Raw genomic sequence first — 55,588 nt, forward strand, 5'->3', positions numbered from 1 at the left:
GCCGTCGACGCGCGCCGCCTTGAACAACTCCTCCGGCAGGGCGGCGAAATAATTGCGGAAGAGCAACGTCAGGATCGGCATGCCGAAGATCGTGTGGACGATCACGAGGCCGGTCAGGGTGCCGTAGACGCCCATTTCCCTCAGCACGATGACGATCGGGTAGATCATCACCTGGTAGGGAATGAAAGCGCCGACGATCAGGATTGTGAAGAAGAGATCGGCGCCCTTGAAGCGCCAGTTCGCCAGCGCATAGCCGTTCACCGACGCGACCGCGATCGAGATGATTACGGAAGGCACGGTGATGCGGACCGAATTCCAGAACCCCCGCGAAAGCCCATCGCAATTGAGCCCGGTGCAGGCCTCGGCCCAGGCCTTTACCCACGGCTGGAACGTGACCTCCAGCGGCGGCGCGAAGATATTGCCGACGCGGATCTCCGGCATGCCCTTGAGCGAGGTCACGATCATGACATAGAGCGGCAGCAGGTAATAGAGCGATACGACGATCAGCGTGCCGTAGACGATGATGTTGCGGCGCGAGAGCGTCCGTTTCGGCTTGGCGCCGCGCGGGCCGTCCTCGTGTTTGGCCCCAACCGTATCGACGGAGAGAGCCATGCTGTTCTTGGCGATGTTATCCACGCTTGCGGCCCCCTCCGAATTCGAGATACGCCCACGGCACAATGATGATGGCGACGGTCAGAAGCATCATGGTCGAGGCGGCGAAGCCCTGGCCGAGGTTCTGGGCGAGGAACATGTAGTCGTAGACATATTTGGCGGGCACCTCCGAGGCGATGCCGGGTCCGCCGCTCGTCTGCGCCACCACGAGGTCGTAGACCTTGACGATGCCGCTGGCGATGATGACGAGCGTCGTGATGATGACGCCGCGCATCATCGGGATGATAATGAGGACGTAGGTTTTCCACATCGGGATGCCGTCGACGCGCGCGGCCTTCCAGATATCCTCGTCGATGCCGCGTAGCCCCGCGAGCATCAGGCACATGACGAGGCCCGTGCCCTGCCAGAGCGCCGCGATGAGGATGCCGTAGATGACGATGTCGGCGTCGTAGAGCGGATCGAAGGAAAAGCTCTCCCAACCAAGGGACCGCACGATCGACTGGATGCCGTATTGCGGATTGAGCAGCCATTGCCAGACCAGGCCCGTGACGATGAAGGACAGGGCGAAGGGGTAGAGCATGATGGTGCGGAAGGTATTTTCGAAACGGATCTTCTGATCCATCAGCGCCGCGAGCACGAAGCCGATCACCAGGCTGAAGACCAGTGAGAAGAAGCCGAAAATGGCCAGATTCTGGATCGAGATGATCCAGCGCGGCGCCGCCCATAGCCGCTCGTATTGGTCGAGCCCGACGAAGGAAAGGCGCGGCAGGAGCTTCGAGTTGGTGAAGGAATAGACGACCGTCCACAGCGTGCCGCCGAGGAAGATGACCAGGGCCGTCAGGATCATCGGGATAGAGGCGATCTTCGCATTCAGGTTGCGCAGCCACTGGTTCGGTCGACCCGAACCCCGTGTTAGAACTGTCATGTTCCCTCCTCCGGAACTGCAATGGTTTTCGGTGGCGGGCAGCCCGGCGCCTTGGGCGCACGCCCGAAACCTGCCAAATCGCGCCCCGCCCTCGTGCGCCAATGCCGCGATCAAGCCCGCAATGGGGCTCGTGGCCGGCCCCGCGACAAAGGCGGGGCCGTCATGCGCCAGACCTCAATCCGCCGCCGCGATGATGTCCGCGAACCGCTTCTGGGCGTCTTCCGGTGTCATGGAGGGGTTGGCGAAGAACTCGGAGAAGAGGTCCTCCTTCTGCTTCTGGCTGTCCGGCGAAAGCAACTGGTCCGTGCCCTGGATGACATTGCCCTTGGCAAGGATGTCGAGGCCCTTCCGCATGCAGTCATTGGCCGCCGCAAGATCGACATCGCCGCGAACAGGCAACGAGCCCTTCTTCAAATTGAAAGCGACCTGGGTTTCGGGCTTCAGCAGGGTCGAGGCGAGCACCTCCTGTGCCTTCGACTTTTCTTCGTCATCGAGCACCGGGAAATAGAAAGCATCGCCGCCGGTCGAGATCACCTCATTGACGCCGAGGCCCGGCAGGCAGGTGTAGTCGACGCCGGCTTTCTTGCCCGCAACCTGGAACTCCCCCTGGGCCCAGTCGCCCATGATCTGGCCGCCCGCCTTGCCCGTGATCACGAGGTTCGTCGCCTGGTTCCAGTCCTGGACATTGCTGCCCTTCGACATGCGGCGCGCGTCGTCGGCGGCCTTGAAGACCTTGGTGATTTCCGGCCCGGCGGCCACTTCCTCGTCCTTCTTGGCGAAAACCTGCTCGAACACGTCCTTGCCGGCAATCGCCACCATCAGCACGTCGAAGGCGCCGGCCGCCTGCCAGGGCTGACCGCCAAGCGCCAGGGGGATGATCCCGGCTTTTTCGAGCGCCGGCGCGGCGGCGACGAACTCGTCCCAGTTCTTCGGTACAGCCACGCCCGCCTGTTCGAAGGCGGCATTGGAAAGCCACAACCACTGCCAGGAATGGATATTGACCGGGGCGCAGTAGATCTTGCCTTCGATCGTGCAGGAATCGAGCAGGCTCGAGGGCTTGACGATGTCTCGCCAATGCTCGCGTTCGGCGACATCGCTCAGGTCGCGCATCAGCCCGGCCTCGACCAGTTCCTCCGCCTGGCGACCGTGATTGAACTGCGTTGCCCCCATCGGGTCGCCGCCGGTGATGCGGCTGATCATGATCGGTCGCGCCGTGCCGCCGGAACCCGCGATCGCGCCGTCGACCCATTTGTTGCCGGTCGCATCGAAGGCCTTTGCCAGTTCGGCGACCGCCGCGGCTTCGCCGCCGGAGGTCCACCAATGCGTGACCTCCAGGTCGGTGGCGTTGGCTGCACCGAACGGCAGAGCGACGGTGACAGCCAGAGCGCCAGCCAGAGAATGTAATTTCATGAGTCTCCTCCCTCACTGTAACGTTACCGTAAAAAACTTAGATCAAACGATTTACAGAAGCAACAGCCACAACGGATGTTTTAAAATTAAAGTTGTGATACCCGCAATGCGTGCGCCGCAGTGGACTGAAGCAGCGCGACCATAGGTACCGCCAAGCGCTGAAAAACACGTGGCCGTGTGGAATAATCGCCTGTATTTCCTTGCAATATTCCCGATGACCATACACTCGATCACAAGGAGCCCTTCGCAAGCGCAAAATCGGAGGAAGCAGATGCGGGACTCAACTCTTCGGATACATGCTTTGCACTGCAGCAACGAAAATGCTCGACATCTGACCTGTATCGTTACAGATTTTTTAGAACGGTGCCATTCCGAGCCAATCTGGCGGCCTGCGGCAAATCAGATATAAGCGAGGTAAACTCGGGATGGAGCGAAAAAAGTAGCATCAAAGGCGCCTTGGAGAGTGGAGGATTTAGGGAACGGCATGGAAGGCAGGACGAAGAACAAGCCGGCGGGAGCGCCGCCAGCGGAGGGCGGCAGACCGACGCTGAAGACCATCGCCTTCATGACCGGGCTCGGCATCACCACCGTGTCTCGCGCACTGAAGGATGCGCCCGACATCGGCGCCGAAACCAAGGAGCGCGTTCGCCTGGTCGCAAAGCAGATCGGCTATCAGCCGAACCGGGCGGGCGTGCGGCTCAGAACCGGAAAGACCAATGTCATCAGCCTCGTGCTGACGCTCGAGGAAGAGATCATGGGCATTACCAGCCCGATGGTCATCGGCATTACGGATATCCTGGCGGGCACACCCTATCACCTGGTCGTAACCCCCTACAGTTCCGCCAAGGATCCGCTCGGGCCCATCCGCTACATTCTCGACACCGGCGCCGCCGACGGCGTCATCATATCGCGAATGGAACCGAATGACCCGCGTGTGACGCTGTTGACGGAACGTCAGTTGCCGTTCGCCACCCATGGACGCACCGAAATGGGCATCGTCCATCCCTATCACGACTTCGACAACGAGCGCTTCGCCTACGAGGCGGTGCGCAAGCTCGTAGAGCGCGGCCGCCGGCGGCTCGTCCTGCTCGAGCCGCCGCCCCACCTCTCCTTCCACCAGCACATGCGCACGGGCTTCGAGCGTGGCCTGAAGGATTTCAGCGCCGAGGCCGTGAGCTTTCACCAGGTCAATATCGACCACAGCCTGAAAACCATCCGCGATGCCTTCGAGGCGCAGATGCGCTCGGATGAAGCGCCGGACGGTATCGTCTCCGGCAGCGGCTCCGGCGCCATCGCGCTGATTGCCGGACTCGAGGCAGCGGGGAAAAAAGTCGGCGTCGATGCCGACATGGTCTCGAAGGTGCCGAGCGACTTTCTGCGCTGGCTGCGCCCGGAGGTCATCACCATGTATGAGGATATCCGCCTCGCCGGCCGCGAGCTCGCCAAGGCGGTGATCGGCCATATCGAAGGCCGCCCGCCGGAAACGCTGCAGAGCCTCAGCCAGCCGGAATTCCAGGCAACTGCGGCAACGGCGCCCGGCTAATATGAAGCCCGATGCGCAGTTTCAATGAGTTACAGCGACCTTTGCGCGTCTGAAAAGACGCGCGGCGCTGCAGTGGCCGGCCAGTATTTGTCGTCGGTGAAATCATGCGGGATGGGATTGAGCTGCTCGAGCTTGTCGGCAACGAATTCGATCTGCATCTTCAGGTATCGGATCGAACTCGGGATCGGTCTTCCGGTGGCGAGGCTGCGTACCCGGTATTGCTCGTAGCCCGTCGCCCTTATGCGCCGCTCCGCCTCGGCGCGGATGCCCGTCTGGCTGGTGACAGGCCCGGTTTCGCTGGCTTTGCCCCCTTCGATCACCCTGAACTTCATGCTGCCTTCCCGATAGCTCCCCTGTTTGAGATGCGGTGAGGTTGCCGTGAAAGGGCAACCAGCGCCACCCTTCCTTTGGTAGAGACGAACTAAACCCGATCCGACGCGTTTAGACCGCCGCCGTGCCGGCTTCATAGCACGATTCGCTTGCTGGTCGCCTTGCTCAAACGACTGCTCGCAAGAGCTTGCGGCGGCAGAGGACAGCCGTTTGCGCCTCCGAAATCAGCTGTTTCATCGAGCCCGGCGAACCGGCCCATAGCCGCCGCCCGTCGGCGTGACGATGGTAATGGCTTCGCCCCCCTCCAACACGGTCTGGGCGCAGCCAGGCATCGCATCGATCCGACCGTCTTTCCGGCGCACGAGGTTTTGCCCGCATTCGCCGGGTTCGCCCCCCAGCAGTCCAAAGGGTCGGATCTTGCGGTGGCCGGAGAGGATCGAGCAGTCCATGCGCTCGCGGAAGCGGATCGTGCGGCTGGTCCCGTTGCCCGCATTCCACTGCCCTCTCCCGCCGGACCCTTCGCGAATGTGGAAATCCTCCAACACCACCGGATAGCGCAGTTCCAGTATCTCCGGATCGGTCAGCCGTGAATTGGTCATGTGCGTGTGGACCGCATCCGCGCCGTTGAAACCCGGCCCCGCCGGCGCGCCCGAGCAGATCGTTTCGTAATACTGGTACGTGTCGTTGCCGAAGGTCAGGTTGTTCATCGTCCCCTGCGCCGAGGAAAGCGCGCCGATCGCGCCGAACAGGCAGTTGGTGACCGCCTGGCTCACCTCGACATTGCCCGCCACGACCGCCGCGGGATAACGGGGCGACAGCATGCTTGCGTCCGGCACGACGATACGAATGGGCCTGAGGCAACCGGCATTCATCGGAATGGCCCCATCGACGATCATGCGGAAGACATAGAGCACGGCCGCGCGGGTCACCGGCTCGGGCGCATTGAAGTTGTCGTCGCGCTGCGGGGACGTGCCGGTGAAATCGACCGTCGCCTCGCGTGCCGTCCTGTCGACCGTGATCCGGACCTTGATCTCGCAACCCTGGTCCATGGGATAGGTGAAGCTGCAATCGCCGAGCTTTTCCAGAGCCCGCCGCACGCTTTCCTCCGCGTTGTTCTGGACGTGGTCCATATAGGCCTTGACCACATCCAGGCCGAAATCCGCGATCGCCTTGCGCATCTCGCTCACGCCGCGGTTGTTGGCGGCGATCTGCGCCTTGAGATCGGCGACGTTCTGCACGACGTTGCGCACCGGGTACCGCGCGCCTGTCAGCAGGGCACGCAGTTCGGACTCGCGGAAGCGGCCCCGGTCGACCAGTTTGAAATTGTCGATATAGACCCCCTCCTCCTCGATCGTATGCGCGTTCGGCGACATGGAGCCCGGGGCGATGCCGCCGATGTCGGCATGGTGGCCACGCGAAGCGACCCAGAAGAGCACGTCCTTGCCGTCGCCCGAAAAGACCGGCGTGCAGACGGTGATGTCCGGCAGGTGGGTGCCGCCGTTATAGGGGGCGTTGATGGCGAAGACGTCACCGGGATGTATCTCCGGATTGTTGCGGATGACCGCCTGCACGGAACGGTCCATCGAGCCGAGATGCACCGGCATATGCGGCGCGTTGGCGACCAGCGCCCCATCCGCGGCGAACACGGCGCAGGAGAAATCCAGCCTCTCCTTGATGTTCACCGAATAGGCTGTGTTCTGCAGCGTCAGCCCCATCTGCTCGGCAATCGACATGAAGAGATTGTTGAAAATCTCGAGCATCACCGGATCGGCATCGGTACCGGCCGCCTTTCTTTCGGGCAGCGCCACCACCCGCTCGAGCACCAGATTGTCGGCCGAGGTCAATTGCGCCTGCCAGCCCGGCTCGATGACGATGGTCTGGTTGGCTTCGATGAGCAGCGCCGGTCCGTCGATCGTGTGGCCGCTCGCGAGGAACTCGCGCCGATAGATTGCGGCGTCCTGCCAGGCGCCCGCCGAATAGAAGCGCGTGCTTCCGGAGGCTTGCGGCAGTGCAGGTCCTCGCGCACCGCTGCCGAGGCTCTCCGGCCGTGCTCCGCCGCCGACGGCTTCCACGGAAACGGCCTCGACGACAAGCTCCTTGCTCCCATCGATGAAACCGAAGCGGGCGACGTGGACCGCCTCGAAAGCGGCCTTCATCCGCCGCGGGTCCGCCGCCGTCACGCTTTCCCGGTAGTCGATCCCGGCAGGCATCGAGCCGACGGGAATCTCGAGAGTCGTATCGGTTCCGGCATAGCGCACCAGCGCATTGACATTGACGCTGATCTGATCGCTCCGGATCCCCTGCCCTTCGAGCTCCGACACGGCGTCGCCGCATAGCGGTGACGCGACGCGGGCGATTTCTGCAATCGCCTTCTCCAGCGGCACTTCGATCGCGCCCTGGCGCAGCGCACGGACATCCGCAAGGCCCATTCCATAGGCCGAAAGCAGCCCGGAAAAGGGATGGACGAGCACCCGCTTCATGCCGAGCGCATCCGCCACCAGGCAGGCGTGCTGGCCGCTGGCGCCACCAAAAGCATTGAGCGCGTAGCGGGTCACGTCATAGCCACGGGCAACGGAGATCTTCTTTACTGCTTCCGCCATGTTGGCGACGGCGATTTTCAGGAAGCCGTCCGCCACCGCCTCCGGCGTTCGGCCATCGCCGATTTCGTCGGCAAGCGCCCCGAAAGCGGCCTCTACCGCGTCAAGATCCAGCGGCTGGTCCTGGTTCGGGCCGAAAATGGGCGGGAACAGGGCCGGATTGAGCTTTCCGGTCATCACGTTGGCGTCGGTCACCGTCAACGGACCACCGCGACGGTAGCATTTGGGTCCCGGATTTGCGCCCGCGGAGTCCGGGCCGACGGTGAAGCGCGAGCCGTCATAATGCAGGATCGAGCCGCCGCCGGCGGCCACCGTATGGATCTGCATCATCGGCGCGCGGATGCGCACGCCGGCGACCTCCGTTTCGAAGGCCCGCTCGTATTCACCGGCGTAGTGGGCGACATCGGTGGAGGTCCCGCCCATGTCGAAGCCGATCACGTTCGCGAAGCCTGCATTGACGCCGGTCTGCGCAAGGGCGACGACGCCGCCCGCCGGCCCGGAAAGAATGGCATCCTTGCCCTGGAACAGGCTTGCAGACGTCAATCCGCCCGAGGACATCATGAAAAGCAGGCGCGCACCCGTGCGGTCGAGATCGAGCTCGTCGGCGACCTGCGCCACATAGCGGCGCAGCACCGGCGAAAGATAGGCGTCGACGACGGTCGTATCGCCGCGACCGACGAATTTCACGAGCGGCGAGATCTCATGGCTCACCGAGACCTGGCCGAACTGCATCTCGCGCGCGATTTCGGCGACGCGGGCTTCGTGCTCGGGATAACGATAGGCATGCATGAAAACGATCGAGAGCGCCTCGTAGCCCTGCCGCTTCAATTCTTCGAGCGCGGTGCGCACGGCTGCGTCGTCGAGCGGCGTCTCCACCGTACCGTCCGTCAGCACGCGCTCGTCCAGCTCGACGATGCGATCGTAGAGGAGTTCCGGCTTCCGGATGTCGCGGGCGAAGATGTCGGCGCGGGCCTGATAGCCGATGGCGAGCGCGTCACGGAAGCCGCGCGTTGTGATCAACGCGACCGGCACGCCTTTGCGCTCCAGAAGCGCGTTGGTGGCAACGGTCGTGCCCATGCGCACCTCGTTGACGAGGCCGGCGGGAATTGCTTGTCTCCTGGAAAGGCCAAGCAGCGCTCGGATGCCGGCGACGGCCGCATCCCGGTAGACCTCGGGATTTTCCGACAGCATCTTGCGGGCATGGAGCCTGCCCTCAGGGTCGCGCCCGATGACGTCGGTGAAGGTGCCGCCGCGGTCGATCCAGAAGTCCCATTGCTTTCCCATGATGCGTCCCCTTTTGCTGCCTCGAAATGGAAGCCTGTATATTTTCACATTTCATCGATAATTTATTGACAAATCGTCGTCAAGACGCAATTAATTCGATGTCAGCAGTCGATCTGCAAAAAGGGGAACAAATATGAGGACCATGATCTCGGCCGTATTCGCGGCCACCGCGACATTCGCCACCGTTGCACAGGCGGAAACCTGGGATATGCCGACACCCTATCCCGACGGCAATTTCCATACCCAGAACATCCGCCAATTCGTCGAGGATATCAAAACCGCGACCAATGGCGAGCTTACGATCAATGTCCATTCCGGCGGTGCGCTCGTGAAACCGACCGACATCAAGCGTGCCGTGCAGAGCGGGCAGGTCCAGATCGGCGAGGTGCTCCTCTCCTCTCTCGGCAATGAGGACGTCGTCTTCGCTTTCGATTCCATTCCCGGTCTCGTCTCGGATTATGCGAGTGCCGAAAAGCTGTGGCATGCTGCGCAGGCTACCGTCAAAAGGCACCTCGAGGAGCAAGGTCTGGTGCTGCTTTACTCTGTTCCGTGGCCGCCGCAGGGCGTCTATTCCAAGGAGGCGCTCACGTCGCTTGGCGACCTGAAGGGGCTGAAGTTCAGGACCTACAATCCGGCAACGGCCCGTTTTGCGGAGTTGAACGGTGCCAACCCGGTCACGGTTCAGGCTGCCGAGGTCCCGCAAGCCTTCAAGACAGGTGTGGTCGACGCAATGATCACTTCCGGGGCGACTGGGGTCGACAGCCAGGCCTGGGACTATCTGAGCTATTACTACGACCTGCAGGCCTTCCTGCCGCAGAACATGGTGTTCGTCAGCAAGGACGTCTTCGACGGCCTCAGCGAAGAGACGCGCGAGGCTGTTGTGAAAGCGGCGGCCGAGGCCGAAACGCGCGGCTGGAAGCAATCCGCCGAACTGAATGAGGGCTACAAGAAGACCATGGCTGAACACGGCATCCATGTGGAGCCGCCGTCGGAGGCCATGGCCAAGGAGCTTTCGGCTATCGGCGACACCATGACTGCCGAATGGATCGAGAAAGCCGGCGAGGATGGCGCGGCGATCATCGACGCGTACCGGAAATGAGGCAACAGGCCGGAGCCATCTGCTCCGGCCGCTCTTTTTCCGCCTCTACGATTCAATCTGGCTGGGAGCGTTGCCATGACGAGTCCATTCGCGCTGCTTTATCGGCTTGCTGAGATGCTGGCCGCAATCTCCATGATCCTCATTCTCCTGCTCGTCGGCGGCGGCATCGTTCTGCGGACCGCGGGCTTTCAATTGGCCGGAAGCGACGACCTGGCGGCCTACTGCCTGGTCGCGATCTTCTTCCTTGCACTCGGCCCCACCTATCGACACGCAGAGCATATTCGCGTCGGGCTTGTGATCGACAGGCTGCCCTCCGCCGCCAGGAAGCCGCTTGAATGCCTCCTGACCGTTCTTGCGGCCCTTTGCACCGCCTGGGCGACCTGGTGGCTTGGGCGTCTCGTCTATGACTCGCATCGCTTCGGCGACGTCGCCCAGGGGCTGCTGCCCGTGCCCCTCTGGATACCGCAGCTTTCCATGGTGGTCGGAGCAGCCATTCTCCTCGTCGCTCTTCTGGAGGACCTCGTGCGCTGCGCGCGCGGACTGAAGCCCAGTTATTTGGAAGTTTCCGACCAGACCGCGGACGACCAACCGCTGTTCGAGCGCTGAGGTGGCCCCATGGATCCTGTTTTTGCTGGAATCGTCGTCACAGCCTTTCTCCTCATCATCCTTGCGGGCGGACTTTGGATCGGCATGGCGCTGGCGGCGGCCGGCTATGTCGCCATGGCCCTTTTCACGAGCCGGCCTCCGGGCCTTCTCTTCGGCACGACGCTCTGGGGCGCGAACAATTCCTGGGCGCTGACGGCCCTGCCGCTCTTCATCTGGATGGGCGAGATTCTCTTCCGCACCCGACTTGCCGAAGACATGTTCAAGGGCCTCGCTCCCTGGGTGCAGCGGGTGCCGGGTCGGCTGCTTCACACCAATGTCGTCGGCTGCGCGATTTTCGCCGCCATCTCCGGATCATCCGCCGCAACCGCGGCAACGATCGGAAAGATGACGATCCCGGAATTGCGACGCCGCGGCTACAGCGACTTCATGATCGTCGGTTCCCTGGCCGGCTCCGGCACGCTCGGCCTGCTCATTCCGCCTTCGATCATGATGATCGTCTACGGCGTTGCAGCCCAGGTTTCGATTGGTCGCCTGTTCATCGCGGGTGTCGTGCCGGGTCTCTTCCTGATGTCGATCTTTTCGCTGATTGTCGCCGTCTATGCGCTGTTGAAGCCGAACCGCATACCGGCGCGGGAGCCGATCATGCCGCTCATGGAAAGAATTTGGGAGTCGCGACGCCTCATTCCGATCCTGATCCTGGTGCTTGCCGTGCTCGGCTGCATCTATGGCGGCATCGCAACGCCGACGGAGGCCGCCGCCATCGGCGTGACCGGCGCGCTCGCTCTGGCGCTGGTCGGCGGGGGCCTCGACCGGCATACCTTCTGGACGAGCGTGGTCAGCGCGACGCGCACCAGTGCGATGATCGGCCTCATCCTGTCAGGCGCCGCCTTCCTGTCGACCGCCATGGGATTCACCGGCCTGCCGGAGCAGTTCGCCGACTGGATCGTCTCCATGCAATTGCCGCAGCCCGCGCTCATCGCTGCGCTGGTCTGCATTTTTCTGGTCATGGGCTGCTTCATCGACGGGATCTCGATGATCCTGCTGACGACATCCGTGCTGCTTCCGGCCGTCGAGGGTTCGGGCATCGATCTTCTCTGGTTCGGCATCTTCGTCGTCCTGCTCGTCGAGATCGCGCAGATCACGCCGCCCGTCGGTTTCAACCTCTACGTCCTGCAATCCTTGGCAAACCGCAGCATCGGCTATATTGCCCTTGCGGCGCTTCCGTTTTTTGCGGGGCTGCTGGCCCTGATCATGTTCATAACCGCGGTGCCCGACCTCGTTCTGTGGTTGCCCGGCCAGATGCTTGGACAGAATTGATGAGTGAAGAAAGAGCTGAAATCGGACCGATCGTTTCCTCCGGCCATCTGGCAAGAGGCGCCTTGCCGGCGCTCTCAGAAGTCGAATTCGGCATCATCATGCTGAGCCACGCCTTCGACCGTTGGATGGTGCGCTGCATGGCGGCGGCTGGAGTGGCCGATCTTTCGCCGCTGGACGTGCTCGTCCTGCACAACATCAACCACCGCAACAAGGGCAAGACGCTGGCGGATATCTGTCTCGTGCTCAACATCGAGGACACGCACACCGTCGCCTACGCGCTCAAGAAACTGGAGCGACTGTCACTCATCGAAAGCGGGCGGCGCGGCAAGGAAAAGCTGGCTCTCATCACAGCAAAGGGCCGCGAAGTCTGCGAGCGCTATGCGGCGATCCGCGAGGAGCTTCTCGTCAAGTCCCTGCTGGCGACCGACGTTTCGAGCGAGACCCTGTCGACGGTCGCAGCTCGCGTCCGGGCCCTATCCGGTCACTACGACCAGGCGTCGCGATCGGCGGCATCCTTGTGAACGGCCCCGGGCTTCTCAGGTCGCCGCAGCGATGAAAGAATATAGGAACGGGGCGGCTTTTGGCCGCCCCGTTCGCGTTTTTCCCGATAGAAACGATGCCGCTCAGCCGTTGAGCCCGCTGCCCCATGGCCCGTGATGGCTGTCGGCGCCGTCGACGCGGTCGAAGCCGTGGGCACCGAAGAAATCGCGCTGTGCCTGGATCACGTTCGCCGTGCCGCGGCCGCGGCGATAGCTGTCGAAATAGCCGAGCGCCGAGGCGAGCGCCGGCACCGGTAGGCCGCCGAGCACCGCCGCCGAGACGATGCGGCGCAGCGCCCTGTCGGTTTCCTTGACCAACGCCGCGAAGGCCGGCGTGACGATCAGGTTGGCGGCATCCGGCGCCTTGGTGAAGGCCGAAGTGATCTCGTCGAGAAACTGCGAGCGGATGATGCAGCCGGCGCGCCAGATCCGGGCGATCGTCGGCATCGGCAGGCTCCAGCCGAATTCCTTCGAGGCGGCCGACATCACGGCAAAGCCCTGCGCGTAGGCGCCGATCTTGGCGGCGAGCAGCGCATTCTCGAGATCCGTGATGAACGCCGCCTTGTCGGCGACCTGGAATTCGCCGACGGATGGCAGGCCGAGGATCTTCTCAGCCGTCTCGCGCTCCTCCTTCATCGAGGAAATGCTGCGCGCCGCAACGGCGGCCTCGATGCCGGTCGCGGGCACGCCCATGGTCTGCGCCTCGATCGCCGACCACTTGCCGGTGCCCTTCTGGCCCGCCTTGTCGAGGATCATGTCGACCATCGGTTTGCCGGTGAGCGGGTCCGTCGCCTTCAGCACCTTCTCGGTGATCTCGATCAGGTAGGAATTGAGCCGGCCCCTGTTCCAGGTGCCGAACACTTCGCCGATCTCCTCGGCCGTCATCCTCAGGCCGTCGCGCAGGATGCCGTAAATTTCGGCGATCATCTGCATGTCGGCATATTCGATGCCGTTGTGGATCGTCTTCACGAAGTGGCCGGCGCCGTTCTCGCCGAGCCAGGCGACGCAGGGCTCGCCGTCATATTTCGCGGCGATCGAGGTCAGCACCTCTTCGACGCGCGCGTAGGACTCCTCCGTGCCGCCGACCATGATCGAGGGTCCGTGGCGCGCGCCCTCCTCACCGCCGGAAACGCCCATGCCGATGAAGGTCAGGCCCGTATCTTTCAAGCTGTCGAAGCGACGCATCGTGTCGCGGAAATTGGCGTTGCCGGCATCGATCATGATGTCGCCGCTCGCCAGATGCGGCTTCAACGCCTCCATCTGCTGGTCGACGGCCTCGCCCGCCTTGATCATGATGATGATCGGACGCGGCGGACGGATCGCAGCGACGAACTCCTCGATCGTTTCGCACGGGACGATCCGGCTCTTGAGTTCCCCGGCATCGGCATGGAACTTTCGCGTCGTCTCGACGGTACGGTTGAAGACCGCGATCCTGTTACCCTTCTCCGCGATGTTGAGCGCGAGGTTGGCCCCCATGACGCCGAGGCCGATTAGGCCGATTTCCGCCTGTGACACGTAATTGCCTCCATTGAACGCGTGGGCCCCGCATAGAGCGCCGCGGCGCATGCGTTCTGGCCCTTCGAATTGATCTGCGCATGCCGCTCACCCGAGGACAAGGATGGAGTGGGGCACGCGACGGCGGAGGTGTTTTGGCATTCAAATCGATTTACGACAAGCTTTTCCTCACTGGGCAGAACCTCGTGGTGAAGACCTGTCCGATGCCCGAAGCGGAGCGTAGCTCAGGGCGAGTGAGCAGCCTACTTCTCGCTCGCGTGGAGCAAGCTGCGCCAGAAGCGATCATCTTGAATGTGGTTCGCCATGACCAAAAAGGGGCCGCTAAGGGAATGTCCGGATGCGGAAGCGTTGGCGAAACTTCCAAACAAGAGACCTGAACGGGGGCCGCAAACCTGCCGATCGGTGCCGCCGGGCGCGAGATTAAGCCGGGACATAGGTCAACCTGATCACATCCTCGCCAATCCGATCATGACTCATGAGGTGCAGTGGCGGCCGGGGTCCGGCGAAATATGGCTTGCCGTGACCAAGCACGACGGGGTGCAGGTAGATGCGATATTCATCGATCAGGCCAAGCTCGGTGAGGCTTTGCGCCAGGTCCGGGCCAGCAACTTCGATCTCCCCGTCGCGCTCGGCCTTGAGCGCGCGGATCGCGCCCTCGAGATCCTCCTCAACCAGCCTGGCGTTGGGGCCGACAGCCTTCAATGAGCGCGAGACGACCCATTTCGGCTGATGGCGCCAGGCCGCCGCGAAGGCGTGTTGATCTGCATCCCATTCAGGATGGTCGTCGTCCCAGTAACGCATGACTTCATACATTTTGCGCCCGTAGAGACTGCCCGCCTGCCCCTGAGCCTCCTCGATGAAGTGGCGGAAAAGCGTGGCGCTTGGCGCAAACGCCATATGATCGACGTAGCCGTCCAGGGACTGGTTCATTCCGAACACGAGCTTAGCCATACTCTCATTCTCCTCCCAAGGTCGCGACCGAAGCGCAGTATTCTCCGCGCCAGGACGCAGTCAAATTCTCTGGTGCCCGCCCGGTCCGCCCTGCCGGCTTAACGACCTATACGGTACCGGGTCGCCACGGCTCGTGCTCGTGCGCGAGCCAGACCAGCTCGGGGTCGAGCGCGCGCACCCGCAGCTGGCCTTCGGTGTGCGGCTCGTCAAGCTCGCCAAACCAAACCGCCACATCGCCGCCAGCGACGATCGGGCGCCCGTCGGTCTCGACGACGACGACCTGCATGCCGTCCGTGTGGCCCGGCGCCGGCACGAGCCGGAGCCCTGGAAGCAGATCGAGTTCGCCGTCGACCGGCACATATCGCACGCCGGGCGCATCGATCCACGCGCGAATGGGGTACTCATCCTCGTCGCTGTGGGCGTCGTCGAGTTCCCGACGTTGGACGTAGATCGGCTTGTCGGCAAAGAGGTGGTTGCCGCCGCAATGGTCCGCGTGCAGGTGTGTGTTGACGACGATGTCGATGCCGGCGAGGTCGAAGTCCTGCTGGCTCAAGGGATAGAGGCGGGGATCGAAGGCGGCCACCAACGCCGGGTGCAGCTCCGTCATGCCGGTGTCGACCAGTATGCGCGCGTCGGGATGGTCGATGACGTGCACGTAGACCGGCATCACCGCGCCCTCAACGTGCAGGTCGGCAACGAGGATCGGCGTGATGGTGATTGAAGCGTGAGGGTTCATCAATTCATCTCCGTTCAACATTTACCCCGCAGCCGGCAAAGCCGCACGTTGCCGATGAAGTGGCGGAAAAGCGAGGGACTTGGCGCAAACGCCGGGATGGTCGACGTAGTCGTCCAGGTTCATCCGCAGTTCTGATTGCTTAACGCAACCGGTTACAGGCTAGATCAACTGATCTTATATTGCAATCAGTTTTTGTGACGCGCGCTCAGCCTAGGCTCGGTGAGAGGAGCAACAGACCCGCGAAACGGCTTAAATGGGAGAATGGCGGTCGGGCCGGTTCCCTGCCCCGCGGAGAAGGAGCTCAAATCCCGCCGCAGACGGTGGCACGGACATCCGTCGCAAGCCACGACCGCTTGATTGTCCGGACATTGCTGACGCGACCATTCCCGAGGCGGATTCAGGAAACCTCCTGTCGGGCCGATAGCCGCGATCACCAAACCGCGTGCCGGGTGCCAAACGTCAGGATTTCACCTATAGCGTAGCGCGTCTTTTCAGACGGGTCCGATTCCCGGGCCGACGTCTTCCGGCTTTCCGTTCCCATCGTCGAGAACCCGCCAGGACGCGCCGTCGAGATCTTCGTATTGGCCGCTCTTCAGCGCCCAGAGGAAGGCGGCGAGGCCGAGCCCGCCCAGGAAAAGCGCGATGGGAATGAGATAGACGAGCGTGTTCATCGGGCGTCCCCGGCCGGCAGTAGCGCCGCATGGATCGGCGCTCGTCGTTGAGGTTCGCTGAAAAGCCCGCCTCTCAGCCGCAATGCGTTGGCGACGACGATCACCGAGGAGGTGGACATCGCGATTGCGGCGACGAGCGGCGTCGCATAGCCGAGGATCGCGATCGGAACCGCAACGAGGTTGTAGCCGATCGCCAGAGCGAAATTCTGGCGGATCAGCCGGCCGGCCCGGCGCGAGGTCTCGATCGCGAAGGGAACGGCCGTCAAACCCTGGTGCATGAAGACGAAGTCGGCGGCCTGGCGGCCGACATCGGCCGCGCTTGCGGGCGCCATCGACACATGGGCGGCGCGCAGCGCCGGCGCGTCGTTGATGCCGTCGCCGACCATCAGGACCCGATGTCCTCCCTCGGCCGCAGAGGCGCAGGCCTCGACCTTGCCGCGCGGCGACAGTTCCGCGATCCAACGCCTGATGCCGAGCCTGCGGCCGGTCTCGGCGACGACCGGCTCGCGGTCGCCGGAGAGGATGCCGGTTTCCAGCCCGATCGCGTGGAGTTCCGCGACGCTGTCCCCAGCGCCCGCACGCAATCGATCCTCGAAGCGGAAAGAGGCGAGTTCCCGCCCCTCAAGCGAAAGCACCGCTTCCGATTGGCGGCTCGCTTCGCCGGCGCAGCCGCAGGCAAAGGCGCGGCTGCCGAGCCGGTAGACGCCCTCCTTCGTGTCCGCCTCGATGCCCGCGCCGGCTATCTCGCGGATTTCCCCCACAAGCGGCACCGCCGCACCGGCGGCATCATGCAGTGCCCTCGCGATCGGATGGCGCGAATGCGCTGCGAGTGCCGCGGCAATCGCCATCGCCGCCGGGGCGATCTCGTCGGCATTCACAAGCCGCGGTTCGCCGATCGTCAGCGTACCGGTCTTGTCGAAGAGCACCGTATCGATCTCGGCCAGGCGTTCCATGGCCGAGCCGTCCTTGACCATGACGCCGCCCTGGAAGAGACGCCCGGCCGCGACCACCTGCACCACCGGCACCGCGAGGCCGAGCGCACAGGGGCAGGTGATGATGAGAACCGCGACGGCGACCAGCAGTGCATGGCGCACATCGCCCTCGACGAACATCCAGCCGATGAAGGTGAGGAGCGCCAGGAGATGCACCGCCGGCGAATAATAGCGAGCGGCGCGATCGGCGATCCGGCGATAGCGCGCCCTGCCCCCTTCTGCGGCCTCCATCAGCCCCATGATCTCGGCGAGGAAGGAATCGCGGGCTGCCGCCGTCGCCTCGAGAGTGAGCGGCCCGGTAAGGTTGAGCGTGCCCGCCTGGATCAGGTCGCCGACGCCGACCGCTACCGGCGCGCTCTCGCCATTGACGACGGACCGGTCGAGGTCGCTGGCGCCGGAGAGCACGCGCCCGTCGACGGGAATGCGCTCGCCCGCCGCAATCATCAGGCGTTCGCCGGGCCGGATTTCCTCGACGGGCCGGTACTCCCGGCTGCCGTCGGCGTTGACCACCATCGCACCGCGCGGCGACAGGCGCGCCAGCCCGCTGATCGCCGAGCGTGCCCGCCCCCGCATCATGTGGTCGAGCGTGCGGCCGATCAGCAGGAAGAAGAGCAGCGTGACCGAGGCATCGAACCAGGCATGTTCGCCATGGCCGATCGTCTCATGGAGCGACATGCCATAGGACAGCGTCACCGCAAGCGCGATCGGCACGTCCATGTTGGTGCGGCCATGTCGGAGCGCGTTCCAGGCGGACTGATAGAAGAAGCGTCCGGCGTAGACGAGCGCCGGCGCCGCGATCATGGCCGAGATCCAGTGGAAGAGATCGCGCGTGGCCGCATCCGCCCCCGACCAGACCGAAACCGACAGCAGCATGATGTTGGTGGCGGCGAAGCCGGCAACGGCGACGGCCCGGATCAGCTGCTTCAGAACGGCGTCGCCCTCCTCCTCACCGACGGCGAAGAGATGCGCCTCGTAGCCGCGATCACGGATAGCGCGGGCGAGTTCGCGCGGGTCCGTGCGCTTGCCGGCAACCTCCTCCTTCCAGACGATCGAAACGCGCCTCGAGGACAGATTGACCCGGGCGCGCTCCACCTCCGGCTTTGTGCGCAGCGCGCCTTCGATCGCGGTGATGCAGGCGCCGCAATGGACACCCGGCACGCTCAGCTCCGTCTGGCGTAACCCGCCTCCGAGGGACCGGCTCGCAAGCCAGAGCTCCTCGGAGGCGGGCAGCCCCAGCCCCCGCTCGGGTTCCACAACGGTTTCGACACCCGGGGCGCAGCAACTCATGGGGCGTCTCCCGGTGCGATGAAGCGAATGGCCTGCCGGTAGACGACCTCTTCTCCGGCCATCGCCGTCAAATCGGCGATCCATTGTCCGGCCTTGAGAGCGGACGCGGCGACGAACACGCCCTCGCCCGCCCGTTCGAACTCGACGCCAACGTCCTCATGCTCCTCGACCGGACGCTTCAGGATGGCGACGACCCTGTCCGCCTTCCGCTCCGGCTCGCCCTTGCGGGTAAGCGTGTAGCGAAGGGAGTCGTTTCCGGGCACCAATTGCCCCTTGATCCCGCTGTCGGCAAAGGCGCGCGTCTCGGCCACCTTGCCGTTGAACTGCTGGCTGGCAACGTAGGTGTTCTCCACCACCAGACCGCTCCAGCTGCGGCTCGCGTTCCAGGCCATCACCAGATTGATCGAAATGATCGTGCCGAAGAACAGGGCCATGACCGCGAGCATATGCCAGCCGGTGAACACGCGGGGACGGTCGGTGCGTATCTTGCTCATCGTTCGGCTCCCGGCTGGTTGAAGTTCGCCTGGTAGATGTCGCGCTCGTGGCTCGAGGGATCCTCGACGACGAGCGAGAAACCGTCCTCCGCCTCGGCAAGGCTGTCTTTCGGCAGAGTGACGAAAACCTTGAGCGGTGTGACCTTGTCCGGATCGACGGCAATGGTGAAGCTGCGGCCGTCCCCGGTCGCCTGATCGGCAATGCGCATGCGCGCCGACGGCATGCCGTCGATCGAAAGCGTGATGTTGCGCTGCTCGGGAATCATGTTGAGCAGCTTGACCATGTAGCCGTTGCGCACCGAACCGTCGGACTCGACGACGAATTGCGGGTTTCGGTCGTGCAGTACGTTGAGTTCGAGCCGATCGCGCGCCATCAGTGCGTAGAGCATGGCGATGCCGACCAGGGTCCAGACGCCGAAATAGAGGAGGACGCGGGGTCGGAGGACGATCCGCCAGTTGAAATGCCTGACCTTGTCGGTGAATGCGCCGTTTACGTTGCGCAGGCGCGTCGGATCGATCGCCGCCCTGCCATTGTCGGTGGCAAGCGCCATATTGGCAGCGTAGTCGCTGAGCGTCGCATAGGAAATCAGCCCCCGTTCGCGGCCAAGCTTGTCCATGACGCCGTCGCAGGCATCGATGCAGAGCGCGCAGGTAATGCATTCGAGCTGCTGGCCGTCGCGAATGTCGATGCCCATCGGGCAGACCGCCACGCAGGCGTTGCAGTCGACGCAATCGCCGACCACCTCACCGGCCGCCGCCGCCTTCTTTGCATGACGCGAGCGCGGTTCGCCACGCCAGTCGTTATAGGTGACGACGAGCGAGTTCTCGTCCAGCATCGCCGCCTGTATACGCGGCCAGGGGCACATATAGGTGCAGACCTGCTCGCGCATCATGCCACCGAAGACATAGGTGGTGAAGGTCAGGACGCCGACGGTGATATAAGCGACCGGCGGCGCCTCCAGTGCGACGAAGCTCTTGAGCAGCGACGGCGCGTCGGCGAAATAGAAGATCCATGCGCCGCCGGTCGCAACGCCGATGACCAGCCAGATCGCATGCTTGGCGATGCGCTTGCGGATCTTGTCGAGCGTCCAGGGTCCGGCATCGAGGCGCATGCGCGCGTTTCGGTCGCCTTCGATGAAGCGCTCGACGACCAGGAACAGATCGACCCAGACGGTCTGCGGACAGGTATAGCCGCACCAGGCGCGGCCGACGGCGGAAGTCACGAGGAAGAGGCCGAAGCCGGCCATCACCAGAAGACCGGCGACGAAGAAGAACTCCTGCGGCCAGATTTCGATGAAGAAGAAATAGAACCGGCGGGAAGCCAGATCGACCAGGACCGCCTGGTCCGGCGCATGCGCGCCCCGGTCCCAGCGGATCCAGGGTGTCAGATAATAGATGCCGAGCGTCACCAGCATCACCAGCCACTTGAACCGGCGGAATTGGCCCTCGGCCCGCTTCGGAAAGATCTTGCGGCGTTTTTCGTAAAGCGGCTTGCGCACGCGCGCCGCATTGACCGGCTCGGCCTCGAAAAGCTCGACGGACTGCGATTGATTGACCGATTGAGGCTGCATCTACGGGAATTCCCAAAGTATTCAGATCTATCGGTCCGACTTGTGCCCGATCGACCGCCCCCAAGCCTTGATCTGCGTCAAGTTTGCGCCCGAATGCCGCATGGTGCGTCGAAACGCCCTCATGGACCGAGACCGATTGCCGCCGAACGGAGGGCGACCTGTACGACTCTTTGCGCGCTCGAAGCCCCACCCTCTTGCAATTGTAAAAAAAATATCGTTATCTAATGCCTGATGAAAATTTTTGGTCATACGCAGCCGACCTCGGAGCCGAAGAGACCTGCATGGCAAAAGTCCCGGACAATCTCTCCGTTGCCCAGCGCATTGCGCGAACCGCACTGTCGCCGTCGCATCGCCAAATCGCCGACTATGTCCTCGAACAGCCGCTGAAGGTCGCGGCAATGCCGATCGACGAGTTGGCGGCGAAGGTCGGGATATCGGTGGCGACCGCCAACCGCTTCGCCCGGGCGTTGGGTTTTGAAGGATATGCGCAGTTCCGCGCCGCGCTGGTGCTCGGCTTCGAGTCAGCGCTGGCGCCGGTGGAAAGGCTGCGGAGCAAGCTGGAGCAATCTGCCGACGCGATGGACGTCTTCGCGGCGACGCTCGCCGAGATGATCCGCAACATCGAAAGGACGCGCGACGGCCTGGATGCGGCGGAATGCGCGCGTGCCGTCAAGGCCATCCTTGACGCAAAGCGCGTGTTCGTCGTCGGTTTCGGCAGCAGCAGCTGGCTTGGCGGCCTTCTGGCACGCAATCTCGATCTTTATTGCGAGAATGTGCAACTGCTGGCCAGCGTGGAAGGATCTTCCCACGCCGCGAGAGCAATCCACCGGCTGAGACCCGGCGATCTGGCGATTGCGATCGCCTTTCCGCGCTATCTTTCCGACACGGTTCTGTTGGCGCGCCGCGCACGCGAAGCGGGGGCGGAGCTGCTGGCACTGACCGATGGCGCCAGTTCTCCGCTCGCCGCGCTTGCGGATATCAGGCTCTATGCAAGCACTGACAGCCAATATTATGCCAATTCCGAAGCAAGCGTTCTGGCGCTGATCGAAGCGCTGAGCAGCGCCGTGGCCCATGCCTCCGAGCGTTCGGTGAGGGCCGCTGCGCAGGTCGCCGAAGCCGTGCTGCCCTGGCTGCATGGAGGCCACTCCGGCCGAGTGCGTCCGGTAGGCGACGGACCGGCCCCAAAGAGGCACGCTCCAGCAGCCTCATCCCCTAAAAAGGAGAAAGAATGAGCCCAATCCGACCCGTGGTCGCCATTCATGGCGGCGCCGGCACGCTAAGCCGGGCAGCCATCGATGCCGAGCAAAAGGCCCGCTATCATGCTGCCCTTCGCCAGATACTTGCCGAGGCACAGGAGGCACTTGCCGCTGGCGCTACTGCAGTTGACGCCGTTACCCTCGCCGTGCAGCGGCTGGAGGACAGTCCGCTCTTCAACGCCGGGTTCGGCTCCGTCTTTACCGCTGCGGCCACCCACGAACTCGACGCAGCGATAATGGATGGTGCAACGTGGCGTGCGGGCGCGGTTGCCGGCGTCAGCCGCATCCGCAATCCCGTCCTTGCGGCACGTGCGGTGATGGAACAGGGCGAGCATGTGCTGATGGCCGGCGCCGGCGCGGAAAGCTTCGCGCACGATCTGGGAATGGAGACAGTTGAGCCGCACTATTTCTCCACGGACTTCCGCCGGAGTCAGCTCCACCGCGCCCAGGGTACTTCAGCGATCGTTCTCGACCATGATGGCGGTGCGCCGCTCTCCGAGGACAAGAAATTCGGCACGGTCGGCGCGGTCGCACTGGACATGCATGGCAATCTCGCCGCTGCCACGTCCACAGGCGGCATGACCAACAAGCGGCCGGGCCGCGTCGGCGACACCGCGCTGATCGGCGCGGGGACATACGCGGACAACCGGACCGCCGCGGTTTCCTGTACGGGGACCGGCGAAATGTTCGTTCGCGCTGCCGCCGCTCACGACCTTTGCGCCCGCATGGCCTATGGCGGCGCCAGGCTGGACGATGCCGCACGGCAGGTGGTGATGGAAGCGTTGCCGGCCATTGGCGGGCGCGGTGGCCTGATCGCCATCGACGCGAAAGGCAACGTCACGCTGCCCTTCAATACGGAAGGCATGTATCGCGGCTACGCCCGTGCCGGCGAGCCGCCCTGCACCGCGATCTTCGAGGATCCATCAGATCCACCCACCCCGTGATCAATCGAGTCTGTTCATGTCCTCTTCAACAGTCGAAATCGCTCCGGATTCTGCCCACCCACCTGGCCTGGCGGACAACCGCGTTCTATCTGTCGATGACCTGTCGGTGCGCTTTTCCACCTCGGAGCGAACGGTGGAGGCGGTACGAAACGTCTCCTTCCACGTCGATCACGGTGAGACGCTGGCAATCGTCGGTGAATCCGGTTCGGGGAAGTCCGTCACCTCACTCGCCATGATGCGCCTCGTGGAACATGGCGGCGGCCGCATCACCGCCGGCAGCCGCATGCTGTTTCGTCGTCGCTCCGGCACGTTCTTGGATCTGGTCACTGCTAGCCCTGCGACGATGCGCGCCGTTCGCGGCGCCGATATCGCGATGATCTTTCAGGAGCCGATGACCTCGCTTAACCCGGTCTTCACGGTCGGTGACCAGATCGGCGAATCGATCCGTGTGCACCAGGGCAAGAGCGCAAGTGCGGCACGCGCCGAGGCGTTGCGCATGCTGGACCTGGTGCGCATTCCCGAGGCGCGCAATGTGCTCGACCGGCATCCGCATCAGCTCTCCGGCGGCATGCGCCAGCGCGTGATGATCGCCATGGCACTGGCCTGCAAGCCATCGCTGCTGATTGCCGATGAGCCTACCACGGCACTGGACGTTACGATCCAGGCGCAAATCCTGCAGCTTATCCGCGAGCTGCAGGCGGAAATGAACATGGGCGTCGTGTTCATCACCCACGACATGGGCGTTGTCGCCGAGATTGCCGACCGGGTCTTGGTCATGTGCCGCGGCATCAAGGTGGAGGAAGGATCATCGGAGACGGTGTTTTCGGCACCGCGCGAACCTTATACCCGCGCTCTCCTGTCCGCCGTGCCCCGCCTCGGCGCGATGAAGGGCACGGATTTGCCGCGCAAATTCGAGCTTCTGCGTGTCGAGGCTGCCAGTCCGCCGACCGAAACGCCGCCACAGAATACGCTGCAGCCGGATATTGCGCCGATCCTGCGCGTGAAGGATCTGGTGACGCGCTTCGACGTGCGCGGCGGTCTTTTCAATCGTGTGACCCGCCGGGTCCATGCGGTCGAAAAGGTCAGCTTTGACCTGCGCCCCGGAGAAACGCTGGCTTTGGTGGGCGAGTCGGGCTGCGGCAAATCCACCACAGGCCGTTCCCTATTGCGTCTGGTGGATAGTGAGGACGGCGCCATCGAGTTCGATGGCCGAAACATCCTCGACCTGGCCCGCGGCGAATTGCAGGCACTTCGGCGCAACATCCAGTTCATTTTCCAGGACCCGTTTGCTTCGCTCGATCCGCGGCTCACCGTCGGCTTTTCCGTCATGGAACCGCTGCTGGTGCATGGCGTGGCCCGTGGCGCGGCGGCGCGGGAGCGCGTCGCATGGTTGCTGGAGAAAGTCGGTCTGTCACCGGCCCATGCCCAACGCTACCCGCACGAATTTTCGGGTGGGCAGCGCCAGCGTATCGCCATTGCCCGCGCGCTGGCTCTCAATCCCAAGGTGGTGATCGCCGATGAGGCAGTCTCCGCATTGGATGTGTCGATACAGGCGCAGATCGTCAATCTGATGCTCGACCTGCAACGCGAGCTCGGTGTCGCCTATCTGTTCATTTCCCATGACATGGCGGTGGTCGAGCGTATCAGCCACCGCGTCGCCGTGATGTATCTCGGTCAGATCGTTGAAATCGGCCCGCGGCGGGCGATCTTCGAAGACCCGCAACATCCCTACACGCGCAAGCTGATGTCTGCCGTACCCGTCGCGGATCCGGCGCGGCGACATGTGCGCCGGCAGCTGATGTCCGATGAGATCCCAAGCCCCGTTCGCGCCCTTGGTGACGAGCCGAAGTTGGAGCCGCTTTGCGAGGTTTCTCCCGGCCATTTCGTCGCCCGTCATCCGATCGGTGTCTTCGAATGACCAATCCCAGGCTTTCCCCGTGCCGTCAACTTAAACTGGAGTCGTCTTATGAGAAATGGCAGTCCTAGCATGCGACATTTGTCTGTCGCCGCCGGCCTCGCGGCCTTGTCGATGATGAGCGCCACTGTGCCGGCGTTGGCCGCGAGCAACGTGGTGCTGGCCATCGGTGGCCAGCCTGAGACGCTTGATCCCTACAACACCAACACCACGCTCACGACGGCGGTCACCAAATCCTTCTATCAAGGCCTCTTCGAGTTCGACAAGAATCTCAAGGTGCGGCCAGTTCTCGCCGAAAGCTATACCGTTTCGGCTGATGGTCTCGTCTACACGTTCAAGCTGCGCGAGGGCGTCAGGTTTCATGACGGCACCGATTTCGACGCCGAGGCCGTCAAGGTGAACCTGGAACGCGTGCTGAACCCTGAGAACAAGCTGGCGCGCTTCAATCAATTCAATCGCATCGACAAGGTTGAAGTCGTCTCGCCCTTCAGCGTACGCGTCACTCTGAAGGAACCTTTCAGTCCCTTCGTCAACTCACTGGCCCATGCCTCGGCGGCGATCATCTCGCCGGCCGCGCTCGCCAAATACGGCAGCAGGGACATCGCCTTTCATCCGGTTGGCACTGGCCCCTTCGTGTTCGAGGAATGGCGGCAGACCGATTTCGTCAAGGGCAAGAAGTTCGACGGCTATTGGCGCGCGGGCTATCCCAAGGTGGACGGTATAACCTGGAAACCCGTGCTGGAGAACAACACGCGTGCGGCCATGCTCCAGACCGGCGAAGCCGATTTCGGCTATCCGCTGCCCTACGAGCAGGCAAGCGCTCTGGAGGCCAGCGACAAGCTGAACGTGGAAACCGGCCCGTCGATCATCACGCGTTATGTCAGCTTCAACATGCTGCAGAAGCCCTTCGACGATATCCGCGTGCGCCAGGCGATCAATTACGCCATCAACAAGGAAGCTCTCGCGAAGGTGGCTTTCGGCGGCTTTGCTGCACCGGCCGAGGGCGTTGTGCCGCAGGGCGTGCTCTTCGCCCACAAAATGGATCCCTGGCCCTACGACCCGGCGAAGGCCCGTGCACTTCTGACGGAATCCGGCTATCCGAACGGCTTCGAGTCCGTGCTCTGGAGCGCCTACACCACGACGACTGCGCAGAAGACGATCCAGTTCCTCCAGCAGCAATTGGCGCAGGTCGGCATCAAGGTCCAGATCCAGGCTCTGGAACCGGGCCAGCGCACCGAGTGGATCCAGTCCGCCCCGGACCCGAAGACAGCCAAGGTGCGCATGTACTATGCCGGCTGGTCGTCTTCGACCGGCGAGGCCGACTGGGCGCTGCGCCCGCTGCTATCCACCGAGGCCTGGCCGCCGAAGCTCAACAACACCGCCTATTATAGCAACGAGGCGGTGGACGGCTTCATCGCGAGCGCACTGAAGTCGGTCAAGGACGAGGAGAAAGCCGATCTTTACCGGAGGGCCCAGGAGCAGATCATGAAGGATGCTCCCTGGGCGCCGCTGGTGACCGAGAAGAACCTCTATGCCACCGCAAAGCGCCTCTCCGGAGTCTACGTCATGCCTGACGGCAACATCGATGCCGGAGAGATCGCCGTTTCCGAGTAAATGATCAGCCGGCGCGCGCCGACGGGCTCGACGCGCGCCGGTCCTGATCCGCCTTCGTCCCTACAGCGCCGGCGTCTTATCAGACGCGCAAAGGTCGTTGTAGCACTTTGAATTGCTGCATGTCTTTGTCCTTTGATCGAGGTCGATTTAAGGAGACATGCAAGCAGATCGGGTATTCGCGAAATGCTGCAGTATTTCCTGAAACGGCTGATGGGATTGGTTCCCACCTTGTTGATCGTCTCGGTGCTGGTGTTCCTCTTCGTGCACATGCTGCCCGGCGACCCGGCGCGCCTTGCTGCCGGACAGGACGCCGACGAGCAAACCGTGGCGCTGGTGCGCAGCGAACTCGGCCTCGACCGGCCATTGCCGCAGCAGTTCGTCACATTCTTCGGCCACATGCTCGAGGGCGACTTCGGCACATCGATACGCACACGCCGTCCCGTATCCACCGAGATTGCGGAACGGTTCATGCCCACGCTTCTGCTCACCTTGGCCAGCATGGTCTGGGCGGTCGCTTTCGGAATGGGCATCGGAATTATTTCCGCCGTCTACCGTAACCGCTGGCCGGACCGGCTCGGCATGACGCTCGCCGTGTCGGGCATCTCCTTTCCAGCATTCGCGCTGGGCATGCTTCTGATGCAGATCTTCTCAGTCCAGCTCGGTTGGCTGCCTACCGTCGGCGCGGACACCTGGAGACACTATGTCCTGCCGTCGCTGACGCTCGGCGCGGCCGTCGCAGCGGTCATGGCCCGCTTCACACGCGCCTCCTTCGTCGAGGTGATCCAGGAGGATTTCGTCCGCACCGCCCGGGCAAAGGGCCTCAACGAGCGCGTCGTGATCGCCAAGCATTGCCTGCGCAATGCATTGATCCCGGTCGTCACCATGATGGGCCTGCAGTTCGGGTTCCTGCTCGGCGGCTCGATCGTCGTCGAGGCAGTATTCAACTGGCCGGGTCTCGGGCGTCTGCTGGTCGATGCCGTCACGCAACGCGACTATCCGGTGATCCAGACACTTGTCCTTCTGTTTTCCCTGGAGTTCATCCTGATCAATCTCGTCGTCGACCTGCTCTACGGTTTCATCAATCCAACCATTCGCTACAAGTGAGCCACCAATGACTCAGCTCGTTTCGTCCGATTCCCGCGCTGTCGCGGCAGCAGAGGCCGTGCGCACGCCATGGAGCGAATTCTGGCGTAAATTCCGCAGGCAGCCGGTGGCGCTCGCAGCGCTCGCCTTTGTGGCGCTGCTTGTGCTTCTCGCCCTGCTGGCGCCGGTGATCGCGCCCTACGATGCGGAGAATTATTTCGATTACGACCAGATCAATGCCGGCCCCTCATGGTCGCACTGGCTCGGGGTCGATCCGCTCGGGCGTGACGTCTTCAGCCGCATTCTTCTCGGTGCGCGTATTTCGCTGGCGACCGGGCTGCTGTCGGTGGCACTCGGCGGGTTGATAGGAACGGTGCTGGGATTGCTCGCCGGCTACTACGAAGGATGGTGGGACCGCATCGTCATGAGAATTTCCGACGTGCTGTTCGCGTTTCCCGGCATTCTTCTGGCGCTCGGCGTCGTTGCCATCCTCGGCAGTTCCATGGTCAATGTGGTGGTCGCTGTCTCGGTCTTCTCCGTGCCGGCCTTTGCGCGCCTGGTACGCGGCAATACGCTCGTGCTGAAGCGAATGACCTATATCGAGGCGGTCAAGAGCATCGGCGCCTCGGATTGGATCATTCTCGCACGCCACATTCTTCCGGGCGCGATTTCGTCCATCGTCGTTTATTTCACGATGCGGCTCGGCACCTCGATCATCACCGCCGCCAGTCTGTCATTCCTCGGCATGGGCGCGCAGCCGCCGACACCCGAGTGGGGCGCCATGCTCAATGATGCGCGCGCCGACATCGTGAATGCTCCCCATGTGGCGCTGTTCCCGAGCCTTGCCATCTTCCTGACGGTGCTGGCATTCAACCTGCTCGGCGACGGTCTGCGCGATGCGCTCGACCCCAAGATCGATCGCCGATGAAGGTGCTGCGGTGAGTGCTCTTCCCGTTGCGCCACATATCGGAACGCTGGTCGCCGGCCCCCGGAATGCAATCACCGATGTGCCCGGCGTCACCGTAGGTCATGCGACCCTTGCTCAGGGTCCGATCCAGACCGGTGTGACCGTCGTGCATCCGCACCAGGGGGATCCCTATCGCGACCGCGTTCCAGCCGCCAGTGCGGTGCTGAACGGGTTCGGCAAGAGCATCGGCCTCGTGCAGGTGCATGAACTGGGCGTGCTGGAAACACCGATCGCCCTCACCAACACTTTTTCGGTGGCCACCATTGCGCAGGCGCAGATCCGTCAATGCGTGGCCGCCAATCCGCAATGCGGTCGACGCTTGCCGACGGTCAATCCACTCGTCTTCGAATGCAATGACGGTTACTTGAACGACATACAGGCGATGGCTGTCGCAGAGCAACACTATCTTGACGCCTGCGTCGCCTGCGGTCTTGCCGTTGCCGAAGGTGCGGTGGGCGCTGGCCGCGGAATGTCGAGCTTCGGCGTCAAGGGCGGCATCGGCACGGCATCTCGCCGCGTGATGGTCGCAAGCCGCGCCGAGTTCACCGTCGGCGCGCTCGTCTTGTCGAACTTCGGCAAGCCGGCACAGCTTATCCTCGCGGGCCGCAGCATCGGCCAGGAACTGGCGGGACGGCTCGCCGCCGCATCCGCCGGCGAATCGGAGAAAGGCTCCATCATTCTTCTCATCGCGACCGACGCTCCGCTCGACGCACGACAGTTGCGCCGGCTCGCGCTGCGCGCGGGGGCAGGCCTTGCCCGGACCGGCTCGGTTTTTGGCCACGGCAGCGGCGACATCGCGCTCGCTTTTTCCACGGCCTACACGCTGCCGCAGGATCCTGGCCGTCCCATGCCGGACGTCGCAATGCTGCATGACGCATGGCTCGATCCCTTGTTCCAGGCCGTCGCCGACAGTGTCGAACAGGCCATCATCCATTCGCTGTTGCGCGCCGAAACGGTGATCGGCCGAAATGGTCACCGGCGCGCGAGTCTTCTCGAGCTGATGCCCGGCCTCATCCCCCTGTTTTCAGAGAAATCCTCATGAAGATTCTCATTTCCGTCGACATTGAAGGCGTTGCCGGCGTCTATCATCCCGAGCAGACTCGTCCTGGCCATGCCGAATACGAGCGTGCGCGCCTTCTGATGACGCAGGAGGCCAATGCCGCCGTGGCCGGCGCTTTCGAGGCAGGCGCGACGGACGTTCTGGTCAATGACTCCCATGCCGGTTTTCGCAACATGCCGGCCGATCACCTCGATCCGCGCGCCTCGGTCGTTCAGGGCAAGCCGCGTTATCTGGGCATGATGGCGGGCGTTGAAGACGGGGTGGATGCCGTCTGCCTGATCGGCTACCATTCGCGCGCCCATGGCCGCGGCATTCTCGCACACACCATCAACAGCTTTGCCTTTGCTCGCATCGAATTCAACGGCATCGAACTCGGAGAGGCCGGCATTTACGGAGCGCTCGCCGGCGAATGCGATGTCCCTGTCGTCATGGCGTCCGGTGACAATGTTTTCATCGCCGAAAATCGCGAGCTCTTTCCGCAAGCCGTCTTCGTGGAAACCAAGCGCGCCAGTGGCTGCAACAGCGGCACAAGCCTTTCTCCCGCGCGTGCGTGCCAAGCAATCCGGGAAGGCGTGGTGCAAGCCCTCCGCCACCCGAAGTTGGCGCCGCCGTTCAGGCTTCCCGGTCCCATTGACGCGCGCATCCGTACCCAAACGCCGGCGCTGGCCGATTTGTCTTGCCAGTGGCCCAGTCTCGACCGGCTTTCCGGCGATGAGGTCGGTTTCACCGCGCCGACGGTGCAGGCGGCCGTGCGCATCGTCAACTGCCTGTCGGCGATGTCGACCATGCTGCGGTGACGGCGGATGCCGACAATCCCGTGAGCGCCGACAGGAGCCTGCCTGGTCCCGAGGCGTATACTTTTCCAGAATCACCTTTCACCGGCAAAGAAGAAAGTCTGCCCCATGACAGCTGCATCTGAGACCCGCATGGTTTATGTCAGCGGAGCGTTCCTTCCCATCGAGGAAGCCTCCATTCCCGTTATGGACCGGGGCTTTCTCTTCGGCGATGGCATCTATGAGGTTACAGCAGTGATCGCGGGTCGCCTCGTCGACAATGAGGCACATCTCCAGCGGCTCGACCGTTCCTTACGCGAGATCGATATTCCCAATCCACATTCATTGGGGACCTGGACGGCAATCCAGAAGGAGTTGGTTGCGCTGAACGGCCTTACCGAAGGATTGATCTATATTGAGGTGACGCGTGGTGTCTCCGAGCGCGATTTCCTCAGCCCAGCCGATTTGAAGCCGACCGTGGTCATTTTCACGCAGGCAAAACCGGTACGCACCAACGCCACCCTGGCCAAGGGCGCTCAAGTGATCACTTTGCCGGATCTGCGCTGGGCACGGCGGGATATCAAGTCGACTTCACTGCTGGCGCAGGTGCTGGCGAAACGCTCCGCCGCTGCCGCGGGCGTCAGTGAGGCGTGGATGGTGGAAGACGGCATGATCACAGAGGGGGCCTCGTCAACCGCCTTCGTCATTACGCCAGCCGGCGAAATCATCACGCGGCCGCTCTCCCATGCGGTGCTGCCAGGGGTCACCCGTCGCGCGATACTCCGTCTGCTGGAAGAGAGGGAGCTGACATTCGTCGAGCGGCCCTTCAGCGTGGAAGAAGCGCTGCAGGCGCGCGAGGCGTTCTTCACGAGCGCGTCCACCATCGTCATGCCGGTGGTCACCATTGATGGCCACCCAATCGGCGACGGTACCCCCGGGCCCCTGGCTATGCAGTTGCGCGATCTCTATATCGAGGCCGCCCTCGATTAGACCGTATGTTCACGGGATGAGCGTGGCCCGCCCCCGCGGTAAGCTGAATTCGGGGGTTGCTCTGGATTGGCCGGAGCCGAGCCCCAAGCTTAGCGAGGGCGAACCATGAAAGAAGGTAGCGTAATTTTCATTGGCTTGGATACATCCAAGTCGAAGATTTCAGTTGCGGTTGCCGATGGAGCGCGCAACGGCGAGGTGCGGTTTTTCGGCGACATCTCTTCCGAGCCGGCGTCTGTGGCATCGCTGGTCAACAAGCTTTCCAAGCGCGGAGCCAAGCTTCACTTTTGCTATGAGGCGGGGCCGACCGGTTACGGCCTTTACCGTCAGATTGTCGAATTGGGGCATGACTGCGTGGTGGTTGCGCCGTCGCTCGTGCCCAAGCGAGCGGGCGACCGGGTGAAGACCAACCGCCGGGATGCCGTCAGCCTGGCGCGCCTGCACCGCGCGGGCGAACTGACCGCGGTCTGGGTTCCGGATGAAGCTCATGAGGCGATCCGCGACCTGGTGCGAGCCCGCGAGGCTGCCAGCGATGCGCTGAAACAGGCGCGCCAGCAACTTCAGTCTTTCTTGTTGCGTCATGGCCGGATCTATACCGGCCGCAAACCATGGACGCGTGCCCATACAAGATGGCTGACGTACCAGGCCTTCGATCATCCTGCCCACCACATCCTGTTGGCGGAATATTGCCAGGCCATCGAGGATGCCGGCGTGCGCCTGGACAGGCTGACGAAGTTGGTGGTGGAGACCGCTTCATCCTGGTCGATGGCGCCGGTTGTGGCCGCCTACCAGGCGATGCGCGGCGTCGCGTTCATGACGGCGGTCACCTTTGTCGTCGAAATCGGCGATGTCAGGCGCTTTGATAATCCTCGCCAGCTGATGGCGTATCTCGGTCTCGTGCCGTCGGAAAGCTCAACCGGCGAACGGGTCAAGCGTGGCGGGATCACGAAGGCGGGCAACACAAGAGCTCGAAGGGTACTCATTGAGGGCGCTTGGACATATCGCTTTCCGGCCCGCGTGAGCCCGAAGATCCAGGCGCGGCTGGACGACTTGCCAAGATCGGTTCGCGAGATTGCTTGGAAAGCCCAGGTAAGGCTTTGCGCACGCTATCGAAAACTACTCGCGGCAGGCAAGCCGAAGGTCGTCGCGGTTACCGCCATTGCGCGAGAAATGGCAGCGTTCCTGTGGGCGATTGGGCAGGAGATCGCTCCCACAGCAAAAGCCTAAAGGCGAATGCCCAGCTCGAACAACAACGCTTAATCCGAAAATTGAAATCATCTCCTGTTGGACAAAGATGGAGGCAGGGCACCGGTGGGGAACCCTCGCAGGCTCTATGTGGCGGACAATTCCAAGCCCGAGATTAGACAGAGGCAGCCCCAGACGAACACACGGAAATGCGGTACCCAACCCGCGCATAAGAGTATGCCAGCCGTCGTCAAAATGCCCTGCCTCCTCCTTTGTTCAACAGCTTCACGCATGCGTGCTTTCGTCCTCAAGGCCGGAAAGGAAAGAGTCATGATTAAGGAGCTTGCAAATGAACATAAGAGAGCCTTTCCGGGCTAAATGGAAACATTCTGCCGGAGCAGGTTTTCGTCAGGGCAGAGGCGATCGCCGCAGGTCGTACCCGGAGGTACGGCCGAGGCGATCGCCTCCGATCCTGACGGAAGCTGGGCATGATGATCCCGCCGGAGAGGCTCGAGGCTCTCAAGCCAGCGGGCTGCTGCTGGAGGCCACACGAGACAAGCTGCTTGCGTTGCTCCGTAATGTTACATGAGCCGCTTGGTCATCCGCAGGAGAGGCACAGTCACGCCGCCCCGATCATCGACTAATCGCTCGACGGGAATGTAGCCGCAAGCCCGATAATAGCGGTTCGCCGGCCATCGTGCCCATCAGCTCGGCTCGTTTGAAGCCTTCATTGCGCGCGGCCTGCTCGCAAAGCGCAAGGATTTTCCTCCCCACACCGCGGCGGGCATAGGCCGGATGCGTATACATGGCACGCACCCGCGCCGGATCATATACGGGATCGAGCAATGCGGCGTCACGTCCGGTAGTTGCGTCGCTGCCGTACAGCGTTGCTCTGCGGCTCCAGCCGCCGCACCCTGCGATCGTACCATCCAGCAGGATCACGAAGTAAGTCCCGTCATCTATCAGTTGTGTGTCGAGCCCCATGATTTGGCGGCTCGACTCGATCTGCGCTTCGGTGAGAAAGGGTCTCTGGAGTTCCGATATTGCCGCGTCGATCAGCGCTGCAAGGATCCCCAGGTCAGCGCGGGTCGCGTTTCTGTGCTCCAACATAATCGTCTCCATGAACCTTCGTGCATCATACTAGCGATAGTCGCTACGCGACGGTTCTGCATCGGCGCCGGCGAGGGTCGGCGCAGCGACGTCCCCCGCACTCTGCGCGGCCTGCCCGGCAAACCGCATCTGCAACCGCACGCCGTAGCCGTCGCTCATGCCGAGTAGTGTTTGGCTGATCTCGACCGGGGCTCGGGCGTAATCGCCGGTACCGCCTGTCACGGCGTGGCAGTGATCCGCCTTGTCCACGACCTGGATCGCCTGCATTTGATGATCATTTCCGTCAACCTAGGCGGCATTCCTGCCCGGTGATGCATTCGCGCCGGCCCTTGACAGGAAGCTCTTGTTGACCGGGCTGTGCGGCTTCAGCGCCAATCGCTCGTTGGCAATGGCCTCGGCCATCGCCGTCAGGCCACCACGAACGGAAGCCTCGGCCAGCGTCCAGTCGATGATATCGCGCTGCGCGTGGCTGCCGCCGAAGGAATTGGCGATGAAGCGCGCGCCGTGGAGGAGGTTCGCTGCATTTTCGTAGTCACCACGCCAGAATGCAGCGAACCCTTCGACCAGCGGCAGAGCGGTGCGGTTGCCCCATCCACCTGCCTCGGATACGTGGGCGCCCTTCCGGTAGGCGTTAGCGATGCGGTCTACCTCGGCAGTACGGCCGGCGCCGAGATAGGCCATCACCGCATGCCAGTCGTTGAATGGATAGGTGCAGCCGTCCACATGACTGTCCCAGGCCGTCGCCAGTTCCTGCCAGCGGTGGCCGACATCATGGCCGGAGAGATGAAGTCGCCAGAGAAGTGCGGAGGCATCGACCATGTCGAGCGCGACCATGCTGCGATCTTGCCGGATCGGCCCATCATAGAGGGCGAGTACCTCGTCGGCCTGGCCGAGGTCGAGATGGCACAGCGAACGGTGCCACCAGTTGTGGACCTTGAAGAAATTGTCGTCGCCTGACCAATGCGGCTCGCGCGCGATCATCCAGCCAATGCCATCCTCGGCGCGACCCTGCATCTCCATGACATGGGCGACGGCATGGTGCGCCCAGCAATCGAGCGGCTGAACGTCGACAGCGCGGCGGCCCGCCTCCTCGGCCCGGCCATAGTCGCCGGTTTCCTCAAGACCGAAGGCATGCATGCCGAGCAGAATCGAGTAGCCAGGTATGTTCGCGGACCATTTTGGCAGCACGCGCGCGATGCGGTCGCGCAGGCTCCGCGCGCTGGCGCGGTAGAAATCCATCAGATGACCCGACTGGAGAGCGACGATATCGTGGGGGTATTCCGCGTTGTGGCGATCGAGCACCGTCGCCGCGGCGGTCCACTCCCCCTCGACCAGCAGGTCGAGGGCAACAACATGCGAGGCCTCGCGCTCGGAGAGCCGCAGGGACTTCACCGTGCCGATGATCGCCTTCGCTTCCTTGGTCGCCTCCGGCTCGGTCGCGAGGCCGAGTAGATGTGCCTTGAAGATGTGCGCCATGGCAAAGGCGGGCGCTGCCTCGATCGCGCGGTCGAGCAATCCGACGGGATCACCGCGATAGATGTTGAAAGCGTCGACGGCCTGGTCGAACAGGCCAGAGACTTCGGATGTCGCTCCGGTCAACACATTGCCTTGCGCATCGGTTATCATGATCGATCTTTCCTTTCTCGAGGTGTATACAGTAATCGCGCCTGTCGCCCATCGCAGCAATGCTGTGGCTGTTGGGGCGATCTCGACACCTAAGTAAACCGTCGCCGTGATGCGGTTAATGAGCGATACGCCGGAACGCTTGACCGATCCGCCGTCTGTGAAAAAAGGGAAGCGTTCGTTGGAGGCTCTGCTGGACCTGCTGCGGGCGATGCGTCTTACGGGAGGCATCTTCCTCGACGCGAAGTTCAGCGCTCCTTGGAGCGTATCGGCAAAAGTCGCGCCGGAGGACTGCGCCCCCTTCACGGTCGCGCCCCGGCACATCATCGCCTATCACTACGTGACAGAAGGGCGCTGCCTGCTGAAGGTTGGAGACGAACGGCCGATTGAGGTCGAGAGTGGCGAGATTGTCGTCTTGCCGCGCAACGACCGCCACGTCATTGCAAGCGCCGTGAACCTTCGTCCCGTCAGCGCCGACCATCTAATCCAGGCCGCGCCCGAAGGCGGCCCGGCGAAGATCGTCCATGGTGGCGGCGGTGAGCGAACGACCATCTTGTGCGGATTTCTCGGTAACGACCTTGCGCACAACGCGCTCATCGCGCTGCTGCCGAGCGTACTCAAGCTCGATGCTGCCGATGGCGCTTCAGGCGACTGGATCAAGGGCACCTTCCATTTCGCCGCCAGGGAGCTTGCGGCCGGGCAGGCCAATTCTCCGATGATTCTGGCAAAACTCGCGGAACTGTTGTTCATGGAGGCGGTTCGTCGCTACCTTGCCTTCCAGCCGACCTCAGCGAATGCATGGGCTGCCGGCATGCAAGACCAGGTGATCGGCCGTGCACTGGGGCTCCTGCACGGACAGATCGCGCGGCGATGGACGACCGAGGATCTCGCGCGCGAGTTGTCCGTCTCGCGCTCGGCCTTCGCGGAACGTTTCACGCGCGCCATCGGGGAACCGCCGATGCGCTACCTAGCCCGGCAGAGATTCGAGCAGGCCTCGGCGCAATTGAAGGAGACCGCTGACCCGATTGCGCGGATCGCATATGATGTCGGTTACGAGTCCGAAGAGGCATTCAGCCGGGCTTTCAGGCGGGAATACGGCATGCCCCCCGCGGCATGGCGAAGAGCAAACGCGCTTGCAGGGACGTGATGCCACAGCACTCACCTGCTTTCACGGATGGTCTGCAACGAGTCGATCTTTCATGTTCCTATGAGTGGGATCTGGCCTCATCCGCCGAAACGGCAGACTGGCATTCAGCGATCATCCACCGCACGAAGCGATTTAATCAGAAGCACCCAGTGCTCTGTCTCGGTCTCCCAGCCTTCCTTCACACAGGGGACCGTTGCCACTTCTTCGTAGCCAAACCGCTCGTAGAGCCGTCTTGCACCCGCGTTGTTGTCGGCGACGATGACACTCATCCGGCGAAGCGCCTCTTCCCGGGCGATTTGCTCGGCAAGCTCGAGTAGTCGCGAGCCAAGCCCCTGCCCTCGGTATTCGGGATAGCAGGCCAGCACATTGACATACCAGCTTTCGAGGGCCTTGTTTTCCAGTTCTTGAAGCGGCCGGAACAGGGCGGGGAAATCATCGCCGATCGGCGTGAGCTCCGAGCCGATCGGGTACCCGGTCAGACTCGCCACGGCACCATCTCCAAAGTCCACGACGATGATCTGGCCTTCGCGCGCCTTTTCACCTTGCCGGGCGCGGCCAATCTCCCAAGGGTCTTGACCGTTCTTTGCAAGTCCCTGCCAAATGTAGAGCGGCAAACCCTCGCCGGCGAAGTTGACGAGATCGGCCAGCGCCCCTGCATCTGCTTCGCTTGCGAACCGTAGCGGTGACTCAAGCCGGATCATTTGCATCCTCCGGAGAATGTGGGGCGGAGATCTGTTATAAGGCGTTTTTCGAATGACGTCAGGTAATCTTCAAGCTCCTTGATCCCACGGCCTTTCCTCTGGTCTTCGCCCGATTTCGATCATTAGAGCATGATCCGACCGGAGTGAACGAGGATCGATAAGATCATGCATCAGAAAAAAGCGTTTAGAGCGCCGATCTGATTCAGTCAGATCGAAACGCGCTCTAATGGACTGAGAGATAGCTGGGCGTGACAGATGCGGAGCAGGATCGTTGTAACATCGGAATCTATATAGCTGTGGAGAACCCCTCCGCAGCGCAACGTATGGACAGTCGGCTTCTAGCGCATCGGCCCGAAAATCGTATGCGATTTTCGGAAAGCTCGATGCGTTGATTCTAAGAGTTACAGCGACCTTTGCGCGTCTGAAAAGACGCGCGGCAGGGAAGGCGGAAATCTCGCTGAGGTGAAGGTCACCACAAGCGGGTAACGGCAGGAAGTGTGTCGAAAACCACGTCCGCTGAAATCAACGGCATCCCCAAGTCGATCGCACTCACCGCCAGCAGTCGGTCGAACGGGTCGCGATGCTCCCACGCAAGCGTCGCCCCTTTCAAACAAATCTCCGGCGCCAGGGCGGTAACTCTGCCGCCCTGCTCTTCCAGCAGGCTCGGCAGATCAGTGACGAACGATGCCATCTCCGGCCATTTGCCGATACGAACCTTCTGCCCGATCTCGAAAAAGCTGATGGGGCTGACGAAAACGCTGTCGGCCGCCGTGATGAGAGCGGTTGCCTTGGCAGATAAACGCGAATCGCCGGTCAGCGACCATGCCCATGCATGGGTGTCGAGAAGGATAGCCGTCACGCTTTGCCTTCCCAAAGCGCCAGATCATCCTCACTCATAGGCTCGAAGAAATCCGGCCCGTCTCCTGTAACCTTGCCTTCCAGCAATCCGATAGTGAACTTGTTCTGCGGGATCGCAACGATCCGGGCTACAGGGATCTTGCCCTTGGCGATGATAACTTCTTCGCCTGCCTTCGCCGCCTCGATAAGCTTGGACAGGTTCGTTTTGGCGTTGTGGATCGTAACCTGCATCGGAACCTCGATTAGCTAACTTGGCTACACTTAGTGTTCTTCTTTCTGAAAATCCAGCCTTACGGTTGGCGCTCAGCATTTGCCACCGTTAAATTGAGGGCGCCTTGTTTATGTAAGGACGCACACAGCCCGCCTCGTCCAATCGAGAAGTCAAAGGAGCAAACCCATGCCCCCGATGCCCGCCAGAATTCTCCACATCTCGATCGCGCGCGACTGGCGGGAGGTTTATGCCTTCATGGCAGACCATGAGAAAATGCCACTTTGGGCGTCCGGCCTCTCTTCCGGGCTGACCCGCGACGGCGAGGATTGGATCGCGCCTGGGCCGCTCGGCAATGCCCGCGTGCGCTTCGCCACCCGGAATGATTACGGGGTCGTCGATCACCTCGTCGCCCTCGAAGACGGCCGGCAGGTGCACAACGCGCTGCGTGTCGTCCCGAACGGCGACGGCGCCGAGGTGATGTTCACGCTGCTCAGGCAACCGGGGATGAGCGAAGCGCAATTCGCAGATGACGCGGCCTGGGTGGAAAAAGACCTCGCCAGGCTTAAATCCATCCTCGAATCCGGCAAGGACTGATTGGAAGGACGGGAACGACATGAGCCGCAAGGAAAACGACCGCCGCATCGACTATATCGAGTTCAACGTCGCGGATATCGCCGCGAGCAAGGCCTTCTACGGCAGCGCCTTCGGCTGGACCTTCACGGATTACGGGCCGGACTATTGCGAGTTTGCCGATGGCCGCCTGACCGGCGGCTTCACCACGCTCGGACCGGTCCGAAGCGGCGGACCGCTCGTCATCATCTATGCCGACAGGATCGAGGACACGCAGGCCCGTGTCGAGGCGGTCGGCGGCAGGATCGTCAAGCCGATCTACACCTTCCCCGGTGGCCGGCGGTTCCACTTTGCCGATCCGGACGGATACGAATTGGCGGTCTGGTCGGAGCAATAGAGCATTCTTGCGGTCAACTGGTTCCACCTGACTGCAAATGCTCTCCAGCGCCGCGCGTCGTTTCAGGCTGTAGCCCTTTGAATTGCTGCATGTCTTAGTCCCTAAATCGAGGTGGAGTTAAGGAGACATGCAGTAGTTCCGCCTATTCGCCGAAGCGAATGAACAACGCCCCGACGAGACCGAAGACGACGATGCATTGCAGGATGTACATCGGCCATTCCTGTGACATCTGGTGCCCTCCCGTCGAGTACCACCGCTGCCGCGCCCTGAAGGGCCATGGGCAAGTCTAACATTTCCCGGCCGATTTCGGCACGGAAAAGCCGCGCGCCCGGTCAAGGACGCGCGGCAGGAGCGGGCAAGAAAAGTGTGAGCGGTTTTCCGCGCCGCCCCGTTCGCACAAATCGACGGCGTGCTTCGACCGGCTCGCGTTCTACTCGCCGCCACCCAGCGAGTGGACGAAGACCGCGAGCTGCTTGACGGTGGTGTCGCCGATGCGCGGCAGCCAGGCGGGCATGACACCGTGTCTCGGTGCCTTCATCTGGTCGATGATCGCCTGCTCGCCGCTTCCCTTCAGCCAGATCGCGTCCGCGAGGTTGGGTGCCCCGAATTCGCGGCTGCCGGTGGCGTCCGCCCCATGGCACGAGGCGCAATTATCCGCGAAGAGCTGCTTTCCGGGCTCCACCAGAGCTGCGTCCGACGGCGTGGCGGTGAGGCTCACCACATAGGCGGCGGTCTGGCGCAGTTCATCCTGCGTCAGCATGTCGGAGAAGGACGGCATCTCCGACATGCGCGTCTCGTCGTCGCCGGCATGGCGGACACCGTGGGCGATCGTCTGATAGAGCGCCTCAGGGCCGCCGCCCCAGAGCCAGTCGTCGTCGTTCAGGTTCGGGAAGCCCTCGGCACCGGCTGCGCCTGACCCATGGCACTGAGCACAGTTCACCTTGAAGGCCGAAGCGCCGGCCGCAACCGCGAATTGCCGCAGCTGCGGATCGGCGATGATCTCCTCGACCGTGCTTGACGCGATGCGCTCGACGTTGCCGGCCTGGGCCGCCTTGGCATCGGCGAGTTCGGTGCTGACCTCCGCGCGGCTGGAGTAACCGAGCACCCCCTTGGTCGCTTCGGTCAACAACGGCCAGGAGGGATAGGCGATCGCGTAGCCGATGCCCCAGAGAATGGTCGCATAAAAGGTGTAGACCCACCAGCGCGGCATCGGATTGTTGAGTTCGCGGATGCCGTCCCACTCGTGACCGGTGGTTTCGACGCCGCTGATCTCGTCGATGTGTTTGTCCGCCATGGATCAGTCCTCCTTCAGCGGGATGGAAGCGGCCTGTTGGGCGGCCTTCTTGGCGCCCGGCCGGAAAACGAAAAGGACGACGCCGAGGAAGAAGACCGTCATGGCGAGCAGTCCCCAGCTGTCTGCGAAATGGCGCATGGCCGTGTAGGTTTCCATGGGAGCCTCCTTCTCAGCGATAGCCAGTGGTGTCGTCATAGGTGGAGAAGTCGACGAGCGTGCCGAGCATCTGCAGATAGGCGACGAGCGCGTCCATCTCCGTCAGCTTTTGCGGATCGCCGTCGAAATCGCCGAGCTTGGCCTTGGGGTAGCGCGCCTCGATCCCGGAGGTATCGGCATTGGGGTCGGCCTGTGCCTGGAGATCGCTAAGCGCCTCGTCGACCATCTCGTCCGTATAGGGAACGCCGACCGCCTTGTTGGCCTTCAGACTCATGGCGACATTCTTCGCTTCGAGCGGCGTCTCCTTGAGGAAGGCGTAGCTCGGCATCACCGACTCCGGCACGACGGAGCGCGGCTCGATCATGTGCTGGACGTGCCATTCGTTCGAGTAGCGATCGCCGACTCGGGCGAGGTCGGGCCCCGTCCGCTTCGAACCCCACTGGAACGGATGGTCGTACATGGACTCGGCCGCAAGCGAATAGTGCCCGTAGCGCTCCACCTCGTCGCGGAACGGCCGGATCATCTGGCTGTGGCAGACATAGCAGCCCTCGCGGACGTAGATGTTGCGCCCGGCGAGCTCCAGCGGCGAATAGGGCCGCATGCCTTCCACCTTCTCGATCGTGTTCTCGAGATAGAAGAGCGGTGCGATTTCCACGATGCCGCCGACGGAGACAACGAGCAGCGAACCGACGAGCAGCAGCGTGGCATTGCGTTCGAGGATGGCGTGTTTATCGAGAATGGACATGGTCTGCCCTCCTATTCCGCAAGCTGCGCAACCGGCGCCGCGCCGAGGATCGGTTCTTCCTCACGCACGCGTCCGAGGATTGTCATCGTGATGTTGAAGGCCATGATCAGAGCGCCGGCGAGGAAGAGGGCGCCGCCGACGGCACGCATCACATAGTAGGGGAACATCGCCGCCACCGTTTCCGCGAAGGAATAGACGAGGAAGCCCTGGTCGTCGTACTCGCGCCACATCAGGCCCTGCTGGATGCCGGCGACCCACATGACGGCGGCGTAGACGACGATGCCGAGGGTGGCGAGCCAGAAGTGCCAGTTGATCATGCGCACGCTGTAGAGCCGTTCGCGGTTCCAGAGCTTCGGCACGAGATAGTAGATGGCGCCGAAAGTGATCAGGCCGTTCCAGCCGAGCGCACCCGAATGCACGTGGCCTATGGTCCAGTCGGTATAATGGCTGAGCGAGTTGACCGTCTTGATCGACATCATCGGCCCTTCGAAGGTCGCCATGCCGTAAAAGGCCACGGCCATGACCATCATGCGCACGATCGGATCGGTGCGGACCTTGTCCCAGGCGCCCGAGAGCGTCATCAGGCCGTTGATCATGCCGCCCCAGGAGGGCATCCAGAGCATGACGGAGAAGACCATGCCGAGCGTCTGCGCCCAATCCGGCAGGGCCGTGTAATGCAGGTGATGGGGTCCTGCCCAGATATACATGAAGATCAGCGCCCAAAAGTGGATGATCGACAGCCGGTAGGAATAGACGGGACGGTTCACCTGCTTGGGAATGAAGTAGTACATCATCGCCAGGAAGCCGGCGGTCAGGAAGAAGCCGACGGCATTGTGCCCGTACCACCATTGCGTCAGCGCATCCTGCACGCCCGAAAAGGCCGAATAGCTCTTGGAGCCGAGGAATGAGACCGGCACCGCCAGATTGTTGACGATATGCAGCATGGCGATGGTGACGATGAAGGACAGGTAGAACCAGTTCGCCACATAGATATGCGGTTCCTTGCGCTTCAGGATCGTGCCGAGGAAGACGGCGAGATAGGCAACCCAGACGACCGTCAGCCAGAGGTCCACGTACCACTCCGGCTCCGCATATTCCCGGCTCTGGGTAATGCCGAGCAGGTAACCGGTGGCGGCCATGACGATGAAAAGCTGGTAGCCCCAGAAGACGAACCAGGCGAGATCGCCGCCGAAGAGGCGCGCGCGGCTCGTGCGCTGCACCACATAGAAGGACGTGGCGATCAGCGCATTGCCGCCGAAGGCGAAGATGACGGCGGAGGTGTGGAGCGGCCGCATGCGCCCGAAATTGAACCAAGGTTCGATGTTGAGATCGGGAAAGGCGAGCTGCAGCGCCACGAGCACGCCGACGAGGAAGCCGACCACCCCCCAGGCCATCGTGGCGATCACGCCGTATTTTACGACCTCGTCGAAATATTCCGATTGTGGCGCCGGCGCCCGGCCTGCTAACGCCGGCCGGAACTCCATGCGGCGCATGAGCACGATCGCGCCGCCAATGAGCACGAAGAACAGAACCCACATATGCGCCCCGAATGGGCGGTCCTGGGCGAAGCCAGCCCCGATCAGCGCCAGGAAGGCGCCCACCGCGAGCAAGAGCATCTCGAATGTGTATTTCATGGTTGGGTCCCCAACTTTTCTCAGCTTGCCGGCGCTCGCGCGCAATTCCGGCGCGATCCAGCCAGTCTGAGAATTGTCAGAGTCACCCCTTTGCCGCCTTGATTCAGATCAAGGTTGGGCCCGGCGCCATGTCGCATCCTCGTCGGCAAAGGAGGACCGTCCTTGAGGAGATACTGGAAAGGACCGGAGCGCATGATAGCAGGAATCAATTGGCCGCCGCCGTTGGAAGGCGCGCGCGCCGCGGCCAACGAGGCATATGCCGAGCCGCTCGCCTGGCTCGCAAGCGCCCACAAGGAGCAGCTGGCGCTCTGCGACAGCATGGAGGCGATCGCCGACAGCCTCCCGGGTGAAATCGATCGCGAGATTTGCGCCTATGCGGCCAGGATGCTGGCGCCGATGCTGCGCCACTTTCACGCCGGCGAGGAGCGCATCGTCTTTGATTGGGTCGAGCAGCGCTTCGGCGACGATCCGTCGGCGCGCGCATCGCTAGAGCGGCTGAAATTCGAGCACTGCGAGGACGAGTGCTTTGCCGAAGAGTTGACGGAGATGCTGGATCGGCTCGGCACGGCAGACCACACCGTCAACCCAGAGACGGCCGGCTACATGCTGCGCGGCTTCTTCACCGGCTTGCGCCGCCACGTCAGCTTCGAACAGGAATGCCTGCGTGGCATTGTCGCCCGGCAGGCGCATGAACCGAACTGATGGCACTGGCCGGATGGGGCGTTGACGCTTCGGCCTACAGGTTCCCGGTTCAAGCCGCGATCGCCCGCCGCCGGTCGGCCTGTTCCTGAATGACGAGAATGGCGCCGATCACCCTGCCTTTGCTCGACAGGCAGGGCGTCATCCGACAGCGGACCGGAACGGTGCTTCCGCCCACGCACTTGGCGAAGGAATAGTCGACGATTTCCCCGGCGAAGCAGCGGTCGAGACGGGATTTGACGCGCTCTTCGAACCGTTGGAGGCCGATGAATTCGACGACGTGGCGGCCGATGAGATCGATCGGCTTGCTTCCGAGATGGCTGGCATTGGCGCGGTTTGCGTAAAGATAGCGGTAGTCGGGCGTGATGACGGCGATCCGGTCGGGGAAGGAATCGAGGATCGCCTCGTTGAGCAAACCTTCGTCGGCACGCCCTCTTTTCGGCAGCTTCGGGACGCGTTCGAGCTCGAGCCCCGCGACGTCGTCCGCACCGGTCGCTGCGAAATAACGGTCGATCAGGGAGCGAAGCAATTGCGAATGGCGCAGCACGCAAGTGAGATCGTCCGCCTCGGCGCGCAGCATGTCCAGGAGAAACTGGAATTGAAGGCGTGCATCCTCGACGCTGGCCGCTTTCCGGTCATAGACCGCCCTCAGGATAGGATCGAGTTCACGGTCCAGAATGCCAATCAGATGTTCGTCTGCCACCTTTACGGCATATTGCATCTGCGAATACTTGAACCAGAACAGTTCAACCAGTTCCTTCAATTTTAAACCCCGTCTCCAGCCGACACGCCGAGCCAACCGGCGTTTCGCAGCCGATCGCCCAGTTTTGCGGATTGCCCCTCATTCAACACGCGTCCGCGCATGTTTCCCAAAACACAACAATAGGTTTATACCCAGTGCGCGCGGGCGTTCAACAGAAAGAAAGTGAACTCGGCGAACCTGCAACGTTTCCGGAAGCGGCCGTCGAGCAAAAAAGAGCATCGGCCCGCCAATCGGAGGCGACTTCGGAACACGTCCGTGCTTTTTCTGTTTTACAGGCTGCGCTTGATGTGCCAGCGGTCGTGGTACCAGAGCCATTGGCCCGGATATTCACGAACCCAGCTCTCGACCTTGTCGTTCAGCATCTGCGCGGTTGCCGTGACGTCGACACTGCCGTCCGCCCGGCGCGGGATTTCGACCGCCGGCTCCAGTTCCAGCCGGAAACGGCCACCCGGCAAACGGATGCAGCGGGCCGGATAGACTTCGCAATTGAACTGCCGGACGAGTTTGGCAAGCAGCGGATTGGTCTGCACGTCGCGGCCGAAGAACTTCGTCTTCAGCCCCTTGCGGAACTTCTGGTCGACAAGGACGCCGACGCCGCCGCCGCGTTCGAGCTGACGGGCGAGCGCAAAGGAGGAGCCCGCATGCGACGGCACGAGATTGCCCATGCGGGCCTTGCGGAACTCGAACACCTTTTCGGCGAGATAGGGATTGTTCGGCGGCCGGAAGAGAACCGTCACCTCAAGCCCGAAGGCGGAACCCGCGACCGGCAGCATTTCGAAATTGCCGCTATGCGCCGTGAAAACGATGAAGGGTCGCGGATTGTCGCGCAGTTCCATGAAGAGCGGAATGCCGGAGACCTCCACCCTGCCCGGCTCGGCGCGTGCCGGATCGAAATCGAAAAGGCGATCGAGGAAGACATATTCGGCTGCGAGCCGCCCCATATTGCCCCAGCTTTCGAGCGCGATCGTCTCGATCTCCGCCTCGCTCTTCTCCGGGAAGGCATTGCGCAGATTGGTGAGCGTCAACCTGTGGCGGCGGGTTTTCGGCCCGATCCAGCGCGCGACGCGATCCATGAAATCGATCGCCGCATCCGGCGGCAGAAGCTTCAGCACCGACAGAAGCAGAAGCACGAACTGGGCAATCGCCCATTGCCTGAAGCGATCGGCGGCAAGCACCAGCCGTGTGATCAGCATGCGCACCGGCTTCAGTCCATCCTGAGGACGATCTTGCCGAAGATCTGGCGGGACTCCATCCGCTCCAGCGCCCGGTCGATGTCGGAGAGTCCGACCTCCGTGTCGATCACCGGATGAACGAGCCCGCGCGCCATCTTCTGCATGGCATTCGCCATGTTCTCCATGCGGCAGCCGAAGGAGCCGAGCAGCTTCAACTGCTGCTGAAAGAGCATCATCAGGTTCATGTCTGTCGACACGCCCGAGGTCGAGCCGCAGGTGACCAGGCGACCGCCGCGCTTCATCGACAGCATCGAGCCCGCCCAGGTGTCCTTGCCGACATGCTCGAAGACGACGTCGACGCCCTTCTTTTTCGTGAGCTTGCGCACCGCGCCCTCGAAACGGTCGGTGCGGTAGTTGACGACGTGATCGGCGCCGAGCGCCTTGGCTTTCTCGATCTTGTCGTCGGAGCCAACCGTGGTGATGACCGTGCAGCCGATCTTCTTGGCGAGCTGGATGGCGGCCGTGCCGATGCCGGAGCCGCCCGCATGAACGAGGATCGTCTCGCCCGGCTCGAGCTTGGCATTGTCGAAGAGCATGTGCTCGACCGTCCCGAAGGTGACGGGCGCAAGCGCCGCACCGACCGCATCGACACCCGGAGGCGCCGGCACGAGCAGGCGCGCCGGCAGGTTGACCTTCTCCTGCGCAAAGCCGTCGAGATGGAAGCCGTGCACGCCGCCCACATGTTCGCAGAGATTGTCGCGCCCCTCCCTGCAGGGGCGGCAAAGGCCGCACGTGCGCGCCCCATAGATCGACACGAGTTGCCCCGGCAGCACATTGGCGACACCCGGCCCGATGCTCTCGACGACGCCGGAAGCCTCCGCACCGATCACCAGCGGCATCTTGCGCTTGGCGAAAGCCATGCCGCGCCAGCCCCAGACGTCGATGTGGTTGAGCGCGACCGCCTTGACGCGCAGCGTCACCTCGCCGGGACCCGGCGCCTCCGGTTCGGCCAAGTCGGTGATTTCGAGCTTGCGGTCATCGAGCAATTGCAGGGCGCGCATTGGTGTTTCCTTTGAATATTCCGATCGTCGAGCAGTTGGGCGCTACGCTGAAGGCGGAGGCGCCATACTCAAACCGGCTCGGCCGTCATCACAAGGCTGGCGTTCTGGCCGCCGAAGCCGAAAGAGTTTGAAAGTACCGCCGTCACCTGCTGGTCGCGCTTCACGTTCGGAACGACGTCGAGAACGATCGCCGGATCAGGGTTCTGGTAGTTGATCGTCGGCGGCAGCGTGCCGGTCATCATCGTCTGGATCGAGAACACGGCCTCGACCGCACCGGCCGCGGTCAGCGTATGGCCGATCATCGACTTGTTCGACGAAACCGGAATCGATGGCAGGCGCTCGCCGAACACGGCCGACATGGAGAGATATTCCATCTTGTCATTTTCCGGCGTCGACGTGCCGTGGGCATTGATGTAGCCGATGCCGCTCTCGCCGATACCGGCATCCGCAAGTGCCGCCCGGATCGTCGCGATCGCTGGGCCGCCGTCCGGCGAGGAGCGCGTGCGGTGGAAGAGATCCGCCTTCTCGCCGCAGCCCTTCAGGATGCCGTAGACGCGCGCGCCGCGGGCGACTGCCGCCTCCAGCGACTCCAGCACCAGTGTCGCCGCCCCTTCGGCGATGACGAAGCCGTCGCGGTCCTTGGTGAAGGGTTTCGACGCCTTTTCCGGCGGGTCGTTCTGGGTCGATAGCGCCGAAAGCAGCGAGAACCGGATCAGCGACTCGGCGCTGACCGAACCGTCGGTTGCGACCGTCAGCGCCCGGTCGGTGCGGCCCTGGCGGATCGCTTCGACGCCAAGCTGGATCGCCGTGGCGCCGGACGCGCAGGCGGTCGACAGAGTCACCGGCAGACCGCGGGTACCGAAACGGTCGGCGAGACGCTCTGAAATCGAGCCGAAGAGCACCGCCTCGTGGAACACCGGATCGGCCTTCTGCCGCATGGCGGCAAGGAAACGGTTGTAGGCATCCCCCGGCCGCTCCGACGGCGGCGAGCGGTCGGCAAGCTCGAAGCGGGCGCTCCATTCCGGCTCGATCGGCGGCGCGGCGAGGAACAGCGGCCCGTTGAACTCGCCCGAAATCCCGGCCTGCGAAAGCGCCTCCAAGGTCGTCTCCCGCGCCATCGCATAGGAGCGCTCGACGGCATTTTCCGCCGGCAGCTCGATGAAGTCGACCGTACCGCAGATGCGGGTCGAGAGGCTGTCCGTCGGGAACCGGGTGATCTTGTGAATACCCGATACGCCGCCCGTGAGCGCCGCCCAGTTGTCTTCGATCCCCTGGCCGAGCGAGGTGATGACGCCCATGCCCGTCACGGCGACGATCGGACGGCCGAGATGGTCCTTATATGCCTTGCTCATGGTCGAGCTCCCTTATTCAGCGGCAAGCACGGCGATGCCTTCGCCGCGGGCATGTCCGATGGTCGTCACGACGGCTGCTTTTGCAGGCGCCGTCATCGGCGATTCGGCAGGATCGAAAGGCGGGATTTCGGCACCATGGCCGAGCGCAAGTGCGGCAAGCGCCATGCCGACCGGGAACTGCGCCTCGACACCATGACCGACGAGGCCGCCGAAGGCGCGGACCGGCCTGGCGGCGAGTTCCGTTTCGAGGAATTTTCTTTCGCGGCGAACGAGATCATGGAAACCGGAGGTTCCGGAAAACACCACGGTAGACTGCGGATCGAGGTGAGTGGCCGGCTGCGCCAGGGCCTTGAGGCGCGCCTCGAGCCGGCCCTCGTCGCGGCTGCCGCGGTCGCCGCCGATCGCATCGATCGTCGCATAGATGCGGGCGCCGCGCGCCTCGGCATGTTCGCGCGACTCGAGCACGAGGAAAGCGCCCACCGAACCGAGGATCATGCCGCCGCCATTTTCCGCCTCGCGAGACCAGATCGGATGCCACTCGCCGGTTGCATGCGCCTGGATGGCCTCGAACAGCAGCACGATGTCGAGACGCTCGGCCGAAAAAGCGCCGCCGACGAGCGTGTGGGTCGACTGCCCGGCATTGATCCGGGCGAAAGCGGTCTCGACCGCCGAGATGCCGGCTGCCTCCTCGCCCATGAAGGTGCGCGAGGAGCCAGTGACCTTGTGCACGATGGAAATATTGCCGGCAAGCAGGTTGGAAAGCTGGGCGAGAAAGAGCGTCGGGCGCAGTTCCGTGGTCAGCTTCTCGTTCAGGAGTCGCTCGCGATCATTGCGCTTCAAGGCCTCGTCGACGATCAGCGAATCGACATTGATGTCGCGCTCGCCGCCGCCGGCGGCGACGATCATGTCCATGCTGCCACAAGCGTCGAGGTCGTCCTTCAGGCCCGCATCGTCGAGCGCAAGCCCGGCGGCGAAGACGCCGAGGCGCTGCCAGTTCTCCATCTGCCGCTGGTCGCCGCGCTTCGGGATTTGCTCGGACCAGTCGATTTCCGGCAGCGGATGAATGGGATAAGGCGCGAAACGTTCGGTTTCGATCCGCACTTTTGGTGCTTCGGCCGTGGTCAGGAGCTTCACATGCGGCTCGGTACCGACACCCTGGCTCGTCACGATGCCGACGCCGGTGATTACCACGTCGTTTGCGGATTTCGTCATCTTATTTCTCCGAACCGGCCGTTGCGGCCATGAGACCCAGTTCCTCGGCGCGCTTGCGAACGATATCGCCGAGCGGCACCTGATCGAAGGGGACCGTTCTCAGCTTCAACTGGGCATCGCAGATCTTCTTGCCGCCCGAGGCAATCTTCGCCTTGGTGACGGCGAAACCGGACCCTTCGTGCTCCAGCAGCGCCTCGATCTCGAGTTCTGCCGAGGGCTCGACGAAACTGCGCATCTTGGCGCCGTCGACCGACATCAGGAACGGCATCGCCGCGAATTTCGTCGCCGCGAGCACGAGGAAACCGGAAGCCTGCGCCATGGTCTCGATCAGGAGGACGCCCGGGACCAGTGGATAGCCGGGAAAATGCCCCTCGAAGACGGGGCTCTTGTCCGGGACGACGGAGCGTGCCGTCAGTCGGCCGGCCGTAAGATCGACACTCTCGATCCGGTCGATCATCTGGAAATACTCAAGGAGCATGAAGGCTCAACCCCTTTGGTTTCGCGGCTCAAGTAAAAATGCCGATGCCGCCTGTCAAGCGACGGACGCAGCAGGCGGCATCGGAATGGATCGAACCCGGATGGAGGCGTCAATCAGGCCTTGGCGGCCCGCAATTCGTCGATCTTGGCGCAGAGGTTCTTCAGAACGAAATATTCCTCGGTCGAGACCTTGCCTTCATTGACTTCCTGAGTCCACTGCTCCAGCGGGATCTTGATGCCGAATTCCTTGTCGATCGCGAAAACGATGTCGAGGAAATCCAGACTGTCGATGCCGAGATCGTCGATGGTGTGGCTCTCCGGCTTGATCGTCTCGCGATCGATCTCGCTCGTTTCTGCAATAATGTCGGCAACCTTGTCGAATGTAGCTGTCACGCGCAATACCTCATGAAATTCGAGTCTTGGCGATCCCTATAGAAAAATGCACCGCAAAAGCCAATGCCTCCTTGGCTACAGCGGTTGAGAATTGAAGGCAGCTGTTGCTAAACGGCGACCGAGTGCCGTCCCCGCCCAGAGCGAAGATGCGCGTCGAAGGCGGCCGCGACCGTCCTCGCGAAGGGCCTGCCGCGCGGGGTCAGGCCGAAGACGCCGTTCTCGATCACGGTGAGACCATCGGCGTCCTGGGCGCGAAAGAGCCGCGCCTCCTCGATGACCGCTGCGGCAAGCCCGGGAAACTCCGCCGCAATCCGCTCGAAGGAGAACCCGAACTCGCACATGATGAGCGCGATCACCCGCGCCCGCAGCCGGTCCTCCGGCGTCATCAGATAACCGCGGACGGCGGCAAGCCCGCCCTGCCCCACCTCACGCAGATATTCTCCCGTCGCCGGAATATTCTGCACGTAGCCCTGCCGGAACTGACCGATTGCCGATGCGCCGAGGCCGATCAGCGTTTCGGCGACATCATCGGTATAGCCCTGGAAGTTGCGCCGGAGCCGCCCCTCCCTACTGGCGACGGCGAGCGCATCCGCCGGCCTGGCGAAATGATCGATGCCGATCGGCTGATAGCCGGCGACGACCAGCATTTCGGCTGCACGCGACATCTGCGCATAGCGCTCGACGATGCCCGGCAGGCTCTCCTCCGGGATCATCGCCTGGTGCTTCTTCATCCACGGCACATGCGCGTAGCCGAAGAGCGCGACCCGATCCGGAGCGAGAGAAAGCGCCGCGTCGATGGTGCGCTCGAGCGACGACATCGTCTGGTAAGGCAGGCCGTAGAGCACATCGACATTGACGGAACGCACGCCGCGGGCCCGCGACGCCTCGATCGCCTCGCGCGTCTGCTCATAGGTCTGGATCCGGTTGATCGCCTTCTGCACCGTCGGATCGAAATCCTGGATGCCGAAGCTCGCCCGTGTCATGCCGATCGCCGCGAGCGCGTCGTGGCGGCCGGCGTCGAGATCGTTAGGGTCCATCTCGACGCTGATCTCGCACTCATCGGCAAAGGCGAAATGGCGGGTGAACTCTTGCCTGAGCGCAATCAGGTCCTCCGGCCGCAAAAGCGTCGGCGAACCGCCGCCGAGGTGCAGCGCGGTAACGCGGGCGCCCGCACCCGTGAGCCCGCCGGCCGTCGCGATTTCACGGCGCAGCCCCTTGAGATAGGCGGCGACCGGGTCGTAGCGCAGCGTCTGCTTGGTGTGGCAGGCACAGAACCAGCAGAGCCGGTCGCAATAGGGAATATGAGCGTAGAGCGACAGCCTGTCGCCGGCGCCGAGTGCGCCGAGCCAGCCCGTATAATGTGAATTGCCGACCTCCGCCGAGAAATGCGGCGCTGTCGGATAGCTGGTATAACGCGGTACCGGCGCGGCATGTTTCAGTATCAGTGCTTCGTCCATCTTCATCTCCGCTCACAACGCAGCAGAGATAGAATGAAAGAGCAGAGCAGCGTTTGATATTGATCAAGTCGAACGACCTACGGGCAATAGTTGATAAACGTCAAATTTGCCTGAGACATAGTTTCGCGTCTGCACGATAGGCGCCTACGAAACCTTGATTTGCCCTGCACGATCCTTTTTGCTTCGATGAGTGATAACCAAACGGGCAGGAAAAACGTGCAGATCGTCGCCGAGAACCGCCGCAAGGACATCCATAATTCGGACATCCCCGTCGTGTGCATCGCCTGCGAGGCGCGCCATGGCGGCGTCTGCGGCGCACTGACGCCCGGCCAGCTGACGGAACTCAGCCGCCATGCGACGCGGCGCTCGGTGGAGGCCGGCAGCGAGATGCTCGGCCAGGGCGAAGAGACCCGGAACCATGCCAACCTCATCCGCGGGGTCGTGAAGCTGAGCAAAATGATGTCGGATGGCCGGCAGCAGATCGTCGGGCTTCAGTTCGCGCCGGACTTCATGGGCAGGCCCTTCACGCGCGAAAGCACGCTGAGTGCGGAAGCGGCGACCGATATCGACATCTGCGCCTTTCCGCATGCGATCGTCGAGCGGCTGATGGCCGAGGCGCCAGGCCTCGAACACCGGCTGCACGCCCAGGCCTTGAAGGAACTCGACGAGGCCCGCGAATGGATGCTGACGCTTGGCCGCAAGACGGCCCAGGAGAAGGTTGCGAGCTTCCTTTTTCTCATCGCAACCCATTTCGACCCCGAAGAAGGCGTGGCGAACGAATTCGACCTGCCCCTCTCTCGCGCCGACATCGCCGACTACCTCGGCCTCACCATCGAGACCGTCAGCCGCCAGATCACCAAACTGCGCAAGGACGGCGTGATCCGCATCGAGAACAACCGCCGGGTCTTCGTGCCCGTCATGGCACGCTTGAAGCGCTGCGCCGGGATCGATGGCTGAACGGCAATCGCAGTGCGGCTGGTTCTGGGCCGCGACGGCAATCCAAGCACTCGAGCATCCCGGCACGGAGGCACGGCGGCCGCACCTTCGGCGGTCGCCGCGCCCTGCCACAGCCTGAACCAGCCAGCACCGGCCTGCCGAGCCGTCGGAGCGCAATCGGGATCCGCGACAACTGCATGTCTCCTTTAATCGACCTCGATTAAAGGACAAAGACATGCAGCAGTTCAAAGTGCTACAGCGACCTTGCGCGTCTTATAAGACGCGCGGCGCTGAAGCGCGCCGCCAGGAGCCGATATCAGCGGCGTATCAAAGGGAAAGACGCATAAGCGATCTGCCCGGCGAGGCCGAGCAGATCGGCGGGGTTCGTGTAGAGCGCTAGATGCTCGGTGATCGTGCGATGCCAAAGCACGGCCGACAGCGCCACTTCTGTCAGCATCAGCAAAACAAAGGCGACCGCCCCCGTGCCGGCGGCTTCGGTTAGCGTCAGTGTGCTGCCACGCAGAAACCAACCGCAAATGATCCACGCCGCGGTCAGGATCACTGGCAGTTCGACCGCCACGGCACCAAGTCCGCCCAACCGGGGGATCAGGACCAGCGTACGGATCGTCCCCAGCACGAATCCGACCATGAAAACCGCAGCGAAGTAGAGCGTGCCGAGACGAATTGCCCTCATGCTCTGATGACCGCTTCCACCGGGCGGCGTAGCGAAACGCCCTCTCCGAATCGTTCCTCCGCGCCCTAACGAAACAATTGACAGTCCAACCAAAACGGCGCTCCGTAGTTCGACGGGATGGATCTTGGCACTCTTGGTTGTGCCAGCCTTCGCCGCCACGGTAGGGAGGATGCAATGCCGACGGTCATTGGCTACCATAACATCACGAAGGGCACCAAGCACTGGCTCGACTCACCGAGGCGCAAAGAGCTTTTTGGTCCGCTCGGCGTGACCAACATACGAACCTTTGTAGATCCACAAGATCCGACTCGGGTCGCCGTTCTTATGGACGTTCCGGACATGGACGCCATGATGAAAGCTATGCAGAGCAAGGAAGCCGCGGATGCGATGGCCTTCGATGGAGTGGTGCCGGAGTCCTTGGTGATCCTGGTCGAATCGCAAAGCTGATTGCTTCGCTGGCGAGGGTTAGCAGCGGTTGCCCTGCAGTTCCGGTCATTCTGGAATTGGTGTAGTTGGCCATTGGCCTGAACCTTCGCAATCCACCGAAACGGCCGTTAACCACGGGCACCAACCCCGTTAGGTTTTCACTACCAGCCGGAGGCAAGAAGCAAGAAGGGAAGAGCCAACGCGGCGATGGCCAGAGTCATTACCGAACAGGCCGCGTAGAAGACCGAAACGGCGGCATCGACATCCTCGGCGGTCGCGATCGGCCGCCCGGTTCCGTTAATCATCGGCTCGTCCACCGTCACGCCGCCATAGATCCGCGGCCCCGCCAACTGGATATCCAGTGCGCCCGCCATCGCCGCCTCCGGCCATCCGGAATTCGGCGAGCGGTGCAGGCCGTGGTCGCGCCGCGCCACGTCGATTGCGGCTCTTGCCGCCTCGGCGCCGCGCCTCAGATAGGCGCCGACGGCAACGAGGAGGACCGAAAGCCGCGCTGCCGGAAGATTGGCAAGGTCATCCAGCCGCGCGGAAGCCCAGCCGAAATGCAGATAGCGTGGGCTCTTGTGCCCGATCATCGAATCCGCGGTGTTGAGCATCTTATAGGCGAGCAACCCCGGAAGGCCGGCCAGGGCGTACCAGAGGGCGGGAGCAACGACCCCGTCGGAGAAATTCTCGGCGAGACTCTCGATCCCCGCGCGGCAGACGCCCGGTTCGTCGAGCGTGTTCGGATCGCGCCCGACAATCAGGGACACCGCCTCGCGGCCGCCCGCAAGGCCGTCGCGGCGAAGGCCGTCGGCAACCCGGACCACGTGATCGGCAAGGCTTTTCTGCGCGAGGAAGACGGCAACGAGGATTGCCTCGAAGAGAAAACCGACTGCGCCGAGGACATTGAAAAGGCGGTCGAGCACGACGCCCACCACCATGCTCGCAACGACAAGAACCGCGATCGTCACCAGCCCGCGCAGCCTTAAGGAACCCTTCCCCAGTTCGGCTTGGTTCAATCCTTTGTCGAATAGGCCGATGGCCTGGCCGAAGTGGACGATCGGATGGGTGATCCGCGACCATAGCCAGTCCGGATCGCCGAGGAGACGGTCGATAAGCAGTGCCACCGCCAGGATGAGAAGGGTTTCCGACATCTAGACGCCTGCCCCTTTCAAGGCTTCGGCGAGCCGGAGATCCCCGTGCTCGTCCGCCGCAGGGCCTAGCCGCAGCCAATGCGGGTTGTAATCGAATTTGCGGGTTAGGATGCGCGCCCCGCAAAGGTCCTCGTGAAGGGCCTGGGCGCGCTCATGTTCGACGAGAGCGAACAGACCCGTACCGCCGATCACCTTGAGCCCGGCTCCCGCGAGCACCGCATCCAGACCGGCCTTCCGCTCCCAGATGCGTTTGGCGACTGCCCCGGTATCCGCGGCCAGCAGCTTGGCCGACAAGGCCAGCGCCGGACCGGAAACGGCCCACGGCCCCAGCCGCTCGCGCAGCGACTCCAGCACGGGTGCCGTGGCGATCACGAAGCCAAGGCGCAGACCGGCAAGCCCGAAGAATTTGCCGAAAGAGCGGAACACGACCAGGTTGTCGTGGTCCGCCACGTGCGGCGCAACGCTTGCCGCCGGATAGAGATCGCCGAAGGCTTCATCGACCACGAGAATGCCGCCGCGCGCGGCCATCGCCTCGGCTACAGCCAGGATTTGCTCCGGCTGGAAATGCCGACCGGTGGGATTGTTGGGATTGACGATCACGGCGAACGGGGCAGCGTCCAGATCTTCGACGGTCTCGACGAGATCGACGACCATGCCGCCAGCCTGAAGCACGCGGGCATATTCGCCATAGGTCGGCGCAAGGATCGCGGCCCGTCCCGCCGAGCCCGCGAGCCGCGGCAGCAACTGGATAGCCGCCTGCGTGCCGGGCACCGGCAAAGGCGGCAGATCGCCGGTTCTGTAGTAGCGGCTTGCCGCCACGCGCGCCGCCTGTTCCAGATGCTTGTCCGGCAGGCGGTGCCAGACGCGCGGATCGATCTCGGGAAGGGTCACCGGACACGGGTTGATACCGGTCGAAAGGTCGAGCCAGTCTTCAGGCGCGCCGCCGAATCGCGCCGCCGCCTCGCTGATGCCGCCGCCGTGCACGAGCGGAGCCGTCATGGGGCCTCCAGCCGGTCGATGAGGTGCATGAAGGATCCCGCGACATTTCTTCGGCGCAGGCCCGCCCGTCCGAGGTCCTCCCCG

55 protein-coding genes (2 of these 55 only partly in view) are annotated in these 55,588 nt (G+C 62.9%); 21 read left to right on the forward strand and 34 right to left on the reverse strand.

Annotated features, from left to right (window positions below):
* The 3 genes from AC4P1R_RS08360 to AC4P1R_RS08370 all read right to left on the reverse strand — a co-directional run.
* On the reverse strand, positions 1–636 hold the 5' portion of the coding sequence (locus AC4P1R_RS08360) for a carbohydrate ABC transporter permease (protein ID WP_069458349.1). Its footprint begins 306 nt before the window's first position; only the first 636 of its 942 coding nucleotides appear in the window; it begins with the start codon at positions 634–636; its stop codon lies beyond the left edge, outside the window.
* A complete protein-coding gene (locus AC4P1R_RS08365; RefSeq protein ID WP_492177663.1) occupies positions 629–1,537 on the reverse strand; it encodes a carbohydrate ABC transporter permease in 909 nt (302 codons plus the stop codon). Before AC4P1R_RS08365 ends, AC4P1R_RS08360 begins: the two co-directional genes overlap by 8 nt.
* A 174-nt stretch (positions 1,538–1,711) precedes the next feature.
* Complete coding sequence (locus AC4P1R_RS08370; RefSeq protein WP_492177664.1) at positions 1,712–2,947, reverse strand: ABC transporter substrate-binding protein; 1,236 nt, start codon at positions 2,945–2,947, stop codon at positions 1,712–1,714.
* A gap of 484 nt (positions 2,948–3,431) precedes the next feature.
* Here AC4P1R_RS08370 and AC4P1R_RS08375 point away from each other — a divergent pair, with 484 nt between their 5' ends.
* On the forward strand, positions 3,432–4,490 hold the full coding sequence (locus tag AC4P1R_RS08375) for a LacI family transcriptional regulator (RefSeq protein WP_492177665.1): 1,059 nt from the start codon (positions 3,432–3,434) through the stop codon (positions 4,488–4,490).
* 29 nt (positions 4,491–4,519) lie between these two features.
* On the opposite strand, the gene AC4P1R_RS08380 is transcribed toward AC4P1R_RS08375, so the two are convergent.
* Together AC4P1R_RS08380 and AC4P1R_RS08385 are read right to left on the reverse strand one after the other, a co-directional pair.
* Positions 4,520–4,822 carry a hypothetical protein gene (locus AC4P1R_RS08380; RefSeq protein ID WP_069458345.1) on the reverse strand — a complete coding sequence of 101 codons (303 nt, stop codon included), beginning with the start codon at positions 4,820–4,822 and terminating at the stop codon, positions 4,520–4,522.
* A 231-nt stretch (positions 4,823–5,053) separates the two neighbouring features.
* A complete protein-coding gene (locus AC4P1R_RS08385) occupies positions 5,054–8,701 on the reverse strand; it encodes a hydantoinase B/oxoprolinase family protein (protein WP_492177666.1) in 3,648 nt (1,215 codons plus the stop codon).
* A gap of 133 nt (positions 8,702–8,834) precedes the next feature.
* Between AC4P1R_RS08385 and AC4P1R_RS08390 the strand changes: the two genes are divergently transcribed.
* The 4 genes from AC4P1R_RS08390 (at position 8,835) to AC4P1R_RS08405 (ending at position 12,244) form a co-directional block, all read left to right on the forward strand.
* A complete protein-coding gene (locus AC4P1R_RS08390) occupies positions 8,835–9,800 on the forward strand; it encodes a TRAP transporter substrate-binding protein (RefSeq protein ID WP_069458344.1) in 966 nt (321 codons plus the stop codon).
* 75 nt (positions 9,801–9,875) lie between these two features.
* Positions 9,876–10,406, forward strand: coding sequence for a TRAP transporter small permease (locus tag AC4P1R_RS08395; RefSeq protein ID WP_069458343.1), 531 nt, complete (start codon positions 9,876–9,878; stop codon positions 10,404–10,406).
* 9 nt (positions 10,407–10,415) lie between these two features.
* Positions 10,416–11,723 carry a TRAP transporter large permease gene (locus AC4P1R_RS08400; RefSeq protein ID WP_492177667.1) on the forward strand — a complete coding sequence of 436 codons (1,308 nt, stop codon included), beginning with the start codon at positions 10,416–10,418 and terminating at the stop codon, positions 11,721–11,723.
* A complete protein-coding gene (locus AC4P1R_RS08405) occupies positions 11,723–12,244 on the forward strand; it encodes a winged helix DNA-binding protein (protein WP_069458341.1) in 522 nt (173 codons plus the stop codon). The genes AC4P1R_RS08400 and AC4P1R_RS08405 overlap by 1 nt, the downstream gene beginning before the upstream one ends.
* Before the next feature lie 102 nt (positions 12,245–12,346).
* Here AC4P1R_RS08405 and gnd read toward each other — a convergent pair whose 3' ends face one another.
* From gnd to ccoG, 7 genes are all read right to left on the reverse strand, one after another.
* Positions 12,347–13,777 carry an NADP-dependent phosphogluconate dehydrogenase gene (gene gnd / locus AC4P1R_RS08410; RefSeq protein WP_492177668.1) on the reverse strand — a complete coding sequence of 477 codons (1,431 nt, stop codon included), beginning with the start codon at positions 13,775–13,777 and terminating at the stop codon, positions 12,347–12,349.
* Positions 13,778–14,197: 420 nt separating this feature from the next.
* On the reverse strand, positions 14,198–14,728 hold the full coding sequence (locus tag AC4P1R_RS08415) for a dihydrofolate reductase family protein (RefSeq protein WP_492177669.1): 531 nt from the start codon (positions 14,726–14,728) through the stop codon (positions 14,198–14,200).
* Between the two features lie 106 nt (positions 14,729–14,834).
* Entirely contained in the window at positions 14,835–15,464 is a 630-nt protein-coding gene (locus AC4P1R_RS08420) for an MBL fold metallo-hydrolase (protein ID WP_492177671.1), read from the reverse strand.
* A gap of 491 nt (positions 15,465–15,955) precedes the next feature.
* Positions 15,956–16,135: a cbb3-type cytochrome oxidase assembly protein CcoS gene (gene ccoS / locus AC4P1R_RS08425; protein WP_492177672.1), complete on the reverse strand. Its 180-nt coding sequence runs from the start codon at positions 16,133–16,135 to the stop codon at positions 15,956–15,958.
* Positions 16,132–18,414, reverse strand: a complete 2,283-nt coding sequence (locus tag AC4P1R_RS08430) for a cation-translocating P-type ATPase (RefSeq protein WP_492177673.1) — start codon at positions 18,412–18,414, stop codon at positions 16,132–16,134. Before AC4P1R_RS08430 ends, ccoS begins: the two co-directional genes overlap by 4 nt.
* Complete coding sequence (locus AC4P1R_RS08435; protein WP_492177674.1) at positions 18,411–18,908, reverse strand: FixH family protein; 498 nt, start codon at positions 18,906–18,908, stop codon at positions 18,411–18,413. The genes AC4P1R_RS08430 and AC4P1R_RS08435 overlap by 4 nt, the downstream gene beginning before the upstream one ends.
* A complete protein-coding gene (gene ccoG / locus AC4P1R_RS08440; RefSeq protein ID WP_069458337.1) occupies positions 18,905–20,479 on the reverse strand; it encodes a cytochrome c oxidase accessory protein CcoG in 1,575 nt (524 codons plus the stop codon). The genes AC4P1R_RS08435 and ccoG overlap by 4 nt, the downstream gene beginning before the upstream one ends.
* Positions 20,480–20,760: 281 nt before the next feature.
* Between ccoG and AC4P1R_RS08445 the strand changes: the two genes are divergently transcribed.
* The 10 genes from AC4P1R_RS08445 to AC4P1R_RS08490 all read left to right on the forward strand — a co-directional run bounded on the left by AC4P1R_RS08445 (position 20,761) and on the right by AC4P1R_RS08490 (position 32,305).
* Positions 20,761–21,711 carry a MurR/RpiR family transcriptional regulator gene (locus AC4P1R_RS08445; RefSeq protein ID WP_492177676.1) on the forward strand — a complete coding sequence of 317 codons (951 nt, stop codon included), beginning with the start codon at positions 20,761–20,763 and terminating at the stop codon, positions 21,709–21,711.
* Positions 21,708–22,679 (forward strand): isoaspartyl peptidase/L-asparaginase family protein, encoded by a 972-nt coding sequence (locus AC4P1R_RS08450; RefSeq protein ID WP_492177677.1) that lies wholly within the window; start codon positions 21,708–21,710, stop codon positions 22,677–22,679. The genes AC4P1R_RS08445 and AC4P1R_RS08450 overlap by 4 nt, the downstream gene beginning before the upstream one ends.
* Positions 22,680–22,695: 16 nt before the next feature.
* Complete coding sequence (locus AC4P1R_RS08455) at positions 22,696–24,597, forward strand: dipeptide ABC transporter ATP-binding protein (RefSeq protein WP_492177679.1); 1,902 nt, start codon at positions 22,696–22,698, stop codon at positions 24,595–24,597.
* A gap of 69 nt (positions 24,598–24,666) precedes the next feature.
* The gene (gsiB, locus tag AC4P1R_RS08460) at positions 24,667–26,208 is read left to right on the forward strand and encodes a glutathione ABC transporter substrate-binding protein GsiB (protein ID WP_492177680.1); all 1,542 of its coding nucleotides are present in this window, start codon (positions 24,667–24,669) and stop codon (positions 26,206–26,208) included.
* A 183-nt stretch (positions 26,209–26,391) separates the two neighbouring features.
* Entirely contained in the window at positions 26,392–27,312 is a 921-nt protein-coding gene (gene gsiC, locus AC4P1R_RS08465) for a glutathione ABC transporter permease GsiC (RefSeq protein WP_492177681.1), read from the forward strand.
* 7 nt (positions 27,313–27,319) lie between these two features.
* A complete protein-coding gene (gsiD, locus tag AC4P1R_RS08470) occupies positions 27,320–28,219 on the forward strand; it encodes a glutathione ABC transporter permease GsiD (RefSeq protein ID WP_492177682.1) in 900 nt (299 codons plus the stop codon).
* Between the two features lie 10 nt (positions 28,220–28,229).
* Positions 28,230–29,300, forward strand: coding sequence for a DmpA family aminopeptidase (locus tag AC4P1R_RS08475; RefSeq protein WP_492177683.1), 1,071 nt, complete (start codon positions 28,230–28,232; stop codon positions 29,298–29,300).
* Positions 29,297–30,115, forward strand: a complete 819-nt coding sequence (locus AC4P1R_RS08480; protein ID WP_492177685.1) for a M55 family metallopeptidase — start codon at positions 29,297–29,299, stop codon at positions 30,113–30,115. Before AC4P1R_RS08475 ends, AC4P1R_RS08480 begins: the two co-directional genes overlap by 4 nt.
* Positions 30,116–30,244: 129 nt before the next feature.
* Entirely contained in the window at positions 30,245–31,081 is an 837-nt protein-coding gene (locus AC4P1R_RS08485) for a D-amino-acid transaminase (protein WP_492177686.1), read from the forward strand.
* A 105-nt stretch (positions 31,082–31,186) separates the two neighbouring features.
* A complete protein-coding gene (locus AC4P1R_RS08490; protein WP_069458325.1) occupies positions 31,187–32,305 on the forward strand; it encodes an IS110 family RNA-guided transposase in 1,119 nt (372 codons plus the stop codon).
* Positions 32,306–32,896: 591 nt separating this feature from the next.
* Here the strand turns inward: AC4P1R_RS08490 and AC4P1R_RS08495 are convergent.
* From AC4P1R_RS08495 to AC4P1R_RS08505, 3 genes are read right to left on the reverse strand one after another with little or no spacing between them, the layout of a single operon-like run.
* Positions 32,897–33,373, reverse strand: coding sequence for a GNAT family N-acetyltransferase (locus AC4P1R_RS08495; protein WP_492177688.1), 477 nt, complete (start codon positions 33,371–33,373; stop codon positions 32,897–32,899).
* Positions 33,374–33,403: 30 nt separating this feature from the next.
* Positions 33,404–33,640, reverse strand: a complete 237-nt coding sequence (locus AC4P1R_RS08500; RefSeq protein ID WP_492177690.1) for a hypothetical protein — start codon at positions 33,638–33,640, stop codon at positions 33,404–33,406.
* Between the two features lie 21 nt (positions 33,641–33,661).
* Positions 33,662–34,999 (reverse strand): tetratricopeptide repeat protein, encoded by a 1,338-nt coding sequence (locus AC4P1R_RS08505; RefSeq protein WP_492177691.1) that lies wholly within the window; start codon positions 34,997–34,999, stop codon positions 33,662–33,664.
* A 178-nt stretch (positions 35,000–35,177) separates the two neighbouring features.
* Between AC4P1R_RS08505 and AC4P1R_RS08510 the strand changes: the two genes are divergently transcribed.
* Positions 35,178–36,143 carry an AraC family transcriptional regulator gene (locus AC4P1R_RS08510; protein ID WP_492177692.1) on the forward strand — a complete coding sequence of 322 codons (966 nt, stop codon included), beginning with the start codon at positions 35,178–35,180 and terminating at the stop codon, positions 36,141–36,143.
* Between the two features lie 104 nt (positions 36,144–36,247).
* Here AC4P1R_RS08510 and AC4P1R_RS08515 read toward each other — a convergent pair whose 3' ends face one another.
* The 3 genes from AC4P1R_RS08515 to AC4P1R_RS08525 form a co-directional block, all read right to left on the reverse strand.
* Positions 36,248–36,844: a GNAT family N-acetyltransferase gene (locus AC4P1R_RS08515; RefSeq protein ID WP_492177694.1), complete on the reverse strand. Its 597-nt coding sequence runs from the start codon at positions 36,842–36,844 to the stop codon at positions 36,248–36,250.
* 469 nt (positions 36,845–37,313) lie between these two features.
* Positions 37,314–37,703 carry a type II toxin-antitoxin system VapC family toxin gene (locus AC4P1R_RS08520; protein WP_069458320.1) on the reverse strand — a complete coding sequence of 130 codons (390 nt, stop codon included), beginning with the start codon at positions 37,701–37,703 and terminating at the stop codon, positions 37,314–37,316.
* On the reverse strand, positions 37,700–37,933 hold the full coding sequence (locus AC4P1R_RS08525; protein ID WP_069458319.1) for a type II toxin-antitoxin system Phd/YefM family antitoxin: 234 nt from the start codon (positions 37,931–37,933) through the stop codon (positions 37,700–37,702). The genes AC4P1R_RS08520 and AC4P1R_RS08525 overlap by 4 nt, the downstream gene beginning before the upstream one ends.
* A gap of 166 nt (positions 37,934–38,099) precedes the next feature.
* Here AC4P1R_RS08525 and AC4P1R_RS08530 point away from each other — a divergent pair, with 166 nt between their 5' ends.
* On the forward strand, positions 38,100–38,507 hold the full coding sequence (locus AC4P1R_RS08530) for an SRPBCC family protein (RefSeq protein WP_492177695.1): 408 nt from the start codon (positions 38,100–38,102) through the stop codon (positions 38,505–38,507).
* A 19-nt stretch (positions 38,508–38,526) separates the two neighbouring features.
* Positions 38,527–38,880 (forward strand): VOC family protein, encoded by a 354-nt coding sequence (locus AC4P1R_RS08535; protein WP_492177697.1) that lies wholly within the window; start codon positions 38,527–38,529, stop codon positions 38,878–38,880.
* Between the two features lie 430 nt (positions 38,881–39,310).
* Here AC4P1R_RS08535 and ccoP read toward each other — a convergent pair whose 3' ends face one another.
* From ccoP to ccoN, 4 genes are read right to left on the reverse strand one after another with little or no spacing between them, the layout of a single operon-like run.
* Positions 39,311–40,174 carry a cytochrome-c oxidase, cbb3-type subunit III gene (gene ccoP, locus AC4P1R_RS08540; protein WP_069458316.1) on the reverse strand — a complete coding sequence of 288 codons (864 nt, stop codon included), beginning with the start codon at positions 40,172–40,174 and terminating at the stop codon, positions 39,311–39,313.
* A 3-nt stretch (positions 40,175–40,177) separates the two neighbouring features.
* A complete protein-coding gene (locus AC4P1R_RS08545) occupies positions 40,178–40,330 on the reverse strand; it encodes a CcoQ/FixQ family Cbb3-type cytochrome c oxidase assembly chaperone (protein WP_069458315.1) in 153 nt (50 codons plus the stop codon).
* Between the two features lie 13 nt (positions 40,331–40,343).
* Complete coding sequence (gene ccoO / locus AC4P1R_RS08550) at positions 40,344–41,075, reverse strand: cytochrome-c oxidase, cbb3-type subunit II (RefSeq protein WP_069458314.1); 732 nt, start codon at positions 41,073–41,075, stop codon at positions 40,344–40,346.
* A gap of 11 nt (positions 41,076–41,086) precedes the next feature.
* Entirely contained in the window at positions 41,087–42,709 is a 1,623-nt protein-coding gene (ccoN, locus tag AC4P1R_RS08555; protein ID WP_492177698.1) for a cytochrome-c oxidase, cbb3-type subunit I, read from the reverse strand.
* 192 nt (positions 42,710–42,901) lie between these two features.
* Here ccoN and AC4P1R_RS08560 point away from each other — a divergent pair, with 192 nt between their 5' ends.
* The gene (locus tag AC4P1R_RS08560; protein WP_069458312.1) at positions 42,902–43,411 is read left to right on the forward strand and encodes a hemerythrin domain-containing protein; all 510 of its coding nucleotides are present in this window, start codon (positions 42,902–42,904) and stop codon (positions 43,409–43,411) included.
* A 49-nt stretch (positions 43,412–43,460) separates the two neighbouring features.
* On the opposite strand, the gene AC4P1R_RS08565 is transcribed toward AC4P1R_RS08560, so the two are convergent.
* From AC4P1R_RS08565 to hemN, 8 genes are all read right to left on the reverse strand, one after another.
* Entirely contained in the window at positions 43,461–44,171 is a 711-nt protein-coding gene (locus tag AC4P1R_RS08565; RefSeq protein ID WP_083265300.1) for a PAS domain-containing protein, read from the reverse strand.
* Between the two features lie 269 nt (positions 44,172–44,440).
* Positions 44,441–45,364, reverse strand: a complete 924-nt coding sequence (locus AC4P1R_RS08570; RefSeq protein WP_492177700.1) for a lipid A biosynthesis lauroyl acyltransferase — start codon at positions 45,362–45,364, stop codon at positions 44,441–44,443.
* Between the two features lie 11 nt (positions 45,365–45,375).
* Positions 45,376–46,404, reverse strand: coding sequence for a zinc-binding dehydrogenase (locus AC4P1R_RS08575; RefSeq protein WP_492177701.1), 1,029 nt, complete (start codon positions 46,402–46,404; stop codon positions 45,376–45,378).
* Between the two features lie 68 nt (positions 46,405–46,472).
* Positions 46,473–47,756 (reverse strand): beta-ketoacyl-ACP synthase, encoded by a 1,284-nt coding sequence (locus AC4P1R_RS08580; protein WP_492177702.1) that lies wholly within the window; start codon positions 47,754–47,756, stop codon positions 46,473–46,475.
* Positions 47,757–47,768: 12 nt separating this feature from the next.
* Positions 47,769–48,968 (reverse strand): beta-ketoacyl-ACP synthase, encoded by a 1,200-nt coding sequence (locus tag AC4P1R_RS08585; protein WP_492177704.1) that lies wholly within the window; start codon positions 48,966–48,968, stop codon positions 47,769–47,771.
* A gap of 1 nt (position 48,969) precedes the next feature.
* Positions 48,970–49,446 (reverse strand): 3-hydroxyacyl-ACP dehydratase FabZ family protein, encoded by a 477-nt coding sequence (locus tag AC4P1R_RS08590; RefSeq protein WP_069458307.1) that lies wholly within the window; start codon positions 49,444–49,446, stop codon positions 48,970–48,972.
* A gap of 113 nt (positions 49,447–49,559) precedes the next feature.
* Positions 49,560–49,838 (reverse strand): acyl carrier protein, encoded by a 279-nt coding sequence (locus tag AC4P1R_RS08595; protein ID WP_012708338.1) that lies wholly within the window; start codon positions 49,836–49,838, stop codon positions 49,560–49,562.
* A gap of 107 nt (positions 49,839–49,945) precedes the next feature.
* On the reverse strand, positions 49,946–51,295 hold the full coding sequence (gene hemN / locus AC4P1R_RS08600) for an oxygen-independent coproporphyrinogen III oxidase (RefSeq protein WP_492177706.1): 1,350 nt from the start codon (positions 51,293–51,295) through the stop codon (positions 49,946–49,948).
* Between the two features lie 186 nt (positions 51,296–51,481).
* On the opposite strand from hemN, the gene AC4P1R_RS08605 reads away from it, so the two are divergent.
* Positions 51,482–52,252, forward strand: coding sequence for a Crp/Fnr family transcriptional regulator (locus tag AC4P1R_RS08605; RefSeq protein WP_492177707.1), 771 nt, complete (start codon positions 51,482–51,484; stop codon positions 52,250–52,252).
* Positions 52,253–52,547: 295 nt separating this feature from the next.
* On the opposite strand, the gene AC4P1R_RS08610 is transcribed toward AC4P1R_RS08605, so the two are convergent.
* On the reverse strand, positions 52,548–52,925 hold the full coding sequence (locus AC4P1R_RS08610) for a hypothetical protein (RefSeq protein WP_492177708.1): 378 nt from the start codon (positions 52,923–52,925) through the stop codon (positions 52,548–52,550).
* Between the two features lie 174 nt (positions 52,926–53,099).
* Between AC4P1R_RS08610 and AC4P1R_RS08615 the strand changes: the two genes are divergently transcribed.
* The gene (locus AC4P1R_RS08615; protein ID WP_492177709.1) at positions 53,100–53,372 is read left to right on the forward strand and encodes a hypothetical protein; all 273 of its coding nucleotides are present in this window, start codon (positions 53,100–53,102) and stop codon (positions 53,370–53,372) included.
* 140 nt (positions 53,373–53,512) lie between these two features.
* Here the strand turns inward: AC4P1R_RS08615 and cbiB are convergent, their stop codons facing one another.
* The 3 genes in view from cbiB to AC4P1R_RS08630 are tightly spaced (each overlapping or abutting the next) and all read right to left on the reverse strand, a layout consistent with a single transcriptional unit that may run on beyond the window.
* Positions 53,513–54,505 carry an adenosylcobinamide-phosphate synthase CbiB gene (gene cbiB, locus AC4P1R_RS08620; protein WP_492177710.1) on the reverse strand — a complete coding sequence of 331 codons (993 nt, stop codon included), beginning with the start codon at positions 54,503–54,505 and terminating at the stop codon, positions 53,513–53,515.
* Positions 54,506–55,504 carry a threonine-phosphate decarboxylase CobD gene (gene cobD, locus AC4P1R_RS08625; RefSeq protein WP_069458302.1) on the reverse strand — a complete coding sequence of 333 codons (999 nt, stop codon included), beginning with the start codon at positions 55,502–55,504 and terminating at the stop codon, positions 54,506–54,508.
* On the reverse strand, positions 55,501–55,588 hold the 3' portion of the coding sequence (locus AC4P1R_RS08630) for a cobyrinic acid a,c-diamide synthase CobB (RefSeq protein ID WP_069458301.1). 1,214 nt of this gene lie beyond the right edge of the window; 88 of the gene's 1,302 nt are visible here — the last part of the coding sequence; the start codon falls outside the window, past its right edge; the stop codon is at positions 55,501–55,503. The genes cobD and AC4P1R_RS08630 overlap by 4 nt, the downstream gene beginning before the upstream one ends.

The sequence above is a fragment of the Sinorhizobium sp. Y406 genome (assembly GCF_058732025.1).

Bases quoted from the DNA above. Each gene is read 5' to 3' on its own strand.
- AC4P1R_RS08530 (WP_492177695.1), top strand. From the start codon at position 38,100: ATGCCCCCGATGCCCGCCAGAATTCTCCACATCTCGATCGCGCGCGAC.
- gsiD (WP_492177682.1), top strand. From the start codon at position 27,320: ATGACTCAGCTCGTTTCGTCCGATTCCCGCGCTGTCGCGGCAGCAGAG.
- AC4P1R_RS08615 (WP_492177709.1), top strand. From the start codon at position 53,100: ATGCCGACGGTCATTGGCTACCATAACATCACGAAGGGCACCAAGCAC.
- AC4P1R_RS08435 (WP_492177674.1), bottom strand. From the start codon at position 18,908: ATGAGCAAGATACGCACCGACCGTCCCCGCGTGTTCACCGGCTGGCAT.
- AC4P1R_RS08515 (WP_492177694.1), bottom strand. From the start codon at position 36,844: ATGATCCGGCTTGAGTCACCGCTACGGTTCGCAAGCGAAGCAGATGCA.
- ccoS (WP_492177672.1), bottom strand. From the start codon at position 16,135: ATGAACACGCTCGTCTATCTCATTCCCATCGCGCTTTTCCTGGGCGGG.
- AC4P1R_RS08545 (WP_069458315.1), bottom strand. From the start codon at position 40,330: ATGGAAACCTACACGGCCATGCGCCATTTCGCAGACAGCTGGGGACTG.
- AC4P1R_RS08490 (WP_069458325.1), top strand. From the start codon at position 31,187: ATGAAAGAAGGTAGCGTAATTTTCATTGGCTTGGATACATCCAAGTCG.
- AC4P1R_RS08450 (WP_492177677.1), top strand. From the start codon at position 21,708: ATGAGCCCAATCCGACCCGTGGTCGCCATTCATGGCGGCGCCGGCACG.
- ccoN (WP_492177698.1), bottom strand. From the start codon at position 42,709: ATGAAATACACATTCGAGATGCTCTTGCTCGCGGTGGGCGCCTTCCTG.
- AC4P1R_RS08585 (WP_492177704.1), bottom strand. From the start codon at position 48,968: ATGACGAAATCCGCAAACGACGTGGTAATCACCGGCGTCGGCATCGTG.
- ccoO (WP_069458314.1), bottom strand. From the start codon at position 41,075: ATGTCCATTCTCGATAAACACGCCATCCTCGAACGCAATGCCACGCTG.
- AC4P1R_RS08455 (WP_492177679.1), top strand. From the start codon at position 22,696: ATGTCCTCTTCAACAGTCGAAATCGCTCCGGATTCTGCCCACCCACCT.
- AC4P1R_RS08605 (WP_492177707.1), top strand. From the start codon at position 51,482: ATGAGTGATAACCAAACGGGCAGGAAAAACGTGCAGATCGTCGCCGAG.
- AC4P1R_RS08575 (WP_492177701.1), bottom strand. From the start codon at position 46,404: ATGCGCGCCCTGCAATTGCTCGATGACCGCAAGCTCGAAATCACCGAC.
- AC4P1R_RS08505 (WP_492177691.1), bottom strand. From the start codon at position 34,999: ATGATAACCGATGCGCAAGGCAATGTGTTGACCGGAGCGACATCCGAA.
- AC4P1R_RS08395 (WP_069458343.1), top strand. From the start codon at position 9,876: ATGACGAGTCCATTCGCGCTGCTTTATCGGCTTGCTGAGATGCTGGCC.
- gsiB (WP_492177680.1), top strand. From the start codon at position 24,667: ATGCGACATTTGTCTGTCGCCGCCGGCCTCGCGGCCTTGTCGATGATG.
- AC4P1R_RS08525 (WP_069458319.1), bottom strand. From the start codon at position 37,933: ATGCAGGTTACGATCCACAACGCCAAAACGAACCTGTCCAAGCTTATC.
- cobD (WP_069458302.1), bottom strand. From the start codon at position 55,504: ATGACGGCTCCGCTCGTGCACGGCGGCGGCATCAGCGAGGCGGCGGCG.
- AC4P1R_RS08390 (WP_069458344.1), top strand. From the start codon at position 8,835: ATGAGGACCATGATCTCGGCCGTATTCGCGGCCACCGCGACATTCGCC.
- AC4P1R_RS08500 (WP_492177690.1), bottom strand. From the start codon at position 33,640: ATGCAGGCGATCCAGGTCGTGGACAAGGCGGATCACTGCCACGCCGTG.
- AC4P1R_RS08400 (WP_492177667.1), top strand. From the start codon at position 10,416: ATGGATCCTGTTTTTGCTGGAATCGTCGTCACAGCCTTTCTCCTCATC.
- ccoG (WP_069458337.1), bottom strand. From the start codon at position 20,479: ATGCAGCCTCAATCGGTCAATCAATCGCAGTCCGTCGAGCTTTTCGAG.
- AC4P1R_RS08610 (WP_492177708.1), bottom strand. From the start codon at position 52,925: ATGAGGGCAATTCGTCTCGGCACGCTCTACTTCGCTGCGGTTTTCATG.
- AC4P1R_RS08485 (WP_492177686.1), top strand. From the start codon at position 30,245: ATGGTTTATGTCAGCGGAGCGTTCCTTCCCATCGAGGAAGCCTCCATT.
- AC4P1R_RS08480 (WP_492177685.1), top strand. From the start codon at position 29,297: ATGAAGATTCTCATTTCCGTCGACATTGAAGGCGTTGCCGGCGTCTAT.
- AC4P1R_RS08385 (WP_492177666.1), bottom strand. From the start codon at position 8,701: ATGGGAAAGCAATGGGACTTCTGGATCGACCGCGGCGGCACCTTCACC.
- AC4P1R_RS08380 (WP_069458345.1), bottom strand. From the start codon at position 4,822: ATGAAGTTCAGGGTGATCGAAGGGGGCAAAGCCAGCGAAACCGGGCCT.
- AC4P1R_RS08370 (WP_492177664.1), bottom strand. From the start codon at position 2,947: ATGAAATTACATTCTCTGGCTGGCGCTCTGGCTGTCACCGTCGCTCTG.
- AC4P1R_RS08590 (WP_069458307.1), bottom strand. From the start codon at position 49,446: ATGCTCCTTGAGTATTTCCAGATGATCGACCGGATCGAGAGTGTCGAT.
- AC4P1R_RS08445 (WP_492177676.1), top strand. From the start codon at position 20,761: ATGGCAAAAGTCCCGGACAATCTCTCCGTTGCCCAGCGCATTGCGCGA.
- AC4P1R_RS08495 (WP_492177688.1), bottom strand. From the start codon at position 33,373: ATGTTGGAGCACAGAAACGCGACCCGCGCTGACCTGGGGATCCTTGCA.
- AC4P1R_RS08405 (WP_069458341.1), top strand. From the start codon at position 11,723: ATGAGTGAAGAAAGAGCTGAAATCGGACCGATCGTTTCCTCCGGCCAT.
- AC4P1R_RS08535 (WP_492177697.1), top strand. From the start codon at position 38,527: ATGAGCCGCAAGGAAAACGACCGCCGCATCGACTATATCGAGTTCAAC.
- AC4P1R_RS08420 (WP_492177671.1), bottom strand. From the start codon at position 15,464: ATGAACCCTCACGCTTCAATCACCATCACGCCGATCCTCGTTGCCGAC.
- AC4P1R_RS08570 (WP_492177700.1), bottom strand. From the start codon at position 45,364: ATGCTGATCACACGGCTGGTGCTTGCCGCCGATCGCTTCAGGCAATGG.
- gsiC (WP_492177681.1), top strand. From the start codon at position 26,392: ATGCTGCAGTATTTCCTGAAACGGCTGATGGGATTGGTTCCCACCTTG.
- AC4P1R_RS08415 (WP_492177669.1), bottom strand. From the start codon at position 14,728: ATGGCTAAGCTCGTGTTCGGAATGAACCAGTCCCTGGACGGCTACGTC.
- AC4P1R_RS08560 (WP_069458312.1), top strand. From the start codon at position 42,902: ATGATAGCAGGAATCAATTGGCCGCCGCCGTTGGAAGGCGCGCGCGCC.
- AC4P1R_RS08365 (WP_492177663.1), bottom strand. From the start codon at position 1,537: ATGACAGTTCTAACACGGGGTTCGGGTCGACCGAACCAGTGGCTGCGC.
- AC4P1R_RS08430 (WP_492177673.1), bottom strand. From the start codon at position 18,414: ATGAGTTGCTGCGCCCCGGGTGTCGAAACCGTTGTGGAACCCGAGCGG.
- AC4P1R_RS08580 (WP_492177702.1), bottom strand. From the start codon at position 47,756: ATGAGCAAGGCATATAAGGACCATCTCGGCCGTCCGATCGTCGCCGTG.
- hemN (WP_492177706.1), bottom strand. From the start codon at position 51,295: ATGGACGAAGCACTGATACTGAAACATGCCGCGCCGGTACCGCGTTAT.
- cbiB (WP_492177710.1), bottom strand. From the start codon at position 54,505: ATGTCGGAAACCCTTCTCATCCTGGCGGTGGCACTGCTTATCGACCGT.
- ccoP (WP_069458316.1), bottom strand. From the start codon at position 40,174: ATGGCGGACAAACACATCGACGAGATCAGCGGCGTCGAAACCACCGGT.
- AC4P1R_RS08375 (WP_492177665.1), top strand. From the start codon at position 3,432: ATGGAAGGCAGGACGAAGAACAAGCCGGCGGGAGCGCCGCCAGCGGAG.